The organism is Myroides sp. LJL115 (assembly GCF_054871665.1).
The window spans coordinates 57672-115342 of record NZ_JBTXLS010000001.1 but is presented as its reverse complement, the minus strand read 5'-3'; the positions used below and the strand labels follow the sequence as shown (position 1 = coordinate 115342).

The following is a 57671-nucleotide window of genomic DNA, read 5'->3' as shown; positions in this document are numbered from 1 at the left end:
TAAAGGGATGTGGTCAGAGAGTTTTCTTGCTGTTTCTAAGTCTTCAAAATCTTCAAAAAACAAGATGACTTCACTATGTGTTATTGACATATTTGCACTATTGTGAAATAGGTTATCATATTCCGAGGCTAGACAATCTCCTTGTATACACTTTTGGCGTAAGCTTGTTTTTTGCTTGGTAAAAGCTGGTTCATATCCCATCTTTTTTATGGGATTGAATACACTGTGGGCTTGTGTTAAATTAAAATCCCCCAAAAAGACAAGGTTATGATCATTGTAAAGACTTGGGTAATTTCTAAAATATTTTATTTCTGTTTCTGGTTGGTGCTTTTTAGGTAAAGCATGAAAGTTTAACAAAGTAATTTCCTTTCCTTTATAGGTGAAGGTAGCTACATAAGGTTCTCTTTCTATTTGTTGTGCAAAATGTTGATCTAAGTATGGTTTGTTTTTAAGCTTTACTTGACTTGTTTTAAAGAAATAGACATATCTCTCTGATCGATATGGGGAACTTTGGGTTGGTTCACTAATGACGTAATCCCATTTAGAAGAGGTTGAGTTATTTAATTCTTGATGTATTTTTGCGGTAGTTTGCGCTCCTGTTGGATTTGTAACTACTTCCTGAATAGCAATAATATCTGCTTTATCTAATACAGTAGCTATATAAGTGATTTGTTCAGGGGTTTTACTTTTGCCTAGGTTCATTAAATTCCATGTCATTATTTTTACCTGTCCTTGTATCGTAATACAAAGGAAAAGAAATAGTATTAAGAAGAATTTTTTTTGTAAACTAGTAGTCATTATGTAGATTTATTTTAAGACAATGGATTTGTTGTAGCCTAATATCGTCTTGGTTTTATAAAAATGATGTATTTTTGAACATCCTTGTATTTGTACCCTTTTAAGGGAAGGGGCAAATGTAGTAATCTAATCTTTGTAATTAAATTAAAGTGAAAGCATTTTCTTCCATAAACGAATTTTCTTGTAATAAAAAAGTAGTAGCAACTCTTGGAACCTTCGATGGGCTTCATTTGGGGCATCAAAAGATCATTAAAGACTTAGTGAAAAGCGCAAAGCAAATGCAGATGGAAAGTCTTTTACTTACTTTTTTCCCTCATCCTAGAATGGTCTTAAAGAAAGAGCAGGATATTCGTTTATTGAATACTTTAGAAGAAAAACAACAACTTCTAGCTGACTTGGGCTTGGATAACTTAGTTGTACAAAAATTCGATTTAGAATTTTCATCTTTAAGTGCTAGGGAGTTTGTACAGCAAGTTTTAGTTGAAAAATTCAATATAGCTAAAATTATCATAGGATATGACCATCGCTTTGGAAAAGGCGGGACCGGGGATATTCAGATACTGAAGCAATATGGTAAGGAGTTTGGCTTTGAAGTTGAGGAAATCTCTGCCAAAGAACTAGACAGTGTTTCTATTAGTTCTACTAAAATTAGAAAAGCATTAGAGCAAGGAGATATAAAGATTGCTAATAGTTATTTAGGCTATAATTATTTCTTTGAAGGAACAGTTGTAAAAGGAAAGCAATTGGGCAGAACACTTGGATTTCCAACAGCTAATTTAGTTTTAAAGTACGATTATAAATTAGTACCTAAATCAGGTGTATATGTAGTAGAGTCTGTTTTGGATGGGAGAAAGGTAAAAGGAATGATGAATGTGGGATTTAATCCTACATTTGAAAATCACCCTTATAGTATAGAGGTGAATTACCTTGACTTTAATGCGGATCTTTATGGGAAGGAAATTCAAGTAAGTATACTAGCTAGAATTAGAGACGAACAGAAATTTGCAAGCCTAGATGAATTAGTACAACAGTTAAATAAAGATAAGGTTTTTACACTTGAGTATTTTCAGGACAATGTTTAAGAGGGCTTTCTATCCTATGGATAATTCTGCTTTAATAGTTTTTAGAATTATCTTTGGCTTTTTATTTGCGTGTGAATCCTTTGGGGCTATAGCCACAGGATGGGTAAGGGATAATTTAGTAGAGGTTAAAATGACTTTCTCCTTTATCCATATGGATTTTCTACAAGTCTTAGTAGGACCTCAAATGTATGTCTATTTTGGCTTAATGGGCATCGCCTCTATTGGTGTTATGTTAGGTTACAGGTATAGGCTTAGTATTATTTTAGTTATCCTGTTATGGGCAGGAGCATATTTTTTACAAAAGACCTCTTATAATAATCACTATTATCTATTGCTAATAATAAGCCTGTTTATGTGCTTTTTACCTGCAAATGATTATTGTTCTTTGGATGTGAAAAACAAAAGACATAAAAGTAGATTATGGATGCCTGTTTATGTAAAGTGGTTATTTATAGGCCAAATATTTCTGGTTTATTTTTATGGAACCTTGGCTAAATTTTATCCCGATTGGCTAAATGGTGATTTTATTGGTTTGATGTATCAGTATGCTAATATACCTGATTCCTTTAAAGCTATTTTTACTGAACAATGGTTTGTGTTGAGTATAGCCTATCTAGGTATTTTATTTGATGCTTTAATTGTTCCTTTATTACTTTATAGACCAACTAGAAACTATGCTTTTTTTGGAGCCTTAATATTCCATCTTTTTAATTCTATTACTCTTCAAATAGGGATATTTCCTTATTTTGCACTTAGTTTTGCAGTGTTTTTTTATAGTCCAAGTTTTATTAGAAGTCTTTTCCTTAAAAGAAAACCAGCTTTGGAATTAACTAAACAGGACATAGAAACTAAATATTTATCTAATGTACAATTAAGCGTTTTAGGAACTTTATTTGTCATTCAGATACTTTTGCCTTTAAGAGGATATCTTTTACGTAGTGATATGCTTTGGACGGATCAAGCACACCGTTTATCGTGGCGTATGATGCTTCGTTCACGCTCAGGTTATACTTATTATACCGTAGAGGATAAAAACTCAAAAAAGAGGTATTCTTTTGACTTAGACACGATGCTTACACCTAAACAGCAAGCAAGACTGAATACTCCAGATATGATATGGCAAATGGCTCAAGTTATTAAGGAGCATTATGCCCAAAAGGGAAAAGATGTGCAAGTGTTTGCAAGAAGCTATGTTTCGATAAATAACAGGCCATATCGTCCTTTTGTGGATTCAGAGGTGGATTTAGCTAGTCAAAAATGGGATTATTTTTGGCCAGCGACTTGGATCTTAGATAAACCAGAAGATCTTCCATAAAAAAACTTCCTGAGTTAGGAAGTTTTCGTATCGTTTAATTCTTTTTTATATTCTATCAAAGTAAGCTCCTTTTTGAAACTTACATAGGTAAAGTAGTTAATCCAGTCGCCTAAATTGACATATTTAGAATTATTGCCTAAGTCTAAGATCATAGGTAAATGTCTATGACCAAAGATAAAATAGTCATAATGCTGTTTCTCTAGTTTAGCTTTACTATAAATCACTAACCACTCTTTATCTTCTCCTAAAAAGGTGATGTCTTCATCTCCAGAGATAAGTTTGTTTTTTACGGATAAATAGGAAGCTAGTTTTACTCCAATATCTGGATGCAACCATCTAAATAGCCATTTAGAGAATTTATTAGTAAAGACTTTTTTCATTCTTTTATAGCCTAGGTCTCCAGGTCCTAAACCATCTCCATGACCTATAAAGAAAGATTTTCCATTAATATGGAAAACTTGTGGTTGATGAAAAACTGGAATTCCAAGCTCTTGCTGGAAATAGTCATCCATCCATAAATCATGATTACCTACAAAAAAATAAATAGGTATCCCTTTATCTTTTAGCTGGGCTAATTTTCCCAAAATACGGACAAAGCCTTTAGGTACTACTGTTTTATATTCAAACCAAAAATCAAATAAATCTCCTAAGATGAATAAAGCGCCCATATCTTGCTCTTTTTCATTTAGCCATTGTAGAAATAGCTGTTCCCTTGGAAGACTTTTGGCTTTGGTTGGTGCACCAAAGTGATGATCTGAGGTGAAATAAACAGTTTTATCTGTATTTATAGTTATTTCCAAATCTTACATATTATCAGATTGATACCATTCTGCATAAGAGGATTCCGTTTCTTGTAAACGCAAACTAAAAAGTTCGATTCCTTCAGGAAGTCTTGATTTTATTTTATGAGCAAAATCAATCACCATATTTTCACTCGTAGGCTGGTAGTCTACTAAAATTACATGGTGTCCTCTTTGTTGAAGTTCTTTAGCAAGCTCTAAATGTGGGGTATTTTGATTGAAGACAGTAGCGTGATCAAATACATCTACCACTTCTTCTTTCACTATCTTTTTTAAATCTCCAAAATCAATAACCATTCCAAATTTAACATTGCTGCTATCCTCAATAGGGCTACCTACCACTGTTACTCCAAGTTTGTAACTATGTCCGTGCACATTTCTACATTTTCCATCATATCCATATAATGCATGACCTGTCTCAAATGTAAATTGCTTTGTTATTCTAATCTTTGGCATAAGTAAAAAATTTTCACAAAGGTAAGTAAAAATAGCCTGTTTTGAGAATCTTATGCTTTGCTTTTGAAACAAGGTTAGTTAAAATAGGCGATAGCTCAGCTGAATGCTAGCTTTTGGCCACCACTTTAACCATTTAGTATACTTTTGGCTGTCTTCTATGTATAGCTCTGAACGGGTTAATGTAGGCAGTTTTTGCCCATTTTGATAGATAGAATAGGCTCCTTGATAAATGATACCAAGTTCTGCTTTAATTCCAAATCGATTCTTGGGAATGGCTCTACCAATACCTATACCTAGATAAGGCTTTACTACATCTCCTAATTTTAATTCTGCATCTACTTTTGCTTGTATTACCTCCAACTTTTTACCATCAAAAATAATTTCTGGCCAATCTTTTCCAGGCTTTAATTCTATAAGATTACCATACTGATCCTCTAATCTTCCTTTTGTTCCAAATTTGGTATTGCCCAAGTATACACCAGCACTTATATAAAAGATACTTTTTTCGAAGACATAATAGTCTACTAATAAGTGGGCATGGAATAAATGGATATTCGCCTTTGTTCTAAGCTTTGGTTCAGTATGAAAGTATTCTTTTAAAACTCCATTAGGATCCTGTAAATCCATGGAAAATTGTTTTGTATTATATTTGAAAAAATCTACTCCAGCACGCAATTTTAATCTTTTAGCTACTGGTGTAGAGACTTCAATGGTTGTTCCTAAAGTGGAAAATCCAGCCGATAGGGCCATATGACTAAAGGGTTTATTGTCCCTTAATAGGTCTGATTTAGAAGATTTACTTTGACCCAATACTGCAGATGTAGTCATAAGTAAAACCAGAAAAAACACTGTTTTGAGAGTAGAAATATTTCTTTTATTCATTATTTTTTTTTGAATTGCTCTAAGGCATTTTTAGTGAAATCTGATAGGACTAATTCCCCAGATATGGTAGCACGCTGGGTTAATAACTCATCCCAGTTAGAGGTTCCTTCCCAAAAAACTAGCTTCATTTGCTGTAGGGCTTGTGGGTTATAAGAACTTACTCTCTTGGAGAATTCTTCTATACTTTGATCCATTTGGTCTGTGGTATGGAAAAGCTCATTATATAGTCCTTTTTCAAATGCCCACGAAGAAGACTTCCAACTATGTGCCTCTAGAGTCATCTCGCTCATTGCCATTTTACCAATTTTTCTGGAAACAGCCGGTTCAATTACAAAAGGGCCAATCCCAATCGCTAGCTCAGATAATTTGATAAAAGCCTGGTCGGTAGCAAAAGCATAGTCACAACTAGCTACTAGTCCAACTCCTCCTCCTACAGTTTTACCATGAACCCTAGCAATGAATATTTTCGAACTTTTTCTGATAGAATTGATCACTTTTGCAAAACCATTAAAGAAGATATGACCTTGTTCTTTTGTGGTTATTTGTAATAATTCATCAAAACTTGCACCTGCACAAAATGCCCCTTCCCCTTCACTTTTTAAAATAACCGTGGTGATTTCTGGACTTTGCTCTAGTTGTTCAATTTGTTGGCTTAACTGATTTAATAATGAACTTGGAAAAGAGTTGCTCGCAGAACTATAAAAAGATATAGTTGCAACTTTATCCTTTACGCTCAATTGTATATTTGTAGAATTTGATTTCATTGTTTATGATTTAATCTAAATATAAGGGAAGTTTTGTTAAAACGAAGACTTTTTGATGGTAAAAGTCGAAGTTTTACTTACCAAGTAACTTAATGTAAAAAGGATAGCCAATAAGCCATCCTTTAATATATAATGTATGTTTGGGGTAAATTATTGTCCTAAGTTCATTTTTTTTATGGAATAATGCAACCCAACTGCTGAAACAACTACTAGTAAGGCGGTTACTAGCCATAAAGTACTATAGCCAAAATCTGTTGCTATTTTGGTCCCTAAAATTGGAGCTACGATAAAACCAATAGCAAAAACAAGTCCATTTACTCCCATGTAAGCTCCTTTGTTTTGTGTTCCTGCACGCATAGCTGTAACTGTGGCGGTAAATGGCATGGCTAACATTTCAGAAAGACATAATATTGACATAGAAATATAAATAGCTATTAAGCTATGATCAAAGGCTAGTATTGCATAACCAAAAGCACTTATAAGTACTCCATAAACAATTGCATTTCTAAGGGAAAGATGGCGTTCTGCTATGTAGACTAAAAGCATTTCTGTAAGGAAAATAAGTAGACCACTATACCCTAGAACCAAGCCGATTTCAATCTCTCCAAGTCCACCAACTTTATCATAGAAGATAGGTAGGGTACTTAAGAGTTGTAAAAAGGCAATTGCATATAAAGTACAAAAGAAAGAATAAAGTAAGAAGGGTTTATCTTTATAAGGGGATATGCCAGGAACTTCCTCTAATTGTATCTCCTTTTGGTTGTCTTGTTCTTGTTGCATTTCCTTTAATATTTCTTTATTGGTTTTTCTATTTCTAAAAAAATAGATAAAGACAATAGCTGCAATAAAAGCTGCAAAAGCATTGACATAAAAAAGTAAAGCCCATGAAAAAGCTGCTAGAAAACCTCCCATAGCTGGGCCAATGGAAAATCCAAGATTTACTGCCATTCTGTTCAGAGAAAAGGCTCGGGTAATGTTTTCTGGTTTAGCATACATGGTTATTGCTACTGAGTTTGCTGGTCGGAACATTTCACTCACCGTACTTTGCACCAGCATCATTAAAGCTAGACCAACCACAGAGGTGAAGTGAGGTAGCATAATAAATACTGGAATACTACACAGTAAACTCATGTATTGTACTTTGTAATTACCTATCTTATCGGTGATCCATCCCCCGATAGTTGAACCAAAGATAGAACCAACACCAAAACAGGCCAATACATAGCCAATTTGTGTTTGTGTGAAATTTAATTCTTTAGTCATATAGACTCCAAGAAAGGGTAATACCATGGAGCCAGATCTATTAATGAGCATCACGATGGAAAGCATCCATGAAGCAGTAGATAGCCCCCTATAAGAATCGATATAAATTTGAATAATTTTACGCATAATTACAAAGTGGGGTTGGTTGTTAGTTCACTTCTTATTCTTTTTTATTTTTCTTTGCTAATTCTTGTTCAGACATCGCTAAATGAAAAGCCGCTCGAGATAAAGGTTCATATTCTTGAGTTTCTCCAAGAAAAACTAAGTCTTCACTTTCTGTTTTTCTAAAACTATAATTTGCAAGATGACCAGTTCGAGTGCATATAGCATGTACCTTGGTTACATATTCGGCAATAGCCATTAAATTTGGCATCGGTCCAAAAGGTTGTCCCTTGAAATCCATATCCAAACCAGCAACGATTACACGAATTCCCATATTAGCTAAGTCATTACAAACTTGAATAATATTATTATCAAAGAATTGAGCCTCATCTATAGCTACTACATGACATTCTTTTCCTAGTTCCAATATTTCTGCAGCATTTTCTACAGGTGTGGATTTAATCTGGGTATCGTTATGGGAAACCACATATTCATGGTGATAACGAGTATCAAGTGCGGGTTTAAATATTTGAACGTTTTGTTTTGCAAATTGAGCTCTACGAAGGCGTCTGATAAGTTCTTCTGTTTTACCAGAAAACATTGAACCACAGATTACTTCTATAGAACCAAATTGTTCTTTATGATTGACAGGATTTTCGAGAAACATTTTGTAAATTTCAGGCTGAGAACAGCGTTTTTTTTTTGTTATTTTGTACCAAGCAAATTTATCAAAAAAAAGCTGCGAAATTTACTAATAGAAATTAAAAGTTATGAAGAAGGTCTTAGAAACAGAATTACTCAGTATGGCGCATCGCATTTTGCGTATGAAAAATAAAGATGTAGATAACTTGTTAAACGATGCAAAGAACCTTTATGAAAAGTTATTGATTTTAAAGTTTTATCAAGATAATTTTGAATTGGGACTTATCAAGGATATTAGTCAAGAAGAATTAGACCAAAAGCTAGAGCAATATTCTGGACAGAGTATAGGGTTGCTAGCTGAGCAACAAAGACATCAAATGCCGGAGGATCTATTAGAACAGGATTATCCTTTAGTAATAGATGGGGATAAGGAAGAGCTAGGTCATATACAACAGTTGGAGAAAATTTCTCCAGAAGTAAGTCTTGAAACTCCTGCTACTAAAGAACTTGTATATACTTTTGATCACGAGATGGATTTACAGGAGTCAGAAGAAGATTTAGATAAAAAAGAAGTTTTTGATTTTCTAGATAAAGTAGAAGCAGAGCAAGAGGATACACAAGAGAATAATTCTCTTATTGTAGAAAATATCCAGGATATGTCTATTCAGGAGCAAATTTTAGTACAAGATATTATTTCTGAGACTAATTTTGCGGTTGAATCTCTACAAACCTTAGAAGGTCAGCAAGAGCTTCAAAATCAAATAACTTCTGAGACAGATAGGATTTTAGCCCAAGAACAAGAGCGTATCTTGGAAGAAGCTCGTATCGCTGCTGAACAAGCAGCTTTTGAAGAAGAGCTATTATTAGAGCAAGAAATTGCTGCCGAGCAGACTCGTATTGCCGCGGAGCAGGAAGCTTTAGAACAAGAGCGTATTTTAGAGCAAGAAATAGCTGCCGAACAGGCTCGTATTGCCGCGGAGCAGGAAGCTTTAGAACAAGAGCGTATTTTAGAGCAAGAAGTTGCTGCCGAACAGGCTCGTATCGCTGCTGAACAAGCAGCTTTTGAAGAAGAGCTATTATTAGAGCAAGAAATTGCTGCCGAGCAGACTCGTATTGCCGCGGAGCAGGAAGCTTTAGAACAAGAGCGTATTTTAGAGCAAGAAATAGCTGCCGAACAGGCTCGTATTGCCGCGGAGCAGGAAGCTTTAGAACAAGAGCGTATTTTAGAGCAAGAAGTTGCTGCCGAACAGGCTCGTATTGCCGCGGAGCAGGAAGCTTTAGAACAAGAGCGTATTTTAGAGCAAGAAATTGCTGCCGAGCAGGCTCGTATTGCCGCGGAGCTGGAAGCTTTAGAACAAGAGCGTATTTTAGAGCAAGAAATAGCTGCCGAGCAAGCTCGTATTGCCGCGGAGCAGGAAGCTTTAGAACAAGAGCGTATTTTAGAGCAAGAAATTGCTGCCGAGCAAGCTCGTATTGCCGCGGAGCAGGAAGCTTTAGAACAAGCCCGCTTATTAATCGAGAAAGAGGCTATTGAAAGAGAGCGTTTAGCAGAAATGCAACGTATTCAAGAAGAAAAGGATTTAGAGGAGCTAATGGCTCTAGAAGAACAAATAAAAGTAGAGTCAAGAGAATCTTCTAATCAAGCACAAGGGGCTTTTCATGACAGAAGAGAAGTAGACCCATTTGATGGATTCAACTTTATGGATTTAAATTTCGAGAGAGTTTCTGATTCAAAAGAGCAAGAAGAAGTTAAGGATTCTAATTCCTTAGTACAGAACAATCAGTCAGCTTCTAGCCAAGATACCTTATTTAACTTAGAGTCTACTTCGGTCACTCAGCCACATATTCAAAAAACAAAGTCTATTAATGATATTTATAACAATACAATTAGTGTTGGTTTAAATGATAGAATTGCTTTTGAAAAGAATTTATTTGGTGGTAGTGGAGAAGATTTCAATAGAGTTTTATCCCAATTAAATACAGTAAGTACTTTTGCTGAAGCGCAGAGCTTGATTGACCACTTAGTAAAACCTGAATATGGAAACTGGGAAGGAAAGCAAGAATATGAAGATCGTTTTATGTTAATCATTGAAAAGCGTTTTAATTAATATGGGTAAATTATATTTGGTACCAACACCGATTGGAAATCTAGATGATATGACCTTTCGCGCGATTAAAGTGTTAAAAGAAGTAGATTATATCTTAGCAGAGGACACAAGAACAAGTGGTAAGTTATTAAAGCATTTTGAAATTATGACTCCAATGATGAGTCATCATATGCATAATGAACACAAAACAGTGGAAAATCTAATTGCAAGACTGGAAAACGGTGAAAATTTAGCTTTGATTTCCGATGCGGGTACACCAGCTATTTCTGATCCAGGTTTTTTATTAACAAGAGCTTGTGTAGAAAATAATATTGAAGTAGAATGCCTACCAGGAGCTACAGCTTTTGTACCAGCTTTAGTAAATAGTGGATTACCGAATGATAAATTTGTGTTCGAAGGTTTCTTGCCTGAAAAGAAAGGTCGTCAAACTCGTTTTCTGATTTTAGCAGAAGAAACGCGTACCATGATTTTTTATGTTTCCCCACACAAGCTAAATAAAACCTTACAGGAGTTTATACAGTATTTTGGAGAAGATAGAAGGATATCTGTTTCACGAGAACTATCTAAACTTCATGAACAAACTAAAAGAGGAACCGTTCAAGAAGTATTGGAATACTTTGAAGCTAAACCGGCAAAAGGAGAAATTGTTGTGGTTGTAGCAGGAAAAAAGTAAATCTATAGTCTTTTATAGAGCAATTTAAAGTCAATGTGTCACTTGTTATAGGTGATACATTGACTTTTTTTTGATACATTTGGATTGAATCAAAACCAGATAAATTATGTCACATAAAGTTACCACAACATGGATTGAAAATATGCAATTTGAATCTACCAACCCAAGTGGGGATGTTATCCGCATTGATGCTGGAAAAGAAAATGGAGGGGATGGTATGGGATTACGTCCTAAAGCTCTAATGCTTTCTGCATTAGCAGGGTGTAGCGGCTTGGATGTAGCCCATTTAATTAAAAAAATGCGTTTAGAGGTAGAGGAGTTCAAAATGGAGACCGAAGGAGTTTTGAGTGAAGAAGATCCACAAACTTATACAGAAGTCATTTTAGATTACCATTTTTATGGAAATAATTTAGATCAGGCCAAATTAACTCGTGCCGTAAATTTATCCATTGAGAATTATTGTGGTGTAATGAATATGTTCAAAGGATTTGCGAACGTGCAAACTAATATTCATTTCCATAATAAATAGTCAATGCGGTGGATATTCAAACCAGAAGTAGATAAAAAAAAGGTAGAACAACTGCAAAAAGCACTTGGAGTTGATAAAGTAATAGGTCAGCTGCTTGTGGAAAGAAATATTCAAACCTTCGAGCAAGCCAAAGATTTTTTTCGTCCTACACTAGATTTATTACATGATCCTTTTTTGATGAAAGATATGGATAAGGCCGTTATGCGCTTATCTGATGCTTTGGAAAACAAGGAAAGTATACTTGTTTTTGGAGATTATGATGTAGATGGAACCACTTCTGTAGCTTTAGTATCCTCTTATTTGAAGAAGTTTACTACTGATGTAAGAACCTACATTCCTGATCGTTATGAGGAAGGTTATGGAGTTTCTTTTCAAGGTATAGATTATGCTAAGCAAAAGGGGATTACCCTTATTATTGCATTAGATTGTGGTATAAAAAGTAATGATAAAGTTGAATATGCAAAAAATATTGGTATAGACTTTATTATTTGTGACCATCACCTACCAGGAGATCAAATTCCAAATGCTAGTGCAGTATTAGATCCAAAGCAGAAAGATTGTTTCTATCCTTATAAAGACTTATGTGGATGTGGAATAGGTTTCAAACTTATTCAAGCCTTAGAGCAACGCAATAACAATGGACCAGAGGTATTACAAGGATATCTAGATCTAGTAGCTATGGCTATAGTGGCAGATGTTGTTCCTTTAACTGGTGAAAATAGAGTTTTAGCTTTCTTCGGTTTACAAGTTATTAATACTAATCCAAGACCTGGGATAAGGGCCTTGCTTTCTTTTTATCCCCAGCATAAGTATACTTTGCAAGATATTGTATTTAAGATTGCGCCAAAAATTAATGCAGCCGGGAGGTTAGAGCATGGTAGATATGCCGTAGAACTATTAACAGAGCTTACTTATGAGCAGGCTTTAATTAGTGCCAAAAATATTATTTCTCTAAATGAAGAGCGTAAACATATTGATCATAATATTACAGAACAAGCTTTAAAGAAAATTACCGATTCCATGGAAATTAATAGTAAAGCTACTGTAGTTTTTGAACCTACATGGCATAGGGGTGTATTAGGAATTGTGGCCTCAAGGCTAATTGAAACCTACTATAGACCAACTATTGTATTCACGCAAAATGGAGATTTTTTAACTGGTTCAGCACGCTCAGTGAAGAACTTTGATGTATATAAAGCCATTGAGCAATGTAATGAATATTTAGTTCAATTTGGAGGGCATAAATACGCTGCGGGTTTAACTATTAGAAAACAGGACTACACAAGCTTTAAGAAGAAGTTTGAGAGTATTGTAAATAATAGTATTACTGAGGATGATTTAATTCCTCAATTATTGATAGATCAAAAAATTGATCTCAGTGTAATTACTCCAAAGTTTCTTAGGATTTTGAAACAATTTGAGCCTTTTGGTCAAGATAATGAGATGCCGGTTTTTTTAACTAGCAATGTATACGATATTGGAAAAGGACATCCTATGGGACAAAATAGAGAACATCTAAAACTATATGTAAAACAAAGAGGACAAGATACAGTGTCCTTTGCTGTTTTAGGTTTTGGTTTTGGGAAGTATTTTGAAGAAATTACAAATCGCCGATTTTCTAATTTAGTTTATACAATTCAAGAAAACTATTTTAGAGGTAAGTCAAGTACACAGCTAGTCTTAAAAGATATGCAAATGGTGTAGTATAAAATTTGTTTTTTACTGTTTAAAAAAATAAATTTGTTAACAATAAAACAACTATAAAATATAAAAAATGAAAATAGCATTAGTCGGAGCTACAGGAATGGTTGGTGAAATCATGCTTAAAGTATTAGCAGAAAGAAGTTTTCCTGTAACAGAGTTAATTCCTGTTGCTTCACAAAGATCAGTAGGTAAAGAAATTGATTTTAAAGGGAAGAAATACTCTATTAAATCTATGGAAGAGGCTATTGCATTGAAACCAGAAATAGCTTTATTTTCTGCGGGAGGTAGTATCTCTTTAGAGTGGGCACCTAAATTTGCTGAGGTGGGTACAACAGTAATTGATAATTCATCCGCTTGGAGAATGGATCCAACTAAGAAATTAATTGTTCCGGAAATTAACGCAAGTGAGTTAACAAAAGAAGATAAAATTATAGCTAATCCAAACTGTTCAACTACACAGTTAGTAATGGCATTAGCTCCATTACATAAAGCTCATAAAATAAAAAGAGTTATTGTATCTACCTATCAATCAATCACTGGTACAGGGGTTAAAGCAGTTGAGCAATTAGAAAATGAATACAAAGGAATTAAAGCAGAGATGGCTTATCCTTATCCTATTCATAGAAACGCAATTCCTCATTGTGATGTATTCGAAGAAAATGGATACACAAAAGAGGAAATGAAGCTTTCAAATGAAACAAAAAAAATCCTTCAGGATGATTCAATCTTGGTTGCTGCAACGGCAGTGAGAATACCAGTAGTAGGAGGTCATAGTGAAGCTGTTAATATTGAATTCCAAGAGCCAGTTTCTGTACAAGAAGTTAGGGCTATTTTACAAGATACTCAAGGGGTTGTATTACAAGATAATTTAGATACTAATACTTATCCGATGCCATTATTTGCAGAAGGAAAAGATGATGTGTTTGTAGGAAGAATCCGTAAGGATATTAGTTGTGAAAATGCTATCAACTTATGGATTGTTGCAGATAATTTACGTAAAGGAGCTGCTACAAATACAGTTCAAATAGCACAATACCTAGTAGATAACAATCTAGTTTAATACAGTAGAATTTCAATAGATACATTCTTTTTGAAAGCAGTATAAAAAAAGAGCATTTTAGAAAAAATGCTCTTTTTTTTATTTAAAATAGTATGGTTGTAAACAAAGAAGGTAGAATTAATCTAGATAAGATGAGTCTTCATACTTTTGCTTAACATCAAAGCAGATGCTCACACCTTGATCTTTTGATGTTTTAATTACCAAATGAGTTTGAAGTTCTTTAATCCTTTCATTCATGTTTTTCATGCCCAGACCTTTATTTTTGATTCTAGGGTCATTTTTATTATATCCAATGCCGTCATCTGAAATCTTCACTCTAACTCTCTTATTTTTAATACCTGTCAAGGATATAATAGCTTGGGAAGCTTGAGAATATTTATTGATATTTTGTAAGGACTCTTGAATGATTCGATAGATGTTTAATTTTTGTTCATTACTATATAAATGCCAATTGATATCCTCATCCATTTGGAAAATAAATTTGGTATTGAAAGGATTGTTTTGATTGGAAATTAAGTTTTCTAATAATTCATCAAAAGGGTCAGCATCATGCATTACTTTTGTATTCAAAATATGCGAAATCGTTCTAATTTCCTGCTCCGACTTATGTAGTTCCTCTATTAAAACATCCTTTTTTTCTGGTGGAAAGCAATCTAGTTGCATTAAGTGGAATCTAGCTGTAAATATTCTGTTGATAACCCCATCGTGGAGTTCTTTGGCAATTCTTTTTCGCTCAGAGAACTTAGCATTTTCTGCAAGTTCTTTTTGCTCTAACATTAGCTTATAAATTTTCTCGTTAGCTAATTGGTTTTTATTTCTTAATAATAGGCGTTTGTTTTTTGCATATTGTATGATTGAAAACATGGTGATACTAAAACCAAAAACCAATAGACAAGTAAGAATAAGGATAGTTTGATTATTACCACTTAGCCTTTTATTTAACTCGCTTATTTTATCAACCTCAAACTCTATTCTTGCAAATTTGTTTTTGGTCTGACGCTCTAAGTTCATTAAAGTATCATTTAATTGGATATATTCGTTGATATATTGGGTTTGATTTTCTTTGTCGTTAGCAGCTAAAAAAGCTAGTGCTTCTTTGGTGTTTTGTAGTCTTCTTTCCTTTTTAGAGATACTATAAGATTGCTTAGCGGAGGCTAAACTTTTTTGAGTTTGATTCATCTTTTTATAAAAGTTGGCCTCAACCATTAAAGCACTTGGAATTCCTCCTGCATATAAACCAATGGATCTATTGTCTTTTTCCAAAAAGGTTATTTCTTGTATTTGTGGAAGTATATTCTCATATTCATTAAGCTCTAATTTGGCTTTAAGTAAGTTGATCAATAAAGTAGAGTGTAATTGTGGATTTTGATCCAGGCTTGGATTCTCATAGATACCTTTTAATGCGTATTTTTTAGCATTAGGGTAATCTTTGGAATGATAGTATAAATGAGATAAATTATTATTTAAATTGGAAAGGAAAAAGTCTATTCTGTCTTGTGGTAAGGTCTTTTTCGAGGCCATTTCCGTTATAGCAACAGCAGAAATATCATAGTATTTTTTTGCTTCTTCAAACTCAAGTAATTCTGTTAAGTTTAATCCCATCATATGATTACTTTCATATTTTAAGATAAAATCATCTGAATTGTTGAGGTATTTTATTGCTTTAATGTTCTCTTTTTCACTTTCAGAAAAAATACCATTTTCGAAAAGTATTTTAGCCTTTGCTAAGGCTAAGTGGCCCGACTTTAAACTATCATTTAAAGTATTGAAAATTTTTTCTGCTTTAACCAAGTTAGAGTAGGTACTATCTAATTGTTGCGTCTTATAAAAGTTTCGAGATTGAATTTGATATAAATCTGCTTGATTGTGTAAATCGTTCTTTTGAAGGGAGTAATTTAGAGCTTTATTAATCAGCTTATTAAAGTTTGTAGAGTCAATAGTGTTACTACTGTTTTGTAAAATAGTAACGAAGAGGTTTCTATTTTCTTGTGTGTTTTCTTGAATCTGATTAGCAATACTTAAGAGCTCTCTCACCTTATCCTCATACAGAGAATCTTTCTCAGTTAGATTATTGGTTAAAGGGCCTAAAAGAGTATAGTCTGCATACTGCTTATCCTTATTGCAAGACAACAATAGGAAGACACACACAGCCAATACAATCAATTTGAAATAGGATACCATATTTATATTCCTCTCTAAAATTTAAATTTGAGATAAATGTAGGACAAATAACTATAGAAAGAATTATTTTTTTTATGAACTATAGTAAAATTTATTAAAAGTGAGAAAGCTTTGTACTGTGAATTTCTGTTTGTTAACTTTATTGTATTTATACATATTAAATGTTATTTTGTGGAAAATAATAGAGATTATCGCTTTTTGTAGATAATAAAAAAAAACAAATTGTGAATTATTGTTCTTATATTTGATACTTTAAACAAGTAGTATTTCTATTATATGACAAGTTATGCTTAAGATTTTATTAGTAGATGACCATCCTTTAATTGTAGAAGGATATGTCTTGGCTTTAGCAAAAGATAAGGAAAATTTCTTACAGGCAAGCTTTGAAAAGGCTTTCGATTGTGAGTCTGCCAAAAAATGTATTGATCTTGCTGTGGACAACGGAGAGTCTTTTGATTTGGCTATTGTAGATTATTCTGTGCCAAATGCACCGGATGCGAAGATGGAAGATGGAGGAGATATTATTGTCTATTTAAACAAAGTAATGCCAAATTGTAAGACATTAATGCTTACAGGGCACACTGAGGTTCTTACCATCTACGAAATTGTAAAAAATGTGCGACCAGATGGTTTAGCAAGTAAACATGAGATTTCTCCTTTGAGTTTAATTTCGATTGTAAATGAAGTTTTGCAAGGAGTTCGCTATCAAAGTGATATTGTAAAACATTGTTTAAGCGAAATTGTTAGGAAAGAAATGATGTATGATGATTACAATCGTGCTATTTTAGTATTCTTAGCTAAAGGCTATAAATTACAGGAGCTTGATAATCATATTCCTTTATCTAATCCAACTATTAAAAAGCGATTAGCCAAAATGAAGAATGCCTTTGGGGTAAATGATACAGCTACATTAGTGCAAAATGCTATTAAATTAGGCTTTGTGTAATTAAAATAATCTAAATATCTGTTTTTTTGATAGATATAGTGGGAAATGTCTTTTTTTTTAAAAAAAAGTGTAAGCTGATAATTATCAGTATAATAGATTTTGATTTGCTTTATTTTTGGTTTAAAACCATATAATGAAGATTCAACAAATTTACACTAATTGTATGTCCCATGCGGCATATTATCTATATAGCAATAACCAATGTGCTATTTTTGATCCATTAAGAGATACTCAAGCTTATTTAAATTTAGCACAACAAGATAATGCAATCATTAAATATGTTTTTGAGACTCATTTTCATGCAGACTTTGTAAGTGGACATCTAGATTTAAAAAATCAGACCAATGCCCAAATCGTTTTAGGACCTACAGCAAAACCGGACTACCAGGCAATTATAGCACATGATAATCAATTGTTTAATGTAGGGGATGTTAAAGTAGAAGTTTTACACACTCCGGGACATACCATGGAGAGTGTTTGCTACCTAATTTACGATGAAAGTGGGAGGCCTTCTTGTATTATTACAGGGGATACTTTATTTATAGGCGATGTTGGTAGACCTGATTTAGTACAATTGGTTAATTCAGAAATAACTTCAGAAATCCTTGCTGGACATTTATATGATTCTTTACATAATAAAATAATTCCATTACCTGATGATTTAATCGTCTATCCTAATCACGGTGCTGGTTCAGCATGTGGAAAGAATTTGAGTAAACAAACCCATGATACTTTAGGTAATCAGAAGAAGACTAATTATGCTTTAAACCCTAATCTTAGTAAAGATAATTTTATCCGAGTTTTACTAGATGGTTTAACTAGTGCTCCAGCTTATTTTCCAGATAACGTACTCTTAAATATAAAGGGAAGTACCCCATTGGAAAAGGTGTTAGAGAAATCAGATACACCACTTAATTTAGAGCAGTTTCTAAGTTTACAAAACAAGTATGATGCCTTGGTTTTAGACACAAGACCTACTGTAGAGGTTAGCAGAGGATTTTTAAAAGGTGCTTTGCATATTGGCTTAGATGGGTCATTTGCTTTATGGGCAGGTGAGCTCATAAAAAACATCAAAACTCCAATTCTACTAATCTGTTCCAATGAACAACAGCAAGAAGTTATAACTAGATTATCACGCGTTGGTTTTGATAATGTATTAGGCTACTTAAGTGAGCAAGGGGTGCAGGAGTTATCAACTTATAAAGAACTACAAAGTTTTGACAGAATATGTCCAACTAAATTTTTAAGCACTACTTGGTCGGAAGATTCTATTGTATTGGATGTTAGAAAAAGCTCTGAGTTCGCTGCTGGTAATGTAGATAAAAGTCTTCATATTCCATTGAATGAGTTAGCCCAAAAAAGTGATTCCTTAGATAAGGAAAAGCAAGTTTTTGTTTACTGTCAAGGAGGTTATAGAAGTAGTATTGCTTGTTCAATTTTAAAGCAACTAGGTTTCATAAATGTAATTGATGTTAAAGGAGGTTACAGTAAATTGAGTCAGAAAGAGGCTTTAACCTGTTGTTCAGCTATAGGATGTGAAAAGAAAACGCAGGTTAATTAAAGTTTTTTTCCTTACTTTGATAATTGTTAATTTAAAATAAGATATATGGTTACTCATATTGTTATGTGGAAGCTCAAAGAGCAAGATAAGGAGCAAAATAAACTGCAATTAAGAAAGGAATTATTAGCATTAGAGGAATTTATACCACAAATAAAAAGTATAGCAGTGGATTTTAACCTTGCAGTTGCTCCTAGTGAAAATTATGATGTTGTACTAACATTAATAGTAGATTCTTGGGAAGATCTGGATATCTACGCTAAACATCCTGAGCATGTGAAGTTAACTGACTTTGTTCGTTCAATTGTTACGAGTAGGGTAGCTATTGACTATTAAAAAAATAAGCTTGGTAAATAAGTTTTACTTAATTACCAAGCTATTTAAAGTAATCATTGAAAAGACGATTTTAATGGCGGCCATATTTTTTATGGCTATAATAATGTTTATTATGTTTCTTTTTCTTGTACTTAGGTTTGTGATACTTTCCTCTTTGATATCTATCATCGTACGAATACCATGCGTTTCTTTGCTCTAAAGTCATGATATTCTCAATGTCGATACGAATATTTTGTACCATTTGTTGCTGCTTATAGCTTAACTCTCTTTGACTATGACGACCACCTCTATACCAAGAATTGTAATCTCTTTCATAACGTCTTTTATATTCTTCAATTTCCCTGTATTGTCTTTTACTAAGTCCTAATTTGGAGTTATCTTGAAAAAAGATAGAAACTGCGCCTCCTAAGTCTAATCCAAAAGTAGTAGACCTAGATTTTATCTGACCATGAGATAAACCAAATGCTAAAGAAAAAAGCAGGACAAAAAATGTATTCTTCATAATATTTATATTATTGTTGTATTAATAGAGATACAATAAGAATGCCAAGAAAAAATCGGTGGATTCTACCCAAGTTTTTGATTTGTACCATTTAATGGTAGGGAGAGTCCTATTAGGAATTTACTGTGACCTACATTTCATCAAATAATGTAGATATAAATATTATCAGCTGGTTTAATTTTTGAAATATATCCTATTGCTCCGAGTAGTACAATAGTTTGAGACTAGTAATCTCTTAAGATTAAAATAAGAACGTCTGTAAAATTAAGTGAATTTAGAGCTATAAGAGTTAGTAAGTTTAAGTTAAAAAATTAAACAAGGACACATGTTGTATACAGAATAGGTGAAACAAAAAATGCAATCAACTGAATTGTAGTTAATTGCATTTTTGTCTTGCAGAGAGGAAGGGATTCGAACCCTCGATACATTGCTGTATACGCACTTTCCAGGCGCGCGCCTTCGACCGCTCGGCCACCTCTCTAAAAATCTGACGCGAATATAGTAAATTATTTCTCTATTTCACCACAAAAAGGTCGCTCAAATTCACTTTTGAAGTTATTAGTTGTGTTTTGCGCTAATAGAAACATCATTTTTGTAATAGCTGCTTCTATGGTTATGTCTTTACCTGAGATTACACCTATATTCTTTAGTTGTGTACTTGTAGCATATTTACCCATGTCAACTGATCCGCTCAAGCATTGGGTCACATTTACCACTTGAATCCCCTTTTTGATAGCCTTATCTATACTATTTATAAACCATGGTTCACTAGGGGCATTTCCAGCTCCATAAGTTTGCATAACTACTCCTTTGAGGTTAGGAATATTAAAGATAGCCTCTAAAACGGGTTGTTGTATTCCTGGGAATATGTGTAATATAGCTACATCGCATGACATTTGGGTATGCACTTTTAAATTGGAATCTGGCTGCTTATAAATAAGTAGATTTTGATTAATTTTTAAGTGTACTCCAGATTCTGCTAAATGTGGAATATTTGGGGAAGTAAAGGCATTAAAAAATTCTGAACTGACTTTCGATGTCCTATTTCCTCTATAGAGCTTATATTCAAAATACAAACAAACCTCTTGAATTAAAGGTTGGTCTGTATTTTGATTTTGTAAAGCAGCAACTTGAATTGCGGTGATTAAATTTTCTTTTGCGTCTGTTCTTAAATCGCCAATTGGCAACTGTGAACCAGTTAAAATAACAGGTTTATCTAAGTTTTCTAACATGAAACTTAGGGCAGAAGCAGTATAAGACATGGTATCAGAACCATGCAAAATAACAAAACCATCAAATAAATGGTAATTATCTTTGATAACCATAGCCATTTTACTCCACATACTTGGATGCATATCTGAGGAGTCAATAGGCACTTCAAAAGAATAAGTCTTAATGGAGCATTCTAGAAGATGTAATTCAGGAATGCGCTCTAAGAGTTGATCAAAATTAAAAGCCTTTAAGGCTCCTGTTTTGAAATCCTTTATCATACCGATAGTTCCACCAGTATAGATTAGTAGAATAGCAGGTTTTTTATTCATTCTCTAGTAGTTTTAATTTATTTACCACTGGATTTGCATACATAGCTAGGAAATTATCCACTACTGCTTTGTTTTCTTTATCTACTCTAAGCTCCAATCTTCTTTCAAAGAGTTGTTTTTCTTTTTGAGTGTATTTATCGGCAAACTCATTGGTTTTATGCAATAAATCGTAAGCAATATAATTAGTAGGCCAAAGTTTATAGTTAGAGATGATTTTCTCATCTAAAATATTAGCCACACTTTGTATTTGTTTATTAACCTTATCGCTTTCTTCTTTGATTTGATCTAATTCCATATCTAGTGGTTCTCCTACATGAATATGGATACCTTTTTTCTGACCAATAATACCGCTATAAAGATTAACGAAATCTTCGTTTTTATCCTTCTTATAAGTCTCTTCATTAGCTGCAGCTATAAGTTGAGGTATTTTTAAAGCATCTGTTGGGTCATACTCATAGGAAATACTAACAGGAACTATTTTTACCTTTTTGAAGTAATCCATAAGGTTGTCCATGTCATTTGCCATTCCGAGCATTTTTAGAACTCCTTGGTGAGTTTGGTCATTTCCATCCTTAGCACGTCCTTCTCTTTGTGCAATCCAAACAGATCTTTTTTGTTCAAATAAAAGGTGATTGATATACTCACTCATTAATTTTGAACTTTGTAGAAGCTCTCTTGGAGGTAGTCCTCGTTTAACTAGGAAGTTTCGGTTTACTTTTGCAATTGCTAATAGAAAAGATTTTTGAACTAGGTTATCCCCAATAGCTGAGGCAGTCATTATCATTCCATGCTCTTTTAGAGCAACGTTTAGCAAAGAAGTATCCATTAGGATATCTCGGTGATTAGATATGTAGAAATAGGGAGTGTCTTTATCTAGTTTATCAAAGCCCGAAGTGGATAAACCATTGGAGCTTTTCTCTAAAATTCGACAAATAGAGTGATAAGCAAAATCGTTTTGAAATTGCTGTATGGACTTTATTTCTTTTAAGTCATTCATCCATTGTGCTTCCGTTTTATTCGGAAATGTAAAGTGCATTAAAGCTTTGATCATCGGGTGTTTTGAAATATGTGAAAGAACTTCATTTACTTCGTGATCGTGGTAATGGCGTATTGAATCAAACTTAGACATTATTATGCTTTATTATTGTAAAGAATTGTTGTAATACTATTTCATATTCCAAACACAGCTTGTGAATTAGCTGTTGTTTGCTTGGCTATCTCATGTAGAGGTAATTGGTAAATATCTGATAATTTTTCGGCAATATTTACTATATAAGCACTTTCATTTCTTTTACCTCTAAAAGGAGATGGTGCAAGATACGGAGAATCGGTCTCTAATACGATTTCCTGTAAGGGTATTTTATGTAAAAATTGGTCAATTTTACCGTTTTTAAAAGTAACTACTCCTCCAATTCCAAGTTTTAGATTATAGGAGATGGCTTTTTGAGCTTGTTCGTAGGTTCCTGTAAAGCAGTGAAATATTCCTCTTAGTTCTGGGGACTTTTCTAACTCCAAAACTTCAAATACTTCGTCAAATGCATCCCTACAATGTATATTTATAGGAAGATTGTATTTTTTGGCAATTTGAATCTGTTTTTGGAAAGCCTCTTTTTGAATAGATAAGGTAGTTTTATCCCAATATAAATCAATACCAATTTCTCCAATGGCATAAAACGAACGCTTTTCTAATTCTTTTTCAACGAATTCTAACTCTTGTAAGTAAGTTTTTTCTTTTACATCTGTAGGATGTAATCCAATCATTAAAAAGATGTTATTTGGAAATTGATTTTCAAGTTCATACATCTGTGGTGCATAACTAGAGTCAATTGCAGGTATAAAAAAACGCGAAACTCCATTTTGAATTGCACGATTTATTGTTTCTTTGCGGTCGTCCTTAAATGCATCTGAATACAGATGTGTATGGGTATCAGTAAAAATCATTGGTTGGAGTGTTTTTATTTGCTACTTTGGCTACAAAAGTACCCTATATATTGAATTAAACTAAACTAAAATGAAGGAAAAGTTGCAAGATTTACTAAAGGCAGAAGGATATAAAAAAATTAATTTCAAAATTTCAAAAACCCAGCACTTATTTATCAAAGCAAAAATTAATGGGATAATGGGTGACTTTATTTTAGATAGTGGTGCTTCTAATAGTTGTATAGACTTTAATTACACCGAGAGGTTTTGTGTAACCGCTTCGGATTCGCCTACTCTTGCTTCGGGGGCAGGTGCAAATGATATGTTTACACAAGCTACTTTTAATAATCAAATTCAAATAGGAAGATGGAAATTAAAAGACTTTCATTTTATTTTGATGGATTTAAGCCATGTCAATGTGGCCTTGACTCAATTTAAAACCAAGAATGTACATGGAATAATCGGGGGTGATATTTTAATAAACGCAAAGGCTATCATTGATTATAATAACCTTTGTGTATATATGAAGTAACTATTTGTTTTTTTGTTCAAAATATTCTTTAGCTACTAGCTCTAGTTCATCGTACCAATCTTCTCCGTACTTACGGATTAATGGTGCTTTTAAGAATTTATATACTGGAACTTGTAATTCTTGACCTAAAGTACATGCGTCAGAACAAATATCCCATCTATCGTAATTGATAGCCGAGAAAGAAGTAAACTCTTTTATTCTGATAGGGTATAGATGACAAGAAATCGGTTTTTTCCAATCAATTAAACCTTCATTATAAGCTTTTTCAATACCACATAATGCCATTTCATTTTCATAAATAACATAAGCACATTCTCCACCGTGTATTAATGGAGTTTCAAACTCACCATCTTCCCCAATGATGGATGTTCCTTGGGTTTCTATGGCTTGTTGACCTTCAGGACGTAAAAATGGTTTTACCTTATCATAGACTTGGTTCATGATTTCTACTTCTTGCGGCTCAACCGGTGCACCTGCATCTCCATCTATACAGCATTGTCCTTTACAGGCTGATAAGTTGCACACAAATTCTCTTTCTAGAACTTCTGCAGAAACGATTGTTTTTCCGATTTGAAACATAATACAATTGATTAAAAAATGTTTGCAAAAATACGAATCTTTTGGCATATAAATAGTTTTCAAAATAAATCTTAACGTATTTTATAATTTTAGAATGTATATAAACAATGATTTTAGTGGTTTTATGTGGAATGTTATCCTACCTAAAATTACAGGGTAGTTTTGAGAAATGTGAGAATAATGTTTTAAATTTTTAATTGGAATAAGTAAAGGTGATTTAAATTGGTTATTTTTAGTACTTTATTTAGGTTATTATTCTTTATAATATTTATATTACTTTTGCCGATTAATTTTTTCAATTTAAAGCGTTTTTTATGCAATTTAATTTAAAAGATACTATAACTATAACAATGATTTTGTTTGCAGTTATTGATATTTTAGGAGTAATTCCTATTGTTGTAGACTTAAGGAAAAGAGTAGGAGAGATAGAGTCTAAAAAAGCTACTTTGGTCTCCGCAGCTATTATGATTTCTTTCCTATTTATCGGAGAGCAATTATTACATTTAATTGGGATTGACGTACATTCCTTCGCTGTTGCTGGCGCATTAGTGTTATTCTTTTTGGCCTTAGAGATGATTTTAGGTATTCGTATTTACAAAGACGATACACCTGGAACGGCTTCTATTATTCCTTTAGCCTTTCCTTTGATTGCTGGTACAGGTGTACTTACTACAATTCTGTCTCTAAGAGCTGAGTATGAAACTGTTAATATTGTGGTTGCCATTGTTGTTAATTTAATCTTAGTATATATTGTCCTTCGTTCTTCGTCTAAAATTGAAGCTATTCTAGGTACTGGTGGTCTAGGGGTAATTAGAAAGGTTTTCGGAATTGTACTACTAGCAATTGCTGTTAAATTATTTATGAGTAATGTTAAAGGGTTCTTTGACTAGATAATATTTTTGTATTTTCGAACAATAATATTCAAAAATTAATCATAGAAATGAAGATATTTTCGTACATAGCAGGTATTGTTATTTTAGCTTTAATTGTTTTTAATATAACAATGTTAGATTTTAATAACTTATTTCAAGGAGATAGTTTAATTGCTTTAATCGGAATTGTAGCCCTATTATGTGGGATTTGTATTCTTTTGATTTTTAAAATGGCTAAGCTAATCGATAGTAAAGTAAAGTAGTATTTCAAATGAAAATATTTGATGTATTAATTTTTGGAGGGGGTGCCTCCGGGGTTTCTTGTGCCCTAGTTTTAGCTAGTTCTGGACACAAAGCATACGCAAGTGAAAAGAAGATAGGTATTATCATGCACCAGAAAGCTTCTATGTTACAAGAAGCTGTTTTTTATAACGCCTATGGCGTAACTCAAGGTACCTTAGGTAGATCTCTATTAGAGCAAAGCATTAGAGATCTAGAGTATTACCCTAATGTTGTGCAAATTCCAAGAGAGAAAGTATTAAAGGTAGAAAAGTTAGAGAACTACTGGCTTGTATCTACTAACTTCAATACCTATAAAAGTAAGACTATAGTAGTTGCAGTTAATTCTAGTGGAAGTTTTAAAATTGAAGGTTTGATGGAGTATGTTCAGCCACATAAAAAATCTCTTGCTAGTAAAAATAGAATACAGCTAAAAAATATCGACCATAAAGTAGATGAAGATCTTTATGTTTGTGGGACTTTAGCTGGACATGCTAGCCAGTTAAGCATTGCGTCGGGAAGTGGTGCTATGGTAGCTACAGATATTTTAACTTTGTGGAACAATGGTATTCCAAGCCATAGTCACGATAGTATTAGAAAATAATCTAATTAAATAGTATTGTATTATGTTAATTTATCTATACATTTACACTTATTAGTAAGTGTATAATTTAATTAGCTGTTTTTATGATAAAGCAATACGTAGAAACTATCAAAAAGCATTATATTGATTTTGATGGCCGTGCTAGTAGAAGAAACTACTGGACTTTTGTTCTGATCTCGTTTTTAATTAGTATTCCATTAGCAATCGTTGATTATCTTATTGGATTTAAATTGTTTGGGAGTTTATTCTCTTTAGCTCTATTCTTACCTTCCTTAGGATATATAGTAAGAAGACTGCATGATACAAATAAGAGTCCTTGGTGGTTATTACTTTGTCTTACAGGAATTGGAAGTATAGTTGTTTTTGTCTTTTTACTTTTAAAATCAGATGAGTACGCTAACCAATATGGAGAGCCAGATCGTCATGTTGATATAAAGCTTTAAGCAAAATATTCTATTTATATATAAAAAAAGGTTGAACCTCTTGGTTCAACCTTTTTTTATGGGTAAACTAATTTTACATTATCAATCCATAAGCGGCTATCTGTATTTCCTATATACGCACCACCATTGCTGGAAGAAAACTGAAGGATTAAGTGAGTTACTGACTCTTGCTTATCTGCCCACTCTACTTCTTGAATAGGGACCATCTGCCCTTTGCTATTTTTTGTATAATAAGGCTCTTGCTTATCTCTTAGGGCCATATAATCTTTATAGTAATTCTGATTGGTAATATCTCCATAATGTAGAGTAAGCTGATGGGAATTTTTCCAATTTTCTTGTGGCTTATCAAATCTCTCCCAGCCCGTTGCTACTCGTTTAGCATAAACGTTTCCTTGCTCATCTTCCCATCTATGTTGTAGTAAAATATGAACTTCGGCCATATCGTTGTCTTTGGTTAAAGTACCGTTTCCCATTCCATTGACTTTTCTAGATGGTCCGCCTGTTATTACTTTATAGTCATACTGTAATGCAATGGGTTTTTTGTTAAACTCTATTCCTGTGATTAGCTTACTTTGTGGATTTTTCGTATCGGTAATAGGTTCATTCATTTGTCCTAGAAATAATGTGCCACTAGCTAAAACATTAATATTAATAATACCCAATACTTTGACTCTTTCGATTTTAGTTTCTAATCTAGCTGCCATAGAATTATTTCTTTGTTCTGGAAAGACAGTAACACTAGCTTTGGTAATTCCGCTAACAACAGCCAGAACAGAAGAGGTAGCCCAAGGGGAGGTAGTATCTACATAGGGGGTGTTGTCCTTCAAAGTATCTTGTATGTCTGTTAAAGAATAAATATACTGGGTTTTACCCCCAATGATAAAGGATTCTTTTACTTCTCTGACCATCCATTTGTCCATATCTCCATAAGCAATAGGCTCTGTATGTTGAGCACAAAGCCCAATGCAATATAGTAAGGAAAAAATCAATAGAAATCTAAAGTGTAGGTGAACTTTCATAGCTTATCAATTCTTTATATTGTTTTTGTTGAACATCAATAAATCTTCTTGTTTTAGATTTAGTTGCTGATATAATATTGCCTTGTCATGATCATTTAAATAAACCCTTGGTTTTATTTGAAAGGTAGAATCGCTCAGTGCCAAATCTCGCTGCAAGTAAGGGGTGGTGATATTTGCTAAATCAATTATGGTGTGAAAGACAGCGTTACTGGAAATTGGTGTGCTTTGATTGCTTAATAGCTGATCTACTTTATGTGGATTTTCTAATTTATAATTTTGAGAATACCACACTAGCATTGGTACTCTTAGTTGATAATAGGTAGGGGTGGGAGAAGAGTGTAAAAATCTATTTCTTTGATCATCAAATAAATCTTCTCCATGATCAGAAATATACATAATTGTGCTTATGTAGGGATATAAATCAAGGGCCTGTATGGTCTGATAAATAAAATTGTCCGTACTTAAGATCGTATTGTCATAAGCGTTTACAAGGGTCTCTTTATGGTCTACATCTACTTTTGTTACATGGTCTGGTTGAAAAACAGAAAAGTCCTTCTTGTACCTTTGACTATAATTAAAGTGGGAACCATAGGTATGTAAAACAATAAATAAATCCTCTGTTGTGGTATCTATGTATTGCTTTAATAATGGTAGTAAATCCTGATCCCATGCATTTTGGGTTATTCTTGTGGTTGGATCTGTTTGTCTTATGGTATAAAAAAGATCAGCTTGTTTAGTAAAGTATTCAATGAAAGAATTATTTTCTGCTTGATTTGACAAACAGATTGTTTTAAAGCCACTTTGTTTAAAAGCTTCAAATATTCCTTTTCTCGTATATATCTGATCATAGTCTTGTGCCCCAACATCGGATAGTAAGATAGAAACACTTTTATGGGTAGCATTACTTTGGGTTAGCACATCTTGGAAGACTATAAGGTTTTCTTGCTGACTTAAAAGTGGATTAGTATCTCTGTGATAGTTGTATAAAAACCAATTATCCGCCCTGCTAGTTTCTCCAATAATTAAAACATACACCTGTCTTTTATCTTGAGGTTTTGTTTTGGCTTTAAAATCAAAATCTTGTGAGCTTACGGGATAGTTTTTTATTCTAATTGATTTGTTTATAGCGAAATTTAAATTATAAAGAGCATTATATGGATAGACATTATCTTTAAATGAAAACGAATTAGTCGGAGAATAATTCGAAAAAAACGAAGCTATTATGCTATTCATAAGTAGTATAATACCTAGTTTGAATAGTCTTTTTACTGTAGATTTTTGGATTGTGCTCTTTGCCCTTATTTGTTTATAAGCTAGCATTAATGCTGGTATATATAAAATACATACTAGTGCAATAGAAGGTATCAAGCTTCCGAGTAGTTCCTGAATTTCTGAAGAATTTGTAGTAGCTACATTTAAAAACATATCCGAGGCTATTACCTCCTGACCAAATATATAGAATAAAACAATTTGGAAAGAATGTAAGAAAATGAGAGGGAATAATACCAAAGTAGTTATTCCAGGATTTTTGAAAATACAATAGATTAAACAAAGTAAAGACAGTGGGAATAAAACAATTGTAACCTTTCCAGGGAAATTTAAAGGCTCACTGAACAAAAAATATAAGCTTGGTACCATATTAAGGATAATATAGTATAACAAGGAAAAATCAGAAGATGGTAATTTCTGCAACAATGTACTTCGTGCTTTTGACATTATTATTTTCTAAAAAGATTCATTTATATTAAAGTAAAATCCGTTGTGACCTTTGGTAAGACCATAATCCAAACGAATATTGATTCTATTTTTAAACTCCCAACGGTAACCAATTCCATAATTGGTTAGAGTTTGATTCCAACGGAAATTATTTGTTTTGTTGAATACATTTCCAGCTCCTGCCCAAAGTACTATGCCATGACGGTTAAAGATATTTTGACGAAGTTCAACTTGTGTGTTTAATTGCTTTTTATCGCGATACTGCCCTAAATAATACCCTCTCATTTGTCTTGCGCCTCCTACCTTAGAAAGCATACTCCAAGGGACTTGGCCATTATTAAAGATAGCATTAAAATCAAAGGCAATAATAGTTTTTGGTCTTATTTGTTTATAAAAACGAGAAGTAAATTCTAATTTGGAGAAATTGGAGGTACTACCTAACAACTTGGTGTAGAACACTTGACTTAAATTTAAGTATACTCCTTTGTAAGGGTTAGGAATAAAATCCCTAGAATCATAGGATAATAAATACCCAACACCAATTGCAGTATTATTTAGGATTTCTCCTTGTACAAAGGAAGGGTCTTCAAATCTTTTTGAGTTATAGTTATGGGCAGAAAAATTGATTCCAACATAAGTATTATCCATTATTTTTCTCAAAAGATCTGCATCTAAATCGAATTGGTATTCATCGTATTTGGTGAAATTTCCTTGCTGACCTTTTTCATAGCCAATACCGTAATATTGTGTAGGCATATAGGAATACTTCATGTCATAGTAAACACGATATTTATCTTGTGGAAAAAACGAGGTGTTTTCTATTCCTACAGAATGAAAACCATTTGTTGTGATACTTGCATAAATAGAAACTCCAGAGCGAGGTAAATCAAAATCTGTCTTATCTAATCGGTACTGACCTGATGCCATAATTCCGATACCTAATTTAGTGTCGGGAGAATAACTCGGTCCACCTATAAAAGATAAATCAAATTTATTGACAGATTTATCTTTTTGGGCTTCTTCGAAGTAGGTAACTAAGCGCTTAAAAAAGTTGGGGTCTTTAGGTAAACTATCTTGGGTTTGTGCAATTGTACTTATGGGTATGAAAAGTATACAAACCAATATACATAGATATATTTTTTGCATTAAACATTCTGGCTAAAAATTATTTGTAAAATTACAAAAGCTAGCTTAGAAGGATTGTTTTTATATCATAAATATACCTTAATTATAAGACAATTAACTGTAAATTACATTGTGTTATGATAAATTCACAATACATTGGGTTTTTATTTTGATTTAATTAATACTTGCTTATTAAGCATTGTTAACTATAATTAATTGAGCTAAGGTAATTAAGATGGATAAACAGAAAGCCAATGAAATCATACAATAAGTAAATATAGATATTGGTCGATTATGAAATCGCATTGCCTTTACAAATAAAATACAGGGAATTATTAGCGCTAGGATTACTCCTGCTATTGCCGCATAACCTAATGCCACGATAAATCCAGTAGGATAAAATAAAGCAAAAGCTAGAGGGGGTAAGAAGGTAATTATACCTGAAGCACCAGCTAATGTTTGTTTGGTAAAACGCTTTGCTAACACATCTTTATAATAATCAAATAAACCAATACTTACCCCTAAGAAGGATGTTCCTAATGCTGCAGCTGCAAAAAAGCTGAACAAAGTCTCAATCCAGGGAGAATTAGACATTTCTCTTATACTCATTATAAGTGATTCTAAACCTAGATTCTGAGTGACAATTTGCATAAAGCTGCTCTGGTCTAAACTTCCAAGTACTACTACTTGCCAGATTAAATAGATAATAAGAGGAAGAGCGCTACCTAAAATAAAGGCCTTCTTTAGTAATCCCTTTTTACCATCTAAGTATTGTACAATACTTGGAATACTTCCATGAAAACCAAAAGAAGTAAATATGGCTGGTATTGCTGTAATTACAGCTCCTTGTGACAAAGGCATGGATAATAAATAATTTCCTTTAATCAGAGGAGTCATCAAAAATACTAAGGCTGCAAGGAAGATAATTTTTAAACCAAATAATCCTCTAGTTATAAAGTCAACACTTTTTGTTCCGATAACAACTATGGTACTAAATAATAGGGAGAATAATACAATAGCTAACCTACTATCAAAATCTGTTTGGAATAATAAATCGATATTAGTTTTGAAAATTGCTCCTCCACCTGTCATATAGGCTGCTGTGAGTCCGTATATTAAGAACATTAAACTAAGACCAGCTATCCGATTGGTAAAAAAGCCAGCATATTTTCGTGTTAATGTATCGAAACCGTCTCCTGGAGAATTGAAATCATAAATGTCTACCATTAATAAAGAAGTATAGCACATTGTGAACCATATTATAAATAATAGAATACAAGTTCCAATAAAGCCTACACCAGCTGATGTAATTGGCATAGCTAACATTCCAGCTCCAATACTAGAGCCGGCGATGATTAAAATACTCCCAATTAGTTTACTATTCATGAATTTTAATTTAATAATAGCAAAGGTAACAAAGTGAATTAACAATAGAGATGCTAGTGTTATAATTTTACTTGTAGTTAACACAGATGTAGAAAATCTTCTATATATTTGCTTTATGCTTAAAACGAAGTACATATCGCGAATCCTACTTGCTTTTGCATGTATGTTTATCTTTGTTTTTCAAGGTATGCACGCTATTGAACATACTTTGTCCATAAAAGAGTACCAATCTACACACGGTACTCATGAGCATTTTACACAATCTCGTAATAATAGTTCTGAATTTCAATGGCAAGAAGACCACGGTTATTTAGATCATTGTTTTGTTTGTGATAATATGCTGAGTCCATTAATTCTAAGTAGTGCTTTAGAGTTAGAACAGCTGCAAGTAGATTATATCCTTAAAAAGCAACAGTTAGAATGTGAGCGATTTGTCAAGCTTTCTCATATCTATTTTAGTTTACGAGCCCCTCCTGTTTTAGGTTAAAAAAGGTATTGTCTCTTAAGATTTATGTCTTAGGAGTATTTTTTAATCTATTTTATTTTTAACATGAGAGTTACATTATTAGTAAGCTCTCTGGTATTTTCTATAAATGTTTTTGCACAAGACTTTTCTTTAAAAGGTACTGTAAAGGACACTTATGGACATGTTTTACCAGGGGCTAAAGTTAGCTTTGGGACTAATTCTACCTGGGCTAATGAAAAGGGGGAATACAACTTTTTATTTCAAGAAGAAGTACAAGATTCTTTAAAGGTAGAACTTATAGGTTTTAGTTCTGTAAGTGATTTTGTAAAGGTGGATAAACCAATTTACAAGCAAATTGTATTAGACTTGGAGCAATATTTTTTAGAAGATATTGTTATTTCTGCAGCCTATGAAAATCCACATTTGGGCAATATTCAAGATTTTAGAGTAAACAAACTACAGAAAAATTATCAAGGATCACTAGCTAAGTCTTTGGATAATATTGCGGGAATGAATTCCATGGATATAGGTGCCGGGGCTTCAAAACCTACCATAAGAGGTTTAGGCTTTAATCGTTTGGTAGTTGCTCAAAATGGGAGTAAACAAGAAGGTCAACAATGGGGAGCAGATCATGGATTGGAGATCGATATGTTTGCAAACGAAAAAATAAGCATTATAAAAGGGGTGGGTACTATACTTTATGGAAGTGATGCCATTAGTGGGGTAGTAAAAGTTGATAACGAACAGATTCCCGAGAGAGACTCCTTTAGTGGAAACTTTCACGTATTAACACAAAGTGTCAACGATTCTTATGGAGGAGTACTGCAACTTAAAGGTAGAGGTGAAAAAACTTTTTTTAAATTTAATGTGAGTGCTTTTGACTACGCGGATTATAAGGTGCCAACTAAGCAGATCCTTTATTTGGATACCAAGATACCCCTTAAGAATAACAGAGTTGTTAATTCAGCAGGACGCAATTTAGCATTATCAGGACAAATAGGCTATGTAGAAGAAAAGTGGGAAAATATCTTGACAGTGAGTAACTTTTATGAGAAAAGTGGCTTTTTTCCTGGCTCACATGCTATGGATGAAATGGATTTAGATAAGTCTGGAAAAGGGGCACGATATATTGCTATGCCCAATCAAAGTGTTAATCACTTCAAAGTAGTTAACAATTGGCGTTATTTCTTATCGGATAATACTACTCTGAAAGTAATGGGGTCTTTCCAAAATAATTTACGACAAGAAAAGAATGAGTTTCATAGTCATAGTGGGGGACAACTAGATTCAAAATCAGATCCAAATTTAGAAGTGGAATTTAATTTAAGCACAGTAGAAACCTCTATTGTAGTAGAGAATATCTCTGCTGAAAATCACCAAGTAAAGTTAGGAGCTTCTTATTTATATCAAGACAATACAATTGATGGATATGGTTTCCTTTTACCTAAATACAGAAAAGATAATATCGGACTATTTGCTACTTATTCCTATTATTTAAACTCAAAAGTTACCCTTGAAGGAGGAGTTCGATTTGATATTGCTTCTATAGATACGGATTCATTTTTTGATCAAAGTCTGTATGATTATTTATTACAACAAGGCTATAATGAGCAAACCGCCCTACAATATGGCCAGCGTTCCCAAGACTTTAGTAAGACCTATAGTAGCTTCAATGCCATGTTAGGTCTAAATTATAAGTGGACACAAAGTACTGTATTAGCAATGACTCTAGGAAGTACCTTTAGATTCCCAACGCCAATGGAGTTAAGTTCCAATGGGGTACATCATGGGGCTTATCGCTTTGAAAAAGGGAGTTTAGACCTTGATCCCGAAAGAGGATTTGTAGTAGATATGAATGTTAAAGTAGAAAGGCAAAAGTTTGCAATTGGCTTTAGTCCGTTTTTGTATTATTTTACTAACTATATTTATCTAAGACCCAGTGGGGAATTTTCAGTGGTTCCTGATAGTGGTCAGATCTATCAATACTCTCAGACTAAAGCAATATTAAGTGGCTTTGAATTAGAGTTAGAAATCAATTTGTTCAAAAATATCCGCCTTACAAATATTCTCGAATACAATTATACCCAACAAATAACTAAAGATAAAAAGACAAACTATCCCTTAGCATTTTCAATCCCTTTAAATAACTTCACTCAAGTTGAATATAGTTTAAAGGACCTACATAGTTTTAAAAATAATAGCTTGTTTTTTAATGCCAAGTGGTTTGCGCGACAAAATAGAATCGCACAAGCAGAGCTTCCTACTCCAAGTGCATTAAATTTAACTACAGGAGTTAATAGTAAGATTACACTTGGCCAATTAGTTTTTAATACTAGTGTTTCAATAAGTAATTTATTGAATCGTAAAAATCTTAGTCATACTAGCTTTTATAGAACTCTAGATATACCACAACCAGGTAGATCTATCCAAGTTAATGTAAGTATTCCTTTTTAAAATAAAATTAATGAGAACTATTATAAAATTTTTTCTAGGTATAAGTTGGATTTTACTTACTTGTACCTCTTGCCTGAATGCATCTGATGATGTGGATACTCAGCCTCCATTTATACAAATCATAACCCCCGTTATGGATTCAGAATGGATTAAAGGTCAAAACCTTTATATAAAAATGACTTTAGGAGATAACCAAGCTTTAGGAAGTTATAATATTGATATTGTCCCTGCTCACCATGACCACGACCACGATCACGACCACGATCACGACCACGATCACGAAGAGGGAGAGGATCATGAGGAAATTGAGTTTTTTTACAATAGGACTTTTAAAGAAGTATATGGTTTTAAAGAATTTGAAGTAGAGAATAATCAGATACTTATTCCGGAAAATTCTGAACCTGGGAATTATAAGCTTGTAGTGAAAGTTTTAGATTTAATGGGGAATCAAAGTATAGGATCTACTAATTTTGAAATTGTTAAAAAAACAGAATAGCAATAATTGATTTTTGTTATAATTAAGTAAATTTTAGTGCTTTACTTTAGTTTTATTAAAGAGTATAGTTATGATTCATTATATATTTAATTATATTTGTTTTTCAAACTATTAATTACCCTAAAAAAATGAAAAAATCATTAATGACACTTTTGGTAGCTGCTGTTGTAATGTCTTGTAACGATAAGAAACACGATGCAGAACATAGCCAAATTACTTATCCTGAAACTAAAAAGGGAGAAGTGGTTGATAACTATTTTGGGAAGGATATTAAGGATCCTTACCGTTGGTTAGAGGATGACCGTTCTTCTGATACTGAAGCTTGGGTTAAAGCTGAAAACAAGTTAACTTTCGATTATCTATCTAAGATTCCTTTCCGTGACGATTTAAAGCAACAAATGGAAAAAGCTTGGAATTACGAGAAAATAGGAGCACCATTCCAAGAAGGGGCTTATACATATTTTTTCAAAAATGATGGATTACAAAATCAATCTATTTTATATAGAAAAGATAAAGATGGTAACCAAGAAGTTTTTCTAGATCCAAATAATTTCTCTAAAGATGGTACTACATCATTAGGAGGCCTTGACTTTTCTGAAGATGGTAGTAAGTTGGCTTATGCTATTTCAGAAGGAGGAAGTGACTGGAGAAAAGTTATCGTAATTGATACAAATACAAAAGAGCGCATTGGAGATACTTTAGTGGATGTGAAGTTTAGTGGAGTGTCTTGGCTTAGAAATGATGGGTTCTATTATTCTAGTTATGATAAACCAGAAGGAAGTGAATTATCTGCAAAAACAGATCAACATAAATTATATTACCATAAACTTGATACCAAGCAAAGTCAAGATGAATTAATCTTTGGTAACGATAAGAAGAGACGTTATGTAGGTGGAAGTGTAACAGGAGATAACCAATTCTTAGTTATTACTGCTGCAAATTCAACTTATGGAAATGAGCTTTATGTTAAGGATTTACGTATAGCTAACAGTCCAATCGTTACTTTAGTAGATAACTTTGATAGCCATAATGGGGTATTAGATAGCCGTGATGGTAAGTTATTTATTGTAACAGACTTTAACGCTCCTAATTCTAAAGTTGTGACTGTTGAAGCTTCTGCTCCACAACAATCTAACTGGAAAGACTTTATTAAAGAAACAGAAAATGTATTAAAAGCGTCTAAAGGTGCAGGTTATATTTTTGCCTCTTATTTACAAGATGCAGTTACAGCTGTTAAACAATATGACTATCATGGTCAATTAGTAAGAGATATTGAGTTACCTGGATTAGGAACAGCTAGTGGTTTTGGTGGTAAAAAAGATCAAGAAACTCTTTACTATTCTTTTACAAATTACATTACTCCTGGAACAATTTACGCATACAATGCTAAAAATGGAGATTCTAGTGTGTATGATCAACCAAAAGTAAACTTCGATCCTTCTTTATATGAGTCAAAACAAGTATTCTATACTTCTAAAGATGGAACTAAGGTACCAATGATTATTACTTATAAGAAAGGAATAGAATTAAACGGTAAGAACCCAACTATGCTTTATGCTTATGGAGGATTCAATATTAGCTTAACTCCTTCTTTTAACATTGCAAATGCAATCTGGTTAGAAAATGGTGGAGTTTATGCTGTTCCAAACCTTAGAGGTGGAGGAGAGTATGGAAAGAAATGGCACGTTGCAGGTACACAGTTACAAAAACAAAATGTTTTTGATGACTTTATTGCTGCAGGAGAGTATCTAATTGCTCAAAATTATACTTCTTCTGATTTCTTAGCTATTAAAGGTGGTTCTAATGGAGGATTATTAGTAGGTGCTACTATGACTCAAAGACCAGACTTAATGAAAGTTGCTTTACCAGCAGTTGGAGTTTTAGATATGTTACGTTACCACACTTTTACAGCAGGAGCTGGTTGGGCATATGACTATGGTACTTCAGAAGACAGTAAAGAAATGTTTGAATATTTATTAGGATATTCACCATTACATAACGTAAAATCAGTAGATTACCCAGCGACTATGGTTACTACAGGTGATCATGATGATAGAGTTGTTCCAGCTCATAGCTTCAAGTTCGCTGCAGCTCTTCAAGAGCATAATACTGGTAAAAACCCAGTGTTAATCCGTATCGAAACAAATGCAGGGCATGGTGCAGGTAAATCAGTTAAACAAACAATCCAAGAGAATGTAGATCTACAGGCTTTTACATTATATAACATGGGAGTAACTTCTTTAAAGAAATAAACCAAATTATCTTAAAAATAGAAAAGGATGCAAAATTGCATCCTTTTTTATTTTAATCCTATTAGTAGGAATAATCTTTAACTCCGGCATTAACTTCAAAATTTAAAAAGTTCTGCTCTGGTGGAATTGGACAAGAGTACTTTGGATTATATACACAATAGGGATTATATGCTTTATTAAAGTTCAAGATGATATTATTTTCTTGAGGTATAGTTAAGTTCAAATACCTACCGCCACCGTAAGAAGTAACTCCTGAGGTTAAATCAGTAAATGGCAAGAATAAATAATTAGCATATTGCTGGTCTTGGATTAGAGCCAAATCTTGAAATACATCTAATACATAGTTTTTCCCTTGGTATTGAAAAGTTATTTCTCCATATTTTCTATAAAATGGTCTTCTATTTGTGGTAGTTAACATTTCAAAGGGCTTTTCCTCTGGGGTCGCTTTTATCTGACCTTCTATAATAAAATCTTTATCTACAGGGAAAAAATCTAAAGACTTAAAGTTTTTTAAAGCATCTTTTGGTAAAGGTGAGGTCTTTGCATTGGAGAACTCCTGATTTAATTCTTTTTGAAATTCTAAAGTTTCATCCTCTTGGGTTTTGTTTGTTTCACATGCCCAAGCAATTAAAACCAAACCAGCAAGCATAAGTATTTTTCTCATAGGGACTTATATTTTGACAATTCGAAAAATTAAAAGTGTAAAAAAAGGTTTGCCTAAAAAGACAAACCCAATATAATGTTGATTAAGCTATATGAGCTCTAAGCATCCAAGCTTGTTTCTCATGTGATTCTAGAAGTGCGGTTAAAAAATCAGCTGTCCCAATATCATTTACATCATTAATAGTCTCAATGTTATCACGTAAGAAATTAATAATAGTTTCATGATCATTTAAAAGTTCTTTAATCCAAAAGCTTGATTTATTATCACTTGTATTTGTAACTTCTTTTAATTGAGTTAGCTCAATGTATTGTTTTAAAGAAGATGGAGCGTAGAATCCAAGTTGACGGATACGTTCAGCAATTGCATCTACATTTTCTTCAATTTGAGTATATTGTTCTTCAAAGAAGACATGCATTGCGTGAAAATCTATGCCTTCTATATTATAGTGCGCTGATCTAGTTTTTGTAAATAATACGAATTCATCAGCAACTAATTTAGATAAAGTTTCTACAGTAGTCTTACGTATGTCTTGGGATAATCCGATATTTAATTTCATAATATGTTTTTTATTAATGTAAAAGTAGTTATCCTTTAGAAAGGAAAGTAGTTTTTATTATTGATATATTTTATATTGTAATTTAAAAAAGTAATAGAAAAACCACCTTTGAAGTAAATTCTTAATCTTTATTAAATTACGAAAATTTAAATAAACAAAGAAGTTTAAAGTAAAAAAGGGAGCCTTAAGACTCCCTTTCTATTATTTGTTTAAGTCTTGAACAGCATTTTTCAATCCTTTTTTAGCGTCTTCTTTAGCATCGTTTAAGTTATCAGCTGTTTCATTAGCTTTGTCTTTTAAGTTATCAGCTGTTTCATTAGCCTTCTCTTTTAATGCTTTAGTAGCTTCCTCTGTTTGGTGTTTAGCTTCCTCAGCTTTATCCTTAGCTACTTCTTTAATGTCTTCAGCAACTTTGCTCGCTTGCTCTTTTACTTTTTGACTTTGTTCGTCCCAAACTTTTTGAGCTTTATCTAAAGCTTCTTGTGCCGTTTTCTGTGCAGCCTCATTTCCTGACTTAACTGCCTCTTGTAACGCTTTTTTAGCTTCTTCTAATTTTACACCAGCTTCAGCTTGAGCTGTTTTGTCTTCACTTAATTGAGCTTCATCTTTTTGCTCTACTTTTTCTTCTTTTGCGACTGAATCTTTACAAGCAACTGTAAAAAATAATAATCCACAAACAGCAAGAGATAATACTAACTTTTTCATAACGATTTTATTTATTGATTTTCAATCAAATTTATGAAAAATAAATGATTTTAAGAGGCGTTTTGTTGAAAAAATACGTTAAAAAGGATAGTTAGCTATATATATACGAGCAAAATCTAAATTTTATGCAAAAAAAATGGGCTGTCTTCTATTGTGAGACAGCCCCCTTTTAGATTATGTAAGAATTTTATTACTGTGGGTTTGTAGTCCATAAAGAAGCAGTTTTCAACATTGCTCTTCTTGGAAGTTTTAATGTAGCAACTACTACCTCAGCAAAGTCTTCTGGTTGAAGAATATGCTCTGGGTTACCATCTGTTAAGCCTAATTCAATAGACATATCAGAAGCAATTGTACTTGGTGTTAGAGTACAAACTCTAATATTGTTTTTTCTAACTTCTTTCATTAAAGATTCTGACATACCGATAACAGCGAATTTAGATGCTGAATAGGCTGAAGTAGTCGCATTACCGTTTAATCCTGCCGTTGATGCAACATTAAATATGTCTCCTTGATTTTTTTCAATTAAATGAGGTAATACTTCTTTAGTAACATTATATACTCCCATTACATTAGTTAAAAGGATGTCTTCCCACTGATCTGCTGGCATATCCGTAAATGAACCAAATGCTGCTATTCCCGCATTATTAACAAGAATATCAATACCTCCTAATTGTTCTATAAGAAGAGAAATGTTTTGTTTAACAGCTTGTTGATCTTTTACATCAAAACTTGCATAAAAAGCTTTTACACCAAAAGATTCTAATTCTTTTACAGTGCTTTCAAGGGTTTGAATATTTCTTCCAGTTATAGCTACATTTATTCCTTGTTGAGCAAAAGCTAAAGCCATTGCCTTTCCTAAGCCTCTACCGCCACCTGTAATAATAGCGTTTTGTCCTTTTAAATTTGTCATAACTTTTATTTTCTTATTTAAGATAATACAAAAATACGTCTTTTTTATATGGAGGTATAGTAAACAGATGTTAATTTATTTGTTTTTCAATGCTATCCCAAAGTGCAATTCTTTTATCTAGCGCGTTTTGCGACGCTGCTATAACTTGTTCCCATTTTTTAGGATCGTCTGCGCAAAGCTCACTTACCATTTGTAATGCCATTGGGCCATGTTCATCTGCATCTAATTCTATATGTCGTTCAAAATAATAGATCAGTTCGTTTAAATCAGCGTTTGGAAAATTAATCTGTAATTCTTTTAAAATACTTGTAAACATGCCTGGAATTAAATCTTCTCTACCAAAGGTAAATGTAGCCGCGATCTCATGTGCTTCTCCTCTTTCTATTGTGGTGAAGGTAAAGTTTAGAAAATCCTTTACCGCTAAGGGTAAATTACTACTATCTATAGCTACCTTTAAATCAGTTCCTGTGCTTAATTTACTTAGTAAGTTATTTATTTTTACTGTGTCTGCCTTTAAAGCTTTCATTGCTTTTGTATACATTTCAAAATGGCTTAGCCTACTTCCATCAAAGCCAATATCCGATTCTTCTGCTAGAACGATTTCGTTAATTAGATATCTTGTTTGCGGAAATTCGCTTGCTTGCCAAGGGATAGAAACACAGGTAAGCTTAATTTGTAATGCTTTAAGTAAAGACATAAAATCCCAAACAGCAAATACGTGGTTTTCCATAAAGACTTGTAGATCTTTTGGGGTTTTTATTTTACTGTATAGAGGATGGTTTAATAAGATTTCTCTTTGCTTTTCAATAGCGGTGTTTACTTGTTCTATGTACATAAAATTTTATTTGAAGGCACTATGACCTGTTATGTCTAATCCTGTTATGAGTAAGTGAATGTCATGGGTTCCTTCATAGGTAATCACAGATTCAAGATTCATCATGTGTCGCATAATTGGATAATGTCCACTGATCCCCATTGCACCAAGTATTTGTCTTGCTTCTCTAGCTATATTTAATGCCATTTCTACATTATTACGCTTAGCCATGGATATTTGTGCAGAGGTAGCTCTGTTTTCATTTTTAAGAACACCTAATCTCCAAGTTAGTAATTGTGCCTTGGTTATTTCAGTTATCATTAAAGCCAATTTTCTTTGTTGTAGTTGTGTAGCTGCGATAGGTTTATCAAACTGGATTCTCTCTTTGGCATACCTTAATGCAGTGTCATAGCAATCCATAGCTGCACCAATAGCTCCCCAGGCAATACCATATCTAGCAGAGTCCAAGCATTGTAAAGGAGCACCTAATCCACTCTTACCTACTAATAAGTTTTCTTTTGGAACTTTCACATTATCAAAGATTAATTCCCCTGTACAGGAAGCTCGTAAGGACCATTTATCTGTAGTTTCTGGGGTAGATACACCAGGTAAATTTGTCTCTACAATTAACCCATGTATTCTACCTTTTTCATTTTTAGCCCATACAATAGCAATATCTGCAATAGGAGCATTAGAAATCCACATTTTACTTCCATTTAGTAAATAGTGATCTTCTTTTTCGGTGAAGTTAGTTAACATAGAAGAAGGGTCAGAGCCATGGTTGGGTTCAGTAAGTCCGAAACAACCTATCCACTGGCCAGTAGCTAATTTAGGTAAGTACTTTTGCTTTTGCTCCTTGGTACCAAATTCATTGATTGGGTTCATCACTAAAGAAGTTTGAACAGAACAAGTAGAACGAATACCAGAGTCACCACGTTCAATTTCTTGCATGATCAGGCCATAGGATATATGATCTAGACCATGACCTCCATATTCAACAGGTAAATAAGAGCTAAAAGCTCCAATTTCTGCTAGTCCTGGAATTAAAGCTGTTGGGAAAATAGCCTCTTGGGCATACTTATCAATTATTGGAGACAGTTGTTGTTTTACCCAAGCTCGAACTGTATCTCGGATGATTTTATGCTCTTGCGTTAATAAATCATCTAGATGATAATAATCTGGACTTTGAAATAAATCATTACTCATAATATTAAAGTAATTTATAGGTTGTTGGTACAACAAAAATACTTAATATTTTACTCCCAACAAATAGATAAGTTAGCCTCAAATCAAGTATAAAACAAAACGCTTGACTTAAAATAAAATAAGTCAAGCGTAATGAAAAATAATTTATTATACGGCGCCTTTTATAATTCGAGAAATATTCTCAGAACGTCCCATAGAGTAGTAGTGTAGGATAGGAATTCCAGCTTGAATTAGCTCTTTACTTTGTTCAATACACCACTGTATACCGATTTCTTTCACTTGGGCATTGTCTTTAGCTTGGAGTACTTCAGCTACAAGGTCATCTGGTAAATCTACTTTAAAACGCTGAGGTAATAGGTTGAGTTGAGATTTTGTAGCCAAGGGTTTTAGCCCTGGTAAGATTGGTACGGTTATACCTATTGATCTACACTTTTCTACAAATTCGAAGAATTTATTATTGTCAAAAAACATTTGCGTAATAATATACTCTGCTCCATTGTCTATCTTCTGTTTTAGATATTTTAAATCTGTATCAAAATTTGGTGCTTCCATATGCTTTTCAGGATAGCCAGCTACACCTATACAGAAGCTAGTTCTACTTGTATTTTCTAATTCTGCATCTAAATAAATACCCTTGTTCAGATTTTCAATTTGTAAAACCAGATCTGAAGCATATTGATTTCCATTTGGCTCTGCTTTAAAATAGGTTTGGTTTTTAACCGCATCACCACGTAAAGCCACTACATTATCAATTCCAAGAAAGTCTAAATCAATTAAGAAATTTTCTGTTTCTTCTTTTGTAAACCCTCCACAAAGGATATGAGGAATAGCATCTACTTTGAACTTACTTTGAATAGCTGAGCATATACCAACTGTACCAGGTCGCTTTCTAACAATTCTTTTTTCCCATAAACCATTAGATGCTTCTTTGTATTCATACTCTTCTCTATGGTAAGTAACATCAATAAATGGAGGCTCAAATTCCATTAATGGGGTGATAGTATCAAAAATGCTTTGAATGTTTTGACCTTTTAGAGGAGGTAATATTTCGAAGGAAAACTGTGTTTTACCTTTTGCTTTTTCTATATGTTCTGTAACTTTCATTGTCTTAATTTGTTGGTTGCTTAATGTTTGTATGGGCTAGGTTTGGCGATAGCCATCTTGTTGCTTCTTCGATTGAGATATTGCGTCTTAAGGCATAATCTTCTAATTGATCTTGATCAATTTTACCTAAACCAAAGTAGCGGCTTTTTTCATTGGCGAAATAATATCCTGATACAGCAGCTGTAGGGAACATTGCATAACTCTCCGTTAGTTTTAGGCCAATTCTTTCTTCTACCTCTAATACATCCCAAATAGTTCCTTTTTCTAGGTGATCTGGACAAGCCGGATATCCAGGTGCAGGTCTAATTCCTGTATATTGTTCTTTAATTAATTCTTCATTGCTTAACTGCTCTTGGTTATCATAACCCCATAATTGTGTTCTTACTTGCCAGTGTAAATATTCTGCGAAAGCCTCAGCAAGTCTATCGGCTAATGCTTTAACCATTATGGCATTATAATCATCTAGATCTTGTTCGAATATTTTTGCTTTTTCTTCTACTCCAAATCCAGTTGTAACTGCAAATAAGCCTATATAATCTTGAATATTTGTTTCTTTCGGAGCTATAAAATCTGCTAGTGCAATATTTGGAGCTTTTACGTTTTTCAAAGATTGTTGGCGTAGGGTTAATAATGTATCTAAGTCCTTTCCTTGCTCGTCATAAAGTTGGATGTCGTCGTCATTTACTTGATTTGCTGGAAAGATTCCTACAACTCCTCTTGCTTCAAACCATTTTTCCTGGATTATTTTATCTAACATCAATAGAGCTTCGTCATATACTTGTGTAGCGGTTGCACCTACTACTGGGTCTGTCAATATTTGAGGGAACTTTCCGAATAATTGCCATGATCTAAAAAATGGAGACCAGTCTATATAAGGTAATAGTTCATATAATTCACAACTAATAGTCTTAGTACCTATGAAATTTGGTTTTGCAATTGGAGTGTTTTCCCAATCGATTTTAAACTTATTGGCTCTTGCTTGCTCTAAAGTTATATATGTTTTGTCTCTTGCACGACCTAAGTAATCACTTCTTAATTGGTCATATTCTTGTTTTAATTCTTGTTTATATTCTTGATTAATTTCTTTTTGTAATAGTTTATTTGCAATTGTAACTGATCTTGATGCATCATGAACATGAACAACAGTGTGATTATATTCAGGAGCAATTTTAACTGCCGTATGTACTCTAGAGGTAGTTGCTCCACCAATCATTACTGGAATTTCGCAATCTATTTTTTGTAGTTCTTTAGCTAAATGAACCATTTCATCAAGAGAAGGAGTAATTAATCCACTTAAACCAATGATGTCCACTTTTTCTTTTATAGCCGTTTCTATAATCTTCTCAGGAGAAACCATTACTCCAAGATCAATTATTTCATAATTATTACAAGCTAAAACTACAGCAACAATGTTTTTTCCTATATCATGTACATCTCCTCTAACAGTTGCCATTAAAATTTTACCAGCATTTTGGGAACCTATGATTTGATTCAATCTTTTACTCTCTTCAATATATGGAAGTAAGTAAGCAACAGCTTTTTTCATTACTCTTGCAGACTTAACCACTTGAGGAAGAAACATTTTACCTGAACCAAATAGGTCACCAACTACATTCATTCCATTCATTAAGTAACCTTCGATTACTTCAATCGGTTGGCTAACACTTAAACGGGCTTGTTCCACATCTTCATAGATATAGGCATCAACTCCTTTTACTAAAGCATGAGTAAGTCTTTCTTGTATATCCCCATTTCTCCATTGCTGTGTTTTTTCTTGGGTTTCTTTTGTTTGACCAACATTTTTTATACTTTCTGCATAGTCTAATAATCTTTCTGTTGCGTCTTCTCTTCTATTTAATAATACATCTTCTACAAACTCTAGTAATTCTGGATCTACTTGGTCATATACTTCAAGTAATTCCGGATTTACAATTCCCATATTCATTCCATGATTTATGGCATGATACAGGAAAGCTGCATGCATCGCCTCTCTAACAGTATTATTACCTCTAAAAGAGAAAGAAACATTACTAACCCCTCCACTTACATTTGCATAAGGTAAGTTCTCTCTAATCCACTTGGTAGCTAAAAAGAAATCAAGGGCATTATTGTTATGCTCTTCCATTCCTGTGGCTACTGGGAAAATATTGGGGTCGAAGATAATATCTTGTGGTGCAAAGCCTACCTTGTTAACTAATATATTATAGGATCTTTCACAAATCTCTATTCTTCTAGCTAAGGAGTCAGCTTGGCCTTTTTCATCAAAAGCCATCACAACTGTTGCTGCACCATAACGTTTGATTAATTTTGCATGTTCGATAAAAAGCTCTTCTCCTTCTTTTAAGCTAATGGAGTTAACTACTCCTTTACCTTGAATTACACGAAGACCTGCTTCAATAATTTCCCATTTCGAGCTATCAATCATTATTGGTACTCTACAAATATCTGGTTCAGAAGCGATTAGGTTCAAGAATTTCACCATGCATTCTACTCCATCTAATAAGCCTTCATCCATGTTAATATCGATGATTTGTGCTCCATTTTGCACTTGATCTAAAGCTACTGCTAAAGCCTCATCAAACTTTTCTTCTTTGATTAAGCGTAGGAATTTTCTAGAACCTGTAACGTTTGTACGCTCTCCAATATTTACAAAGTTGGTTAACTTACTTACATAAAGAGGCTCTAAACCTGATAAAGCTAATACTGGAGATGGCTGTGCTTTTGGAAACTCTTCTCTTGCTTTAGCATGCTGGGCAACACCTTGACTTAATAATTTAATATGTTCGGGTGTGGTACCACAACATCCACCAATAATTTGAACTAGATTTTGCTTTAAAAAACTATCGATTAACTCTTTCATTTCTGACGGACTCTGGTCATATTCTCCAAATGCGTTTGGTAATCCAGCATTAGGATGGGCAGAGATACTAACATTGGTGTATTTAGACAATTGTTGAACGTAAGGTTCCAATTGTTCAGCGCCTAATGCACAGTTAAATCCAATACTCAATAAAGGAATATGGGAAATAGAAATAAGGAAAGCCTCTACTGTTTGCCCCGACAAAGTTCTTCCTGAAGCATCTGTAATAGTTCCAGAGATCATAATTGGAATTTCAATTTGTCTTTCCTCTTGAATTTGATCTAAGGCAAACAAAGCTGCTTTTGCATTTAAAGTATCGAAGATAGTTTCAACTAATATTATATCACATCCACCATCGAGTAAAGCTTCTGCCTGTTGCTTATATGCTGTTCTTAGCGCTTCAAAAGTGATTGCTCTATATCCAGGGTTATTTACATCAGGAGATAAACTAGCTGTCTTATTTGTTGGTCCAATAGCACCAGCAACAAAACGTGGCTTATCTGGTGTAGTTTGTTGGATTTCATCCGCAACTTGTCTAGCAAGAATAGCGGATTGGTAATTTAGTTCATATACGTAATCTTCTAAGTGATAGTCCGCCATTGCAATGGTGGTACTACAGAAAGTATTTGTACAAATAATATCGGCTCCAGCTAATAGGTATTCTCTATGAACGTTTTGAACAGCTTTAGGTTGAGTCAAGGACAGTAAATCATTATTTCCTTTTAAAGAATGGGCGAAATCAGCAAAACGCTCCCCTCTAAAGTCTTCTTCTGAAAATTTATAAGCTTGTAACATTGTTCCCATTGCTCCATCTAATACAAGGGTTCTTTGTTCTAATAGGCTTCTAATATCAGTTTTATTTTTTAATGTTGACATGGCTTGATTTTGGTTAAGTTGTTAAATGTTCTTTTTTAATAGTACTTTTTAGCTAGCATCTAATGCTTGTTTAAGGTCGTTGATAATATCTTGAGCGTTTTCCAATCCAACAGATAGTCGAATTAAATTATCTGTTATTCCTGCAGCTAATCTATCTTCTGGAGATACTTTAGCATGTGTTGTGGATGCTGGATGAGTTACAATTGTTCTACTATCTCCAAGGTTAGCAGATCTACTACATATTTGTAAAGCATCTAAAAAAGCTCTACCTCCTTGTAAACCTCCTTTTATTCCAATGGCTACAATATTTCCTCCTTGTTTCATTTGCTTTTTTGCAATTTCATACTGAGGATGGCTCGGCAGGAAAGGGTATTTAATAAATTCTATTTTTGGATGATTTTCCAAAAACTCTGCTATTTGCAGGGCATTTTGGCAATGTCTATCTACTCTAACTGCTAAAGTTTCTAAGCTTTTTGAAAGAACCCAAGCGTTAAAAGGGGATAGGGCAGTTCCTATAGTACGAGCGAAAAGATAAATTTTATGTATTAAGTCTTTATCTCCAACAACTACTCCTCCACAAACTCTTCCTTGTCCATCGATTAACTTTGTAGTAGAGTGAATAACTATATTAGCTCCGAAGTTTATTGGATTTTGCAGGTATGGTGTTGCAAAAGTGTTATCTACTATAAAAAGTAAATTATGCTCTTTTGCTATTTTTCCTAATACTTCTAAATCCAAGATATCAACCCCTGGATTAGTAGGACTCTCTGCATACAATATCTTTGTATTTGGGGTGATCAAACTTTTTATTTTATCCGTTGAATGGATATCAAAGTAAGAAGTTTCAACTCCCCATTGAGGGAATGTGTTATTAAATAAAGATAGGGTTGAACCAAATATATTTGAGCAAGAAACAATGTGATCACCTGGAGATAGTAAAGGAAATAAACTGCAGTAAACTCCAGCCATCCCAGTGGCAAAAGCAAATCCCGATTCGCCTTTTTCCATTTGAACTATTTTATCTACCAGTTCACTTTGATTAGGATTTGTATATCTTGAATAAGAATACTTTTGAACTTCTTCAGCAAACACAGCTCTCATATCTTCTGCTGTGTCAAAGACAAAGCTAGAGGTTAAGTATAAAGGAACAGAATGTTCATTGTTTTGTGTTCTAGGAGTTTGTGTTCTTATCGCATTTGTTTCAAATCCTAGTTCTTGTTTATGTAATTCTTGGGCCATAATATAGTTTTTTGGTGGTATTTTTATTTATCTGCTAATCGTAATATATCTCCAAATACTCCTCTTGCAGTTACAGAAGCACCTGCTCCAGCGCCTTGGATAATGATTGGATTTTCTCCATAACTTTGAGTGTATATCTCAAAAATACTATCCGATCCCTTTAATTGTCCTAAGGCTGAATTAGTAGGAACTTCTATTAGTTTTGTTTCTAAGATTCCTTTTTCTGTTTGTAAATCTCCTGATAACTCTCCTACATAACGCAAGACTGTATCTGGTTTTAAATTAGCTTTAATCTTATCGAAGTAAGGATCTAATTTCTCTAAGTTTTCTAAAAATTGTTTTGTATCAATATTTTGAAATTCTTCAGGGATGAGGTTTTGAATATTTATTTCTTCAAATTCATTTTGTAGGTCCAATTCTCTTGCTAAGATTAAAAGCTTTCTTCCAACGTCATTTCCGCATAGATCTTCTCTTGGATCTGGTTCAGTAAATCCTTTGTCAATTGCTTGTTTTAGGATTTGGCTAAAGGGCTGATCCGATACAGAGAAGTTATTGAAGATATAACTCAAACTTCCAGAAAATACCCCTTTAATTTTTGTGATATTTTCTCCAGAAAGGTGAAGTAACTTAATAGTATCTATCAAAGGTAATCCTGCACCTACATTAGTCTCATAAAGATATTCTTTATGATTGTTTTTTAGGGTTTGTCTTAATTCTTTATAGAAATCATAGCTAATTGTATTACCTATTTTATTAGAAGAAATAAGGTCAAATCCATTATTTACAAGTGGAATATAATTTTCAATAAAGCAAGAACTTGCTGTGTTATCAATTGCTATTAGATTTTCTAAGTGATTTTGCTTGGCAAATTCGATAACATCTTCAATGGAATATTTTATACTTTTTTGTTGTATTTCCTGTTTCCAAGTTGAGGTAATGCCTTGGTCATTTAATACAATCTTTTTAGAATTTCCGATGGCAAAAATGTTTAATTCAATATTTTTCTTCTCTGCAATAGATGCTTTGGAATGTAGAATTTGGTCAATTAATGTTCCTCCAACTAGCCCATGCCCGAAGATGGCAATATTTATTTTTTTTGCGATACCGAAGATCTGACCATGAATAACATTTAGTGCTTTTTTAGCATCTTGTTGGTTCACTACTAAAGAAACATTTTTACCAGTTACTGTGTTATTAAATAAGATAGGTACAATTTTGTTTTTTACTAGTGCTGCATATGGTTTATCAAAAGTGCTTAAGTCTTGTCCTACGATGGAAATAATTGCAATGTCTTTTCTTACTTTGATACTATTTACATCATTGTTATATAAGTCATTTGTAAATTCATCTCTTAATGCCTGTAACGCTTTATCGGCATCTTTGGTGGGAACTGTAAACCCTAAACCTCTCTCTGAAGAACCTTGGGATATAACTCCTATACTTATATTTTGGTTTGCTAATGCTGTAAATACTCTTGCATCAATTCCAACGATTCCTAATAATCCTCTGCCCTCAAATTGGATTAATGAACTATCGGATTGTAAGGAAAGAGATTTTATGCCTTTTAGACTTGGTTTAGCAGAAATCAATGTTCCTTTATTTTGTGGATTCAACGTATTTAGAATTCTCAAAGGAATATTGTTTTCTAAAAGTGGTAAAATAGTTTTAGCATGTAAAATAGATGCTCCAAAATTTGCTAACTCATTTGCTTCATCAAAATGTAATTCTTCAATTTTTTGTGCATTCTTAACCCAGTCAGGGTTGGCTGTATATATTCCATCTACATGCGTATAATTCTGTAATTCTTTCGCTTGTAAAAAATTAGCTAATAATGAAGCTGAATAATTACTTCCATTTCTACCTAGAGTTACTGTTTCTCCTTTAGTATTTGCAGCAATAAATCCTGTAACTACTGCAATGGTATCTTTTTCAAGACTGTTGAATAGTTGGAGTGTTTTTTGTTTTGAAATCTCTTGGTTTGCTTGTGCACTTCCAAAAGTATTATCTGTGATGAAAAACTCTCTACTATCTAATGAAAGAGCATTAAGTCCTTTTTCTATTAATTTTGCAGTTAATATTTTACTCGAGATTAATTCTCCTTGTGCTAAAACTTGATCTTTTATTTTTGCACTATAATCCTCGATTAAGGAAACACCTTCAAAAAGCTTCTCTAAGGTTTGTACTTCTTTAGTGATATTTACTCCTTGGTGGTAAGGTCTATTTTTATATTCTTCAAAAGATATAGTATAGTCCCCTTGGTTTTTAGCTAATTCTAAAATACTTTCTAAAGTGTCTGTAGTGTCTCCTATTGCAGATACTACAATTGCAATTTTATCTTCTTTAGCTTGCTGTTCAATAATGTTGATTACTTTGTCGAAACCTTGTCCGTATGCTAGTGATTTTCCTCCAAATTTTAAAACTTTCATGGTGCTGATTTATTTGAAAATGTTAATTAATAGGTTATTTAGTTGTTCGTATTCAATCAAAAATGCATCATGTCCATGAATAGATTGAATTTGTAAAAAATGATAGTTTCCTTTTTTATTAGTTAATTCTTTGTGAGCTTTTTGTTGCTCTTCATAGGTGAACATATAATCAGAGTCTACTGCAATACTGTGAATGCTAGTGGTTGAGTTGATTATAATATCCTGTATTTTTTGTTGGCTTAAGCTTTCTCCTATAGTTTTTAATAGATGGTTCATTAACTTATAGGAGGAAAGTTGATATCTTTTGGTTAAACTTTGGCCATGAAAATTTAACCAACTTTCTACTTTATAACTTTGCTGATCTTCCAAGTATTCTTTCTTAAACTTCTGCTCAAAGGATGCTGGGGTGCGGTAAAGTAACATAGCATGCATTCTTGCATCGTGTATGGGGTTGCTGGAATTATTCAAGATGCTATCTTGTACTAAAGTATTGGCAATTAGCCAATCGGAAGATTTATAAGAAGTAGCAATTGGAATTAGATTTTTAATTCGTTTTGGATGTTGGAAAAACATTTCCCATCCTATACTTCCTCCTAAACTACCCCCTATAATTGCGAAGAGTTCTTTGATATCTAATTGCTCTAAGGCTTTCCAGAAATATTGAGCAATTCTTTTGGTTGTTAATTCTTTATAATTTGTAAAAACAATATTCTCTTGGGTATTATATCCATTTCCTGGTACATCAAAAGCAATAACAGTAAAACGGTTCAGATCTATTGTAGCATCATAGTCTACTAAAGTTTTCCACCATCCTTGTTCTCCACTAACTTGGCTATTACCTGTAAGAGCGTGATTTACTAAAACAATTGGAGCACTATGTAAGGGTTGGCCAAATAATTGATAGCTTAAGGTTAAACAATGGTTTGAACTTGGATCTTGATAAGTATCTTGTATTGTGATTTGATGTAAATTTTTCATGGGGGATATTATAGTTTTTCAAAGGCTTGCTGCAAATCTTTTATAAGGTCTTCTGGTTCTTCAAGACCTATGGATAGGCGAATTAAGCTTGGGGTTATTCCTGATTTTAGTTTAGCTGCTTTGGCAACGGTTTTATGGGACATTTGATCGGGTAAACATGACATACTTTTTATTCCTCCTAAACTCTCTGCTAAATGAAATAGTTTTAAAGATTTTACAAATTTTAGAGCTTCTTCACTTGTGTCTTGGTGTAAATCAAAACTAACTACTGCTCCAAAGTATTTTTGTTGTTTACTTGCAATACTATGGCTAGGATTATCTGGCAAACCAGGGTAATAGATGTTTTTTATTTTAGGGTTGTTTTGTAAAAATTCTGCGATTATTTGTGCGTTTTGACAATGCACTTTGTAGCGAAAATTTAATGTTTCAATTCCTCTTATGGTTAGAAAACTATCCGTTGGTCCTAGGATTGCTCCACTTGCATTTTGATGAAACTTTATGATTTCACCTAGTGTTTTTGTTTTTGTAACCACTAGTCCAGCTATTACATCACAATGTCCTGCAATATATTTAGAGGCACTATGTACTACAATATCTGCACCCAAGTCTAGAGGTTTTTGACTCACAGGAGTAGCAAAGGTATTGTCCACACATAATAGTATATTTTTATGTTTTGCAATTTTTGCTATGCTTTGGATATCTGTTACTTTTAAAGTAGGGTTGCTTGGAGTTTCTAACCAAATTAATTTAGTTTTATCTGTGATTGCTCGCTTTACCTGGTCAATATCCGTAGTGTCTACATAAGTTACATCAATACGAAATTTTTTATATACCTGTTCGAATAATCTATAAGCACCTCCGTAAATATCTTCAACAGCAACAATATGGTCATTTGCCGAGAGTGTTTTTAAAACTGTATCTATTGCAGCTACTCCACTAGATAAAGCAAAACCTTGTTGTCCATTTTCTAAGGAAGCAATTAAGTTTTCTAAGACCTCTCTTGTTGGATTGTTACTTCTGGAATAATCAAAACCCTTGTTTACTCCAGGAGCTTGTTGTTCAAAAGATGAGGTTTGATAGATAGGAACTGCTAATGCTCCTGTTAAAGGGTCTATTGGAATGTTTTGAAGTATTTGCGTTTGTGTACTCATAGCTAGGTGTTTTTGTAATTATTTTTATAGTTGGCTGAAAACGTTTTGTAAGTCTTTTTTTAGATCTTCTATCTCTTCTATTCCAACTGATAAGCGTATTAAATCTGGTGTAACTCCAGTGGATTGTTGTTCTTTCTCTGTTAATTGTTGGTGGGTAGTGGAAGCTGGGTGAATAATTAGTGATTTTGTATCCCCTATATTAGCTACTAAAGAAAAAATCTCTGTTTGATTGGCTACTTTCTTGGCTGCTTCATATCCTTTATGTAAACCGAAAGTAACTACACCACTTTGTCCCTTTGGTAAATATTCTTGTGCTAAGTCATAATATTTACTTGATTTTAATCCTGGATAATTTACCCATGCAACTTGAGGTTGCTCCTCTAACCACTGTGCTAGTTCTAAAGCATTTTGGCTATGTTTGGTTATTCTAATTGGTAGGGTTTCTAATCCTTGTAGAATTTGGAAGGCATTAAAAGGGCTTAATGCTGCGCCTAAATCTCTAAGACCTTCTATTCTTATTTTTGCAATAAATGCTGCGTTTTTTAAAACATCATGATAGATAAGTCCGTGATATCCTGGGGAAGGCGTTGTGAACTCAGGGAATTTTCCGCTGCTCCAATCAAATGTTCCTGCATCTATAATCGCTCCTCCTAATGATGTCCCATTACCACAGATATATTTAGTTAAAGAGTGAATGACAATATTTGCTCCGTAGTCAATCGGCTTTAGTAGATAAGGAGAGGCAACTGTATTGTCTACTATTAATGGGATTTTAAATTCTTTAGCAATTTTTGCTATTTTTTGAATATCTAGTACGTCTAGCTTTGGATTTCCTAAGCTTTCTATAAAGATTGCTTTTGTGTTTTCTTGGATGTTTTTTCTAAAGTTTTCGGTATCTGTTGGATCAACGAAAGTGGTATTAATTCCGAACCTTGGTAAAGTAATATTTAAAAGGTTATAAGTTCCTCCATATAAGCTAGATGAGGAAAGTAAATGATCACCTGTTTTTAACAAAGTTAAAAGAGTAGTAGAGATAGCAGATGCTCCACAAGAGGTAACTACTGCTCCGATTCCATTTTCTAATGCAGCTAATCTTTTTTCTAAAATATCATTAGTTGGATTATTTAATCGGGTATAAATATAAGCTGGGACAGTTAGATTAAAAGCACCTGCAGCGTGATCTGAATCTTCAAAAACGTATGAAGAAGTTTGGTAGATAGGAACAGCTCTTGTTGCTGCTGTGTTTGCTGGGTTATGTCCTGCGTGTAATGCTTGTGTTGAAAAATTTGGTGTACTCATGATTTGGTTGATTTAAAATATTAAAAAATGGCAAAAAAAAAGGTTCTTTCGAAATTGCCGAAAGAACCTTGAGGGATATATTTTACTATACTAACTCGATTACTTATGGCAATAGGGGAGCGGGAACATCATCATGTTCATCATCATCATCATTGCCATCATATTTGTGTTAGTAAAAAGTTTCATGTTATTTGTGTATATAAGTTTATTTAAAAAAGGTAAAAAAAAAAGCCTCTGCGTTTGCAGAGGCTTTCGTTATAATATGTGTGCTATTAAGATTATACATACAACGACCTCTGCGCAGAATTGCGCATCATCATCATTGCCATCATATTTGTTAATCTTAGTGTCATCTTTATCTTTTTTATTTCTCCTAATTGGATATGGCAAATATGAGAAATTATTTTCATTTAAAACAAATTTTTTATGAAAAAATTAATAATTTAAATAAAAATCTTTTGTAATCGCCTTGTATTCAGGAGTGTAGTTGTGTCTTTCTATTTCTAGAATTAACTCATCTAAAGGGATTTGTTCTATTCTTTTACGAGAAAACGCTAGAAGACTTCTCTTAATAGGAGCATCTTTATGGCCTTTTACTCGAGTTACTTGGAAAGGGTAGATGTCAAACTCTGCTGCAAGGCGGATTATTACATCTTCTTCTTTGTAAGGTATAATTATACTAAATACTCCTGTTGGAGACAAAAAATACTCTACTGCTTCAATTAATAAGTCGAAAGGTAGAGAACTTTGGAATCTTGCCTTGTCCCTTGTTTTGTCATTAGTTAGATAGTCTTCACTATAAAAGGGAGGGTTGGAAATAATAAGATCATATTCCATATCCATTTCATTGGCGAAGGTCTCTAAATCGGCGTGGTAGCAAAATAGGCGATCTCCCCATGGGCTATCTTCAAAATTGTCTACAGCTTGTTCATGGGCTAATCCATCAATCTCAACTGCGTCGATTTGCTCTGCGTCACTGCGTTGTGCCATCATTAAAGAAAGCAATCCAGTTCCAGCACCAATATCTAAAATTGTCTGAGGGCTATTCACAAGTGGCGTCCAAGCACCAAGAAGAACACCATCGGTACCTACTTTCATGGCGCATTTGTCTTGCTTAACGCGGAATTGTTTGAACTCAAACATAAATATAATAATAGATTTAGTTGTCTAAATAGATATCTAATAGTCCTTCCGGAGTTTTAAGATATAATTTTTTATTTTCTCTATCTATCTTTTCGATAAACGGATCAATCATAGGAACTAATATTTCTGTACCATCTTTGTCAATAACAAATAAAGCTTGGCTTGAACTATCATTAATATGATCAAGTAGGCCAATATATCCGTGATTAACATCTTCTACTTCGAATCCAATAATTTCATGGTAGTAGAATTTGTTACCTTCTAATTTAGGCAACATATTTAATGGTAGGTATAATTCAGTACCTATTATACTTTCGGCTTGTTCTTCGGATGTAAAATCCTCAAACTTAATTCTTAGGAAATCATTTTTATGCAAAAAAGCGCTTTCTATAAAAAAAGGAACCAGTTGTCCGTCTAAATCAACGAGAACTGATTCCAAATTTTGATATAACTCAGGTTCGTCCGTGTCCAAATAGGCCAGTACCTCCCCTTTAAAGCTGAATTTTTTTGCGATTTTGCCTAAATAGAAACAATCTTTTTTAGTCATATCGCTAGAAAATTATGCTTGAGTTTCTTCATTAGCTTCTTCAGCAGCAGGAGCTTCAACAGCAGCTTTTGCCTCAGCAATAGCAGCAGCACGTTTCTCGCTTACAACTTTCTCAGCAGCTAATCTTTTAGCTTTTTCAGCAGCTTTAGAAGAAGATAAACCTTCTTTTGCAGCGTTTACTTTGTTAGCTTTTTCTTCTAACCATGCAGTGAACTTAGCATCAGCTTGGTCTTGTGTAAGAGCTCCTTTGTTAACTCCACCTTGTAAGTGGTGTTTTAATAAAGCTCCTTGGTTAGAAAGAACTGTTTTAGCAGTATCTGTTGGTTGAGCACCATTGAATAACCATTTAACAGCTGAATCAACATCTAATTCAATTGTTGCAGGGTTAGTGTTAGGATTGTAAGTTCCGATTTTTTCTAAGAATTTACCATCTCTTTTAGCTCTTGCATCAGCAGCTACTACCCAGTAAAAAGGTTTCCCTTTTTTACCGTGTCTTTGTAATCTAATTTTTACAGACATAATATTTATTTATTTAGAGGTACCCGACCTCTGGTTAAAAATTTGACGCAAAGTTAAAGGTTTTTTTCTTTAGAAAGTTTAAAAACAGGAAAAATATTTTTCTTTTAAGTGTTTGTTTAACAATTAAATAGAGTTGAAATACCTGTGCTTATCTACTTGAGGTGGGTATGTGCGGTTGTTTTTGTAGAAATGTAGGAGGAAAATAGGTTTTTTTAATTCGTTAAAATTATATTAACTTAATTTTTTTTACATCGTTTAAATACTATAATTTTGTTTTTGGTGTTATATATATTATAATCGGTAAGTATGAAGAAGATTTTAGGTTTATTGGCAATTGGTTTTATGATATTCTCTTGTGCTAATGAAGTGGAAACTAGTGATCCTGGTTTACAGGCTTTAACCAATAACGAAGAGTATCAAGGCGCTTTCAAGTATGAAAATTGGCGTCCAGATTTTATCTATGCTACATTAGCTAATGAAAAAATTCTGCAGTTAAGAGGGGAGACCGATACTACTAGATTTACAATGAGGGTTCCTTATTTTGTAGATCAACAGGAAGATAATGTTATAATATTGGGCCCTGTAGTAAGTGAGAAGGTAAACGAATCAGGACTTATTGATAGTAAAGATTTAAAGCCAAGTAATGATGATGCTGCTTACGGTATTTATACTCTAAGAGATAAGTTTGATCGAAGTGTTATTGGGCGTTATACTACTGATTCTTCTGATGGAACCAATAATTATGGAAGAGTAATTATTTATAGCGCTGCTAAACAAACACCTGGGACAATCAGTGGAGAGTTTCATGTGAATTTAGATTTAGATCCAACAAGCCTTGGTCCAAATGCAACAGAGAAACAAAAAGAGCGTTTTCAAAAGTTAGCTAAGAAGAAAGAGTTTACTAAAGGATACTTCTTTAAAGTGCCTTTGGTTGCAGCAGAATAGTTGATTTGACTAAAATGAAATAGATTAGTTATTTTTAGTTATTAAATAAGTATTTTTTTAAAAAGGTAGGATACAATTTACTAAGAGGTAGATTGTATCCTGCCTTTTTTTCTTTAAAGGCTAGATATTACAGTTTAATAGGGAGTGTATATTCCTATTAATTTTTTTAAAATATACGGTGTTTAGTTTATTTTAAGCAAACCTTGGTTTTTTATACAGTGTCTTTTTTATACCTTTGTGTTAACTTATTTAAGGCCGTTTTGGTCATAATTTTCTTATAATCAGGTATGTATTTAATTTTTGATACGGAAACCACTGGGCTTCCAAAAAGTTGGTCTGCTCCA

At 33.2% G+C, this 57671-nt stretch carries 54 protein-coding genes and 1 tRNA gene (2 of these 55 cut by a window edge); 21 read left to right on the top strand and 34 right to left on the bottom strand.

Annotated elements, in window-relative coordinates; genetic code table 11:
• A protein-coding gene (locus ACYSNX_RS00555; RefSeq protein ID WP_461752736.1) for an endonuclease/exonuclease/phosphatase family protein crosses the window boundary here: on the bottom strand, positions 1-717 show its 5' portion. The gene continues 24 nt to the left of window position 1, outside the view; the window shows 717 of its 741 coding nt (coding positions 1-717); the start codon lies at positions 715-717; its stop codon lies off the left edge, out of view.
• A gap of 230 nt (positions 718-947) precedes the next feature.
• Between ACYSNX_RS00555 and ACYSNX_RS00550 the strand changes: the two genes are divergently transcribed.
• The gene (locus ACYSNX_RS00550) at positions 948-1880 is read left to right on the top strand and encodes a bifunctional riboflavin kinase/FAD synthetase (RefSeq protein WP_461752735.1); all 933 of its coding nucleotides are present in this window, start codon (positions 948-950) and stop codon (positions 1878-1880) included.
• Positions 1873-3195: an HTTM domain-containing protein gene (locus ACYSNX_RS00545; protein WP_461752734.1), complete on the top strand. Its 1323-nt coding sequence runs from the start codon at positions 1873-1875 to the stop codon at positions 3193-3195. The genes ACYSNX_RS00550 and ACYSNX_RS00545 overlap by 8 nt, the downstream gene beginning before the upstream one ends.
• 14 nt (positions 3196-3209) lie before the next feature.
• Here ACYSNX_RS00545 and ACYSNX_RS00540 read toward each other — a convergent pair whose 3' ends face one another.
• From ACYSNX_RS00540 to ACYSNX_RS00515, 6 genes are all read right to left on the bottom strand, one after another.
• On the bottom strand, positions 3210-3995 hold the full coding sequence (locus tag ACYSNX_RS00540; protein WP_461752733.1) for a UDP-2,3-diacylglucosamine diphosphatase: 786 nt from the start codon (positions 3993-3995) through the stop codon (positions 3210-3212).
• A gap of 3 nt (positions 3996-3998) precedes the next feature.
• The gene (locus tag ACYSNX_RS00535; protein ID WP_461752732.1) at positions 3999-4451 is read right to left on the bottom strand and encodes a 6-pyruvoyl trahydropterin synthase family protein; all 453 of its coding nucleotides are present in this window, start codon (positions 4449-4451) and stop codon (positions 3999-4001) included.
• Positions 4452-4529: 78 nt separating this feature from the next.
• A complete protein-coding gene (locus tag ACYSNX_RS00530; protein ID WP_461752731.1) occupies positions 4530-5333 on the bottom strand; it encodes a hypothetical protein in 804 nt (267 codons plus the stop codon).
• Positions 5333-6097, bottom strand: coding sequence for an enoyl-CoA hydratase/isomerase family protein (locus tag ACYSNX_RS00525; protein ID WP_461752730.1), 765 nt, complete (start codon positions 6095-6097; stop codon positions 5333-5335). The genes ACYSNX_RS00530 and ACYSNX_RS00525 overlap by 1 nt, the downstream gene beginning before the upstream one ends.
• A gap of 150 nt (positions 6098-6247) precedes the next feature.
• The gene (locus tag ACYSNX_RS00520) at positions 6248-7486 is read right to left on the bottom strand and encodes an MFS transporter (RefSeq protein ID WP_461752729.1); all 1239 of its coding nucleotides are present in this window, start codon (positions 7484-7486) and stop codon (positions 6248-6250) included.
• A 34-nt stretch (positions 7487-7520) separates the two neighbouring features.
• Positions 7521-8129 (bottom strand): thymidine kinase, encoded by a 609-nt coding sequence (locus tag ACYSNX_RS00515; RefSeq protein ID WP_461752728.1) that lies wholly within the window; start codon positions 8127-8129, stop codon positions 7521-7523.
• A gap of 103 nt (positions 8130-8232) precedes the next feature.
• On the opposite strand from ACYSNX_RS00515, the gene ACYSNX_RS00510 reads away from it, so the two are divergent.
• The 5 genes from ACYSNX_RS00510 (at position 8233) to ACYSNX_RS00490 (ending at position 14178) form a co-directional block, all read left to right on the top strand.
• Entirely contained in the window at positions 8233-10212 is a 1980-nt protein-coding gene (locus tag ACYSNX_RS00510; RefSeq protein ID WP_461752727.1) for a hypothetical protein, read from the top strand.
• 1 nt (position 10213) lies between these two features.
• Positions 10214-10885, top strand: coding sequence for a 16S rRNA (cytidine(1402)-2'-O)-methyltransferase (gene rsmI, locus ACYSNX_RS00505; protein WP_461752726.1), 672 nt, complete (start codon positions 10214-10216; stop codon positions 10883-10885).
• A gap of 106 nt (positions 10886-10991) precedes the next feature.
• A complete protein-coding gene (locus ACYSNX_RS00500; protein ID WP_461752725.1) occupies positions 10992-11414 on the top strand; it encodes an OsmC family protein in 423 nt (140 codons plus the stop codon).
• A gap of 3 nt (positions 11415-11417) precedes the next feature.
• The gene (gene recJ, locus ACYSNX_RS00495; RefSeq protein ID WP_461752724.1) at positions 11418-13118 is read left to right on the top strand and encodes a single-stranded-DNA-specific exonuclease RecJ; all 1701 of its coding nucleotides are present in this window, start codon (positions 11418-11420) and stop codon (positions 13116-13118) included.
• Between the two features lie 70 nt (positions 13119-13188).
• On the top strand, positions 13189-14178 hold the full coding sequence (locus ACYSNX_RS00490; protein ID WP_461752723.1) for an aspartate-semialdehyde dehydrogenase: 990 nt from the start codon (positions 13189-13191) through the stop codon (positions 14176-14178).
• Between the two features lie 117 nt (positions 14179-14295).
• On the opposite strand, the gene ACYSNX_RS00485 is transcribed toward ACYSNX_RS00490, so the two are convergent.
• Positions 14296-16359 (bottom strand): sensor histidine kinase, encoded by a 2064-nt coding sequence (locus ACYSNX_RS00485; RefSeq protein WP_461752722.1) that lies wholly within the window; start codon positions 16357-16359, stop codon positions 14296-14298.
• A 286-nt stretch (positions 16360-16645) separates the two neighbouring features.
• Here ACYSNX_RS00485 and ACYSNX_RS00480 point away from each other — a divergent pair, with 286 nt between their 5' ends.
• From ACYSNX_RS00480 to ACYSNX_RS00470, 3 genes are all read left to right on the top strand, one after another.
• Positions 16646-17305: a response regulator gene (locus tag ACYSNX_RS00480; RefSeq protein ID WP_461752721.1), complete on the top strand. Its 660-nt coding sequence runs from the start codon at positions 16646-16648 to the stop codon at positions 17303-17305.
• A 133-nt stretch (positions 17306-17438) separates the two neighbouring features.
• Complete coding sequence (locus ACYSNX_RS00475) at positions 17439-18866, top strand: MBL fold metallo-hydrolase (RefSeq protein WP_461752720.1); 1428 nt, start codon at positions 17439-17441, stop codon at positions 18864-18866.
• Positions 18867-18911: 45 nt separating this feature from the next.
• The gene (locus ACYSNX_RS00470) at positions 18912-19199 is read left to right on the top strand and encodes a Dabb family protein (protein ID WP_461752719.1); all 288 of its coding nucleotides are present in this window, start codon (positions 18912-18914) and stop codon (positions 19197-19199) included.
• A 70-nt stretch (positions 19200-19269) separates the two neighbouring features.
• Here ACYSNX_RS00470 and ACYSNX_RS00465 read toward each other — a convergent pair whose 3' ends face one another.
• The 5 genes from ACYSNX_RS00465 to ACYSNX_RS00445 all read right to left on the bottom strand — a co-directional run bounded on the left by ACYSNX_RS00465 (position 19270) and on the right by ACYSNX_RS00445 (position 23183).
• A complete protein-coding gene (locus ACYSNX_RS00465; RefSeq protein WP_461752718.1) occupies positions 19270-19701 on the bottom strand; it encodes a hypothetical protein in 432 nt (143 codons plus the stop codon).
• Positions 19702-20097: 396 nt separating this feature from the next.
• A tRNA-Ser gene (locus ACYSNX_RS00460) sits at positions 20098-20182 on the bottom strand.
• A 25-nt stretch (positions 20183-20207) separates the two neighbouring features.
• A complete protein-coding gene (locus ACYSNX_RS00455; protein ID WP_461752717.1) occupies positions 20208-21242 on the bottom strand; it encodes an asparaginase in 1035 nt (344 codons plus the stop codon).
• On the bottom strand, positions 21235-22371 hold the full coding sequence (locus tag ACYSNX_RS00450; protein WP_461752716.1) for a 1-acyl-sn-glycerol-3-phosphate acyltransferase: 1137 nt from the start codon (positions 22369-22371) through the stop codon (positions 21235-21237). The genes ACYSNX_RS00455 and ACYSNX_RS00450 overlap by 8 nt, the downstream gene beginning before the upstream one ends.
• A 41-nt stretch (positions 22372-22412) precedes the next feature.
• A complete protein-coding gene (locus ACYSNX_RS00445) occupies positions 22413-23183 on the bottom strand; it encodes a TatD family hydrolase (RefSeq protein ID WP_461752715.1) in 771 nt (256 codons plus the stop codon).
• Between the two features lie 70 nt (positions 23184-23253).
• Between ACYSNX_RS00445 and ACYSNX_RS00440 the strand changes: the two genes are divergently transcribed.
• Positions 23254-23694: a retropepsin-like aspartic protease gene (locus tag ACYSNX_RS00440; RefSeq protein WP_461752714.1), complete on the top strand. Its 441-nt coding sequence runs from the start codon at positions 23254-23256 to the stop codon at positions 23692-23694.
• Here ACYSNX_RS00440 and ACYSNX_RS00435 read toward each other — a convergent pair whose 3' ends face one another.
• Complete coding sequence (locus ACYSNX_RS00435; protein WP_461752713.1) at positions 23695-24273, bottom strand: DUF3109 family protein; 579 nt, start codon at positions 24271-24273, stop codon at positions 23695-23697. It lies immediately after the preceding gene.
• A gap of 314 nt (positions 24274-24587) precedes the next feature.
• Between ACYSNX_RS00435 and ACYSNX_RS00430 the strand changes: the two genes are divergently transcribed.
• From ACYSNX_RS00430 to ACYSNX_RS00415, 4 genes are all read left to right on the top strand, one after another.
• Positions 24588-25163, top strand: coding sequence for a MarC family protein (locus ACYSNX_RS00430; protein WP_461752712.1), 576 nt, complete (start codon positions 24588-24590; stop codon positions 25161-25163).
• A gap of 50 nt (positions 25164-25213) precedes the next feature.
• A complete protein-coding gene (locus tag ACYSNX_RS00425) occupies positions 25214-25408 on the top strand; it encodes a hypothetical protein (RefSeq protein WP_461752711.1) in 195 nt (64 codons plus the stop codon).
• 8 nt (positions 25409-25416) lie between these two features.
• Positions 25417-26028 carry an FAD-dependent oxidoreductase gene (locus ACYSNX_RS00420; protein ID WP_461752710.1) on the top strand — a complete coding sequence of 204 codons (612 nt, stop codon included), beginning with the start codon at positions 25417-25419 and terminating at the stop codon, positions 26026-26028.
• Between the two features lie 83 nt (positions 26029-26111).
• On the top strand, positions 26112-26471 hold the full coding sequence (locus tag ACYSNX_RS00415) for a DUF805 domain-containing protein (protein ID WP_461752709.1): 360 nt from the start codon (positions 26112-26114) through the stop codon (positions 26469-26471).
• Positions 26472-26527: 56 nt separating this feature from the next.
• On the opposite strand, the gene ACYSNX_RS00410 is transcribed toward ACYSNX_RS00415, so the two are convergent.
• The 4 genes from ACYSNX_RS00410 to ACYSNX_RS00395 form a co-directional block, all read right to left on the bottom strand.
• Positions 26528-27490, bottom strand: coding sequence for a PCMD domain-containing protein (locus tag ACYSNX_RS00410; protein WP_461752708.1), 963 nt, complete (start codon positions 27488-27490; stop codon positions 26528-26530).
• 6 nt (positions 27491-27496) lie between these two features.
• Positions 27497-29206: a lipid A phosphoethanolamine transferase gene (locus ACYSNX_RS00405; RefSeq protein WP_461752707.1), complete on the bottom strand. Its 1710-nt coding sequence runs from the start codon at positions 29204-29206 to the stop codon at positions 27497-27499.
• Positions 29207-29215: 9 nt separating this feature from the next.
• Complete coding sequence (locus tag ACYSNX_RS00400; protein ID WP_461752706.1) at positions 29216-30352, bottom strand: BamA/TamA family outer membrane protein; 1137 nt, start codon at positions 30350-30352, stop codon at positions 29216-29218.
• Positions 30353-30523: 171 nt separating this feature from the next.
• Positions 30524-31717, bottom strand: coding sequence for an aromatic amino acid transport family protein (locus tag ACYSNX_RS00395; RefSeq protein ID WP_461752705.1), 1194 nt, complete (start codon positions 31715-31717; stop codon positions 30524-30526).
• 115 nt (positions 31718-31832) lie between these two features.
• Between ACYSNX_RS00395 and ACYSNX_RS00390 the strand changes: the two genes are divergently transcribed.
• From ACYSNX_RS00390 to ACYSNX_RS00375, 4 genes are all read left to right on the top strand, one after another.
• A complete protein-coding gene (locus tag ACYSNX_RS00390) occupies positions 31833-32204 on the top strand; it encodes a hypothetical protein (protein WP_461752704.1) in 372 nt (123 codons plus the stop codon).
• A gap of 63 nt (positions 32205-32267) precedes the next feature.
• The gene (locus ACYSNX_RS00385) at positions 32268-34637 is read left to right on the top strand and encodes a TonB-dependent receptor (protein WP_461752703.1); all 2370 of its coding nucleotides are present in this window, start codon (positions 32268-32270) and stop codon (positions 34635-34637) included.
• Positions 34638-34647: 10 nt separating this feature from the next.
• Positions 34648-35133, top strand: coding sequence for a DUF4625 domain-containing protein (locus ACYSNX_RS00380; RefSeq protein ID WP_461752702.1), 486 nt, complete (start codon positions 34648-34650; stop codon positions 35131-35133).
• A gap of 128 nt (positions 35134-35261) precedes the next feature.
• Positions 35262-37385: a prolyl oligopeptidase family serine peptidase gene (locus tag ACYSNX_RS00375; RefSeq protein WP_461752701.1), complete on the top strand. Its 2124-nt coding sequence runs from the start codon at positions 35262-35264 to the stop codon at positions 37383-37385.
• A 61-nt stretch (positions 37386-37446) separates the two neighbouring features.
• Here ACYSNX_RS00375 and ACYSNX_RS00370 read toward each other — a convergent pair whose 3' ends face one another.
• From ACYSNX_RS00370 to ACYSNX_RS00295, 16 genes are all read right to left on the bottom strand, one after another.
• Positions 37447-38049 carry a DUF1684 domain-containing protein gene (locus ACYSNX_RS00370; RefSeq protein ID WP_461752700.1) on the bottom strand — a complete coding sequence of 201 codons (603 nt, stop codon included), beginning with the start codon at positions 38047-38049 and terminating at the stop codon, positions 37447-37449.
• An 82-nt stretch (positions 38050-38131) separates the two neighbouring features.
• A complete protein-coding gene (locus tag ACYSNX_RS00365) occupies positions 38132-38605 on the bottom strand; it encodes a Dps family protein (RefSeq protein ID WP_461752699.1) in 474 nt (157 codons plus the stop codon).
• A gap of 201 nt (positions 38606-38806) precedes the next feature.
• The gene (locus tag ACYSNX_RS00360; RefSeq protein WP_461752698.1) at positions 38807-39310 is read right to left on the bottom strand and encodes a hypothetical protein; all 504 of its coding nucleotides are present in this window, start codon (positions 39308-39310) and stop codon (positions 38807-38809) included.
• Between the two features lie 190 nt (positions 39311-39500).
• A complete protein-coding gene (locus ACYSNX_RS00355; RefSeq protein WP_461752697.1) occupies positions 39501-40220 on the bottom strand; it encodes a 3-ketoacyl-ACP reductase in 720 nt (239 codons plus the stop codon).
• 70 nt (positions 40221-40290) lie between these two features.
• Positions 40291-41055, bottom strand: a complete 765-nt coding sequence (locus ACYSNX_RS00350) for a DUF3050 domain-containing protein (RefSeq protein WP_461752696.1) — start codon at positions 41053-41055, stop codon at positions 40291-40293.
• Positions 41056-41061: 6 nt separating this feature from the next.
• Positions 41062-42240, bottom strand: coding sequence for an acyl-CoA dehydrogenase family protein (locus tag ACYSNX_RS00345; RefSeq protein WP_461752695.1), 1179 nt, complete (start codon positions 42238-42240; stop codon positions 41062-41064).
• A 147-nt stretch (positions 42241-42387) separates the two neighbouring features.
• Positions 42388-43344 (bottom strand): methylenetetrahydrofolate reductase [NAD(P)H], encoded by a 957-nt coding sequence (gene metF, locus ACYSNX_RS00340; RefSeq protein ID WP_461752694.1) that lies wholly within the window; start codon positions 43342-43344, stop codon positions 42388-42390.
• A gap of 4 nt (positions 43345-43348) precedes the next feature.
• Positions 43349-47080, bottom strand: coding sequence for a methionine synthase (metH, locus tag ACYSNX_RS00335; RefSeq protein WP_461752693.1), 3732 nt, complete (start codon positions 47078-47080; stop codon positions 43349-43351).
• 48 nt (positions 47081-47128) lie between these two features.
• Positions 47129-48319: a trans-sulfuration enzyme family protein gene (locus ACYSNX_RS00330; RefSeq protein WP_461752692.1), complete on the bottom strand. Its 1191-nt coding sequence runs from the start codon at positions 48317-48319 to the stop codon at positions 47129-47131.
• A gap of 23 nt (positions 48320-48342) precedes the next feature.
• A complete protein-coding gene (gene thrA / locus ACYSNX_RS00325; protein WP_461752691.1) occupies positions 48343-50745 on the bottom strand; it encodes a bifunctional aspartate kinase/homoserine dehydrogenase I in 2403 nt (800 codons plus the stop codon).
• Positions 50746-50754: 9 nt separating this feature from the next.
• A complete protein-coding gene (locus ACYSNX_RS00320; protein ID WP_461752690.1) occupies positions 50755-51723 on the bottom strand; it encodes an alpha/beta fold hydrolase in 969 nt (322 codons plus the stop codon).
• Positions 51724-51731: 8 nt separating this feature from the next.
• On the bottom strand, positions 51732-52874 hold the full coding sequence (locus ACYSNX_RS00315; protein ID WP_461752689.1) for a trans-sulfuration enzyme family protein: 1143 nt from the start codon (positions 52872-52874) through the stop codon (positions 51732-51734).
• 24 nt (positions 52875-52898) lie between these two features.
• Positions 52899-54173 (bottom strand): O-acetylhomoserine aminocarboxypropyltransferase/cysteine synthase family protein, encoded by a 1275-nt coding sequence (locus ACYSNX_RS00310; protein WP_461752688.1) that lies wholly within the window; start codon positions 54171-54173, stop codon positions 52899-52901.
• Positions 54174-54608: 435 nt separating this feature from the next.
• Positions 54609-55316 carry a tRNA1(Val) (adenine(37)-N6)-methyltransferase gene (locus tag ACYSNX_RS00305; protein WP_461752687.1) on the bottom strand — a complete coding sequence of 236 codons (708 nt, stop codon included), beginning with the start codon at positions 55314-55316 and terminating at the stop codon, positions 54609-54611.
• Between the two features lie 16 nt (positions 55317-55332).
• Positions 55333-55863, bottom strand: coding sequence for a ribosome maturation factor RimM (gene rimM / locus ACYSNX_RS00300; RefSeq protein ID WP_461752686.1), 531 nt, complete (start codon positions 55861-55863; stop codon positions 55333-55335).
• A 12-nt stretch (positions 55864-55875) separates the two neighbouring features.
• Complete coding sequence (locus tag ACYSNX_RS00295) at positions 55876-56382, bottom strand: 30S ribosomal protein S16 (RefSeq protein ID WP_461752685.1); 507 nt, start codon at positions 56380-56382, stop codon at positions 55876-55878.
• 306 nt (positions 56383-56688) lie between these two features.
• Between ACYSNX_RS00295 and ACYSNX_RS00290 the strand changes: the two genes are divergently transcribed.
• Positions 56689-57327, top strand: a complete 639-nt coding sequence (locus ACYSNX_RS00290; protein ID WP_461752684.1) for a hypothetical protein — start codon at positions 56689-56691, stop codon at positions 57325-57327.
• A 287-nt stretch (positions 57328-57614) separates the two neighbouring features.
• Positions 57615-57671: the start of a DNA polymerase III subunit alpha gene (gene dnaE, locus ACYSNX_RS00285; RefSeq protein ID WP_461752683.1), read on the top strand. The gene runs 4467 nt beyond the window's last position; the window shows 57 of its 4524 coding nt (coding positions 1-57); the start codon lies at positions 57615-57617; the stop codon falls past the right edge of the window.

Excerpts from the sequence above, each read along its gene's own strand:
- ACYSNX_RS00545 (WP_461752734.1), top strand. The coding sequence starts at position 1,873 with ATGTTTAAGAGGGCTTTCTATCCTATGGATAATTCTGCTTTAATAGTT.
- ACYSNX_RS00535 (WP_461752732.1), bottom strand. The coding sequence starts at position 4,451 with ATGCCAAAGATTAGAATAACAAAGCAATTTACATTTGAGACAGGTCAT.
- ACYSNX_RS00530 (WP_461752731.1), bottom strand. The coding sequence starts at position 5,333 with ATGAATAAAAGAAATATTTCTACTCTCAAAACAGTGTTTTTTCTGGTT.
- ACYSNX_RS00525 (WP_461752730.1), bottom strand. The coding sequence starts at position 6,097 with ATGAAATCAAATTCTACAAATATACAATTGAGCGTAAAGGATAAAGTT.
- ACYSNX_RS00520 (WP_461752729.1), bottom strand. The coding sequence starts at position 7,486 with ATGCGTAAAATTATTCAAATTTATATCGATTCTTATAGGGGGCTATCT.
- ACYSNX_RS00515 (WP_461752728.1), bottom strand. The coding sequence starts at position 8,129 with ATGTTTCTCGAAAATCCTGTCAATCATAAAGAACAATTTGGTTCTATA.
- ACYSNX_RS00510 (WP_461752727.1), top strand. The coding sequence starts at position 8,233 with ATGAAGAAGGTCTTAGAAACAGAATTACTCAGTATGGCGCATCGCATT.
- rsmI (WP_461752726.1), top strand. The coding sequence starts at position 10,214 with ATGGGTAAATTATATTTGGTACCAACACCGATTGGAAATCTAGATGAT.
- ACYSNX_RS00500 (WP_461752725.1), top strand. The coding sequence starts at position 10,992 with ATGTCACATAAAGTTACCACAACATGGATTGAAAATATGCAATTTGAA.
- recJ (WP_461752724.1), top strand. The coding sequence starts at position 11,418 with ATGCGGTGGATATTCAAACCAGAAGTAGATAAAAAAAAGGTAGAACAA.
- ACYSNX_RS00490 (WP_461752723.1), top strand. The coding sequence starts at position 13,189 with ATGAAAATAGCATTAGTCGGAGCTACAGGAATGGTTGGTGAAATCATG.
- ACYSNX_RS00485 (WP_461752722.1), bottom strand. The coding sequence starts at position 16,359 with ATGGTATCCTATTTCAAATTGATTGTATTGGCTGTGTGTGTCTTCCTA.
- ACYSNX_RS00480 (WP_461752721.1), top strand. The coding sequence starts at position 16,646 with ATGCTTAAGATTTTATTAGTAGATGACCATCCTTTAATTGTAGAAGGA.
- ACYSNX_RS00475 (WP_461752720.1), top strand. The coding sequence starts at position 17,439 with ATGAAGATTCAACAAATTTACACTAATTGTATGTCCCATGCGGCATAT.
- ACYSNX_RS00470 (WP_461752719.1), top strand. The coding sequence starts at position 18,912 with ATGGTTACTCATATTGTTATGTGGAAGCTCAAAGAGCAAGATAAGGAG.
- ACYSNX_RS00465 (WP_461752718.1), bottom strand. The coding sequence starts at position 19,701 with ATGAAGAATACATTTTTTGTCCTGCTTTTTTCTTTAGCATTTGGTTTA.
- ACYSNX_RS00455 (WP_461752717.1), bottom strand. The coding sequence starts at position 21,242 with ATGAATAAAAAACCTGCTATTCTACTAATCTATACTGGTGGAACTATC.
- ACYSNX_RS00450 (WP_461752716.1), bottom strand. The coding sequence starts at position 22,371 with ATGTCTAAGTTTGATTCAATACGCCATTACCACGATCACGAAGTAAAT.
- ACYSNX_RS00445 (WP_461752715.1), bottom strand. The coding sequence starts at position 23,183 with ATGATTTTTACTGATACCCATACACATCTGTATTCAGATGCATTTAAG.
- ACYSNX_RS00440 (WP_461752714.1), top strand. The coding sequence starts at position 23,254 with ATGAAGGAAAAGTTGCAAGATTTACTAAAGGCAGAAGGATATAAAAAA.
- ACYSNX_RS00435 (WP_461752713.1), bottom strand. The coding sequence starts at position 24,273 with ATGTTTCAAATCGGAAAAACAATCGTTTCTGCAGAAGTTCTAGAAAGA.
- ACYSNX_RS00430 (WP_461752712.1), top strand. The coding sequence starts at position 24,588 with ATGCAATTTAATTTAAAAGATACTATAACTATAACAATGATTTTGTTT.
- ACYSNX_RS00425 (WP_461752711.1), top strand. The coding sequence starts at position 25,214 with ATGAAGATATTTTCGTACATAGCAGGTATTGTTATTTTAGCTTTAATT.
- ACYSNX_RS00420 (WP_461752710.1), top strand. The coding sequence starts at position 25,417 with ATGAAAATATTTGATGTATTAATTTTTGGAGGGGGTGCCTCCGGGGTT.
- ACYSNX_RS00415 (WP_461752709.1), top strand. The coding sequence starts at position 26,112 with ATGATAAAGCAATACGTAGAAACTATCAAAAAGCATTATATTGATTTT.
- ACYSNX_RS00410 (WP_461752708.1), bottom strand. The coding sequence starts at position 27,490 with ATGAAAGTTCACCTACACTTTAGATTTCTATTGATTTTTTCCTTACTA.
- ACYSNX_RS00405 (WP_461752707.1), bottom strand. The coding sequence starts at position 29,206 with ATGTCAAAAGCACGAAGTACATTGTTGCAGAAATTACCATCTTCTGAT.
- ACYSNX_RS00400 (WP_461752706.1), bottom strand. The coding sequence starts at position 30,352 with ATGCAAAAAATATATCTATGTATATTGGTTTGTATACTTTTCATACCC.
- ACYSNX_RS00395 (WP_461752705.1), bottom strand. The coding sequence starts at position 31,717 with ATGAATAGTAAACTAATTGGGAGTATTTTAATCATCGCCGGCTCTAGT.
- ACYSNX_RS00390 (WP_461752704.1), top strand. The coding sequence starts at position 31,833 with ATGCTTAAAACGAAGTACATATCGCGAATCCTACTTGCTTTTGCATGT.
- ACYSNX_RS00385 (WP_461752703.1), top strand. The coding sequence starts at position 32,268 with ATGAGAGTTACATTATTAGTAAGCTCTCTGGTATTTTCTATAAATGTT.
- ACYSNX_RS00380 (WP_461752702.1), top strand. The coding sequence starts at position 34,648 with ATGAGAACTATTATAAAATTTTTTCTAGGTATAAGTTGGATTTTACTT.
- ACYSNX_RS00375 (WP_461752701.1), top strand. The coding sequence starts at position 35,262 with ATGAAAAAATCATTAATGACACTTTTGGTAGCTGCTGTTGTAATGTCT.
- ACYSNX_RS00370 (WP_461752700.1), bottom strand. The coding sequence starts at position 38,049 with ATGAGAAAAATACTTATGCTTGCTGGTTTGGTTTTAATTGCTTGGGCA.
- ACYSNX_RS00365 (WP_461752699.1), bottom strand. The coding sequence starts at position 38,605 with ATGAAATTAAATATCGGATTATCCCAAGACATACGTAAGACTACTGTA.
- ACYSNX_RS00360 (WP_461752698.1), bottom strand. The coding sequence starts at position 39,310 with ATGAAAAAGTTAGTATTATCTCTTGCTGTTTGTGGATTATTATTTTTT.
- ACYSNX_RS00355 (WP_461752697.1), bottom strand. The coding sequence starts at position 40,220 with ATGACAAATTTAAAAGGACAAAACGCTATTATTACAGGTGGCGGTAGA.
- ACYSNX_RS00350 (WP_461752696.1), bottom strand. The coding sequence starts at position 41,055 with ATGTACATAGAACAAGTAAACACCGCTATTGAAAAGCAAAGAGAAATC.
- ACYSNX_RS00345 (WP_461752695.1), bottom strand. The coding sequence starts at position 42,240 with ATGAGTAATGATTTATTTCAAAGTCCAGATTATTATCATCTAGATGAT.
- metF (WP_461752694.1), bottom strand. The coding sequence starts at position 43,344 with ATGAAAGTTACAGAACATATAGAAAAAGCAAAAGGTAAAACACAGTTT.
- metH (WP_461752693.1), bottom strand. The coding sequence starts at position 47,080 with ATGTCAACATTAAAAAATAAAACTGATATTAGAAGCCTATTAGAACAA.
- ACYSNX_RS00330 (WP_461752692.1), bottom strand. The coding sequence starts at position 48,319 with ATGGCCCAAGAATTACATAAACAAGAACTAGGATTTGAAACAAATGCG.
- thrA (WP_461752691.1), bottom strand. The coding sequence starts at position 50,745 with ATGAAAGTTTTAAAATTTGGAGGAAAATCACTAGCATACGGACAAGGT.
- ACYSNX_RS00320 (WP_461752690.1), bottom strand. The coding sequence starts at position 51,723 with ATGAAAAATTTACATCAAATCACAATACAAGATACTTATCAAGATCCA.
- ACYSNX_RS00315 (WP_461752689.1), bottom strand. The coding sequence starts at position 52,874 with ATGAGTACACAAACGCAAATACTTCAAAACATTCCAATAGACCCTTTA.
- ACYSNX_RS00310 (WP_461752688.1), bottom strand. The coding sequence starts at position 54,173 with ATGAGTACACCAAATTTTTCAACACAAGCATTACACGCAGGACATAAC.
- ACYSNX_RS00305 (WP_461752687.1), bottom strand. The coding sequence starts at position 55,316 with ATGTTTGAGTTCAAACAATTCCGCGTTAAGCAAGACAAATGCGCCATG.
- rimM (WP_461752686.1), bottom strand. The coding sequence starts at position 55,863 with ATGACTAAAAAAGATTGTTTCTATTTAGGCAAAATCGCAAAAAAATTC.
- ACYSNX_RS00295 (WP_461752685.1), bottom strand. The coding sequence starts at position 56,382 with ATGTCTGTAAAAATTAGATTACAAAGACACGGTAAAAAAGGGAAACCT.
- ACYSNX_RS00290 (WP_461752684.1), top strand. The coding sequence starts at position 56,689 with ATGAAGAAGATTTTAGGTTTATTGGCAATTGGTTTTATGATATTCTCT.